Here is a 57671-nt window from a genome sequence, read left to right on the forward strand (position 1 = left end):
TTTGGAGCGGGAAACGAGACTCGAACTCGCGACCCCGACCTTGGCAAGGTCGTGCTCTACCAACTGAGCTATTCCCGCATAATCTTCGTCTTTCGAACCGCTACTGCGTTGGCTGCCTTCATTCGCCTGAGTCACTTACTTCAGTAAGCTCCTAAGGACTCATTCAGTTGCCGCCTTGTCGCAATTCGAAATCCTGCGATTGGTGGTCTGTGCTTATAAGCACTTTCAAATTTTGGAGCGGGAAACGAGACTCGAACTCGCGACCCCGACCTTGGCAAGGTCGTGCTCTACCAACTGAGCTATTCCCGCTTGGGTGTGTCTTTGCTTTACAAGCATTTCAAATTTTGGAGCGGGAAACGAGACTCGAACTCGCGACCCCGACCTTGGCAAGGTCGTGCTCTACCAACTGAGCTATTCCCGCAAATTTGTTGCTGTCGTAATTCGCATTTCTGCGTCGTTACGGGAGGCGCATTATACGAGAAATCCGTTTAGCTGCAACCCCCTTGAATACGTTTTTTTCGAAAATTCGTTCAAGTGATTACTTTGCAATCAAGCTGAACAATTTAGCGTCAAAAAGCCGGTGACGCAAGCCACCGGAGAACAAAATCAAAGCTTAATAAAATGTTCGCGATAGTAAGCAAGCTCAGCAACAGATTCACGAATGTCGTCCATCGCCTGATGTGTTCCCTGCTTGGTGAAGCCAGCCAGGATTTCCGGCTTCCAACGACGCGCCAGTTCTTTGAGCGTGCTGACGTCCAGATAGCGATAATGGAAATACGCCTCCAGCTCCGGCATGTATTTAAACAGGAAACGACGATCCTGGCCGATGCTGTTGCCACAGATAGGTGATTTCCCTTCCGGAACCCACTCTTTCAAAAAAGCCAGCGTGGCCAGTTCTGCTTCACGATCGCCCATGGTGCTCGCCTTCACACGTTCCACCAGCCCGCTACCGGTGTGCGTACGTACGTTCCAGTCATCCATTAATGCCAGTTGTTCGTCGGACTGGTGCACCGCAATTGTCGGTCCTTCTGCCAGAATATTCAGGTTGGCATCCGTCACCAGCGTGGCGATCTCAATAATGCGATCGCGCTCGGGATCCAGACCTGTCATCTCCAGATCGATCCAAATCAGGTTGTTTTCATTGGCACTCATGCTATTTTCCACCCTTCAGCGTCACATTCAGTGTGACTACATTGATCTAAAATTGTGTGTATCATAAATGTTTTGCCCATCATGGGCGACCAGGAGCCAGTCCGATTGAGTAAGAATAAACTCTCCAAAGGCCAACAGCGCCGTGTGAACGCCAATCACCAGCGTCGTCTTAAAACGTCCACGGAGAAGCCCGACTACGACGACAACCTGTTTGGCGAAACCGCTGAAGGCATCGTTATCAGCCGTTTTGGCATGCATGCCGACGTAGAGTCTGCTGACGGTGAAATTCACCGCTGCAACATCCGCCGTACAATTCGCTCGCTGGTTACTGGCGATCGCGTAGTCTGGCGCCCGGGTAAAGCGGCGGCTGAAGGCGTGAATGTCAAAGGTATCGTTGAAGCGGTACACGATCGTACCTCGGTACTGACACGCCCCGACTTTTACGACGGGGTAAAACCTATTGCCGCCAACATCGACCAGATCGTTATTGTCTCAGCCATCTTACCCGAGCTGTCACTCAATATTATCGACCGATATCTGGTAGCCTGCGAAACGCTACATGTTGAACCAATTATCGTACTGAATAAGATCGATCTGCTGGATGATGAAGGCATGGCCTTCGTTAACGAACAGATGGATATCTATCGCAACATTGGCTATCGGGTGTTGATGGTATCCAGCCGCACTAAAGACGGCCTGAAACCGCTTGAAGAAGCATTAACCGATCGCATCAGCATTTTTGCCGGTCAGTCGGGCGTAGGTAAATCCAGCCTGCTCAATAATCTTCTCGGCCTGCAAGAAGAGATCCTGACCAACGATGTCTCCGACAACTCCGGTCTTGGACAGCACACTACCACGGCCTCTCGCCTGTATCACTTCCCGCACGGCGGCGACGTTATCGACTCCCCTGGCGTACGTGAGTTCGGACTGTGGCATCTGGAGCCGGAACAAATCACGCATGGCTTTGTCGAATTTCATGACTACCTGGGCCATTGCAAATACCGCGACTGCAAGCATGATACCGATCCAGGCTGCGCTATCCGTGAGGCTGTAGAAAAAGGGGCCATAGCCGAAACCCGGTTTGAAAATTATCACCGCATCCTGGAAAGCATGGCGCAGGTAAAAACGCGTAAAAACTTTTCTGATACAGACAACTGACAACTAAGCTAAGCATCGCTAGAATCGTCCCCCTTTTTTCAGGATCCGGCCCACATGCCGGATCGGGAACAAATTATGGCCTGGAGGCTACCTTGTTAAACTCATTTAAGCTTTCGCTACAATACATTCTGCCGAAACTATGGCTCACTCGCCTGGCGGGTTGGGGTGCGAGCAAACGAGCGGGATGGCTGACCAAATTGGTTATCGATCTGTTCGTGAAATATTACAAGGTCGATATGAAAGAGGCGCAAAAGCCGGACACCGCCAGCTATCGCACCTTTAACGACTTCTTTGTTCGCCCGCTGCGCGACGATGCTCGCCCGATTAATACAGATCCAAACGTACTGGTCATGCCCGCTGACGGCGTGATCAACCAGTTAGGCAACATCGAAGAAGACAAACTGCTGCAGGCTAAAGGGCACAGCTATACCCTCGAAGCGCTGCTGGCTGGCAACTATCAGATGGCGGACAAATTCCGCAACGGTACGTTTGTAACCACTTACTTGTCTCCACGCGATTACCACCGTGTACACATGCCGTGTAACGGTATCCTGCGTGAAATGATGTATGTGCCGGGCGATCTCTTCTCTGTAAACATACTGACTGCGCAAAACGTACCGAACCTGTTTGCCCGCAACGAACGCGTAATCTGTTTGTTTGATACCGAATTTGGTCCGATGGTGCAGATTCTGGTCGGCGCGACTATCGTCGGCAGCATTGAAACCACATGGGCTGGCACCATTACCCCACCGCGTGAAGGCGTCATCAAGCGCTGGACCTGGCCGGAAGGCGAAAGCGAAGGGTCGGTGGCGCTGTTGAAAGGTCAGGAAATGGGCCGCTTTAAGCTCGGTTCCACCGTCATCAACCTGTTCGCACCTGGCAAAGTTAACCTGGTTGAGCAGTTGCAGGATCTTTCCGTGACCAAAATCGGCCAACCTATGGCCATCTCGACCGAGACTTTCGTGACGCCAGAGACAGAACCGGCCCCGCTGGCGAAAGAAGAGATCGAAGCAGAACACGACGCCAGCCCGCTGGTTGACGACAAAAAAGACGAAAGTTAAACATAGGAATCGCTGCTGTGCGCCTGATTATCACTTTTCTGATGGCCTGGTGCCTCAGCCTGGGGGCGTACGCTGCGACGGCCCCCGATGCCAAACAACTCACACAGGAACTGGAGCAGGCAAAAGCGGCAAAACCCGCTCAGCCAGAAACCGTCGAGGCGCTCCAGTCCGCGCTGAATGCCCTTGAGGAGCGGAAAGGCTCTCTCGAGCGCGCACAGCAATATCAGCAGGTTATTGATAACTTCCCCAAGCTGTCCGCAACGTTACGCGCACAGCTTAGTAACCTGCGCGATGAACCGCGCAATGCGCCAACCGGACTCACTACCGATGCATTAAACCAGGAGATCCTCCAGGTTAGCAGCCAACTGCTGGAAAAGAGTCGTCAGGCCCAGCAGGAGCAGGATCGCGCCCGGGAAATCGCCGACTCGTTAAGCCAGCTTCCTCAACAGCAAACCGATGCCCGCCGCCAGCTCAATGAGCTTGAGCGGCGCATTGGTACCTCCAATGGCAATTCCGCGCAGAATCAGGCGATGCAAGCTGAATCCGCCAAACTTAAAGCCCTGGTCGATGAACTGGAGCTGGCACAGCTTTCCGCCAATAACCGTCAGGAACTGGCGCGTATGCGCTCCGAACTGGCGGAAAAGCAGAGTCAGCAACTCGACACTTACCTGCAGGCTTTGCGCAATCAACTCAACAGTCAGCGCCAGCGTGAAGCAGAGCGAGCGCTGGAAAGTACCGAACTGCTGGCGGAAAACAGCGCGGGACTGCCGGAAGGTATTGTCGATCAGTTCAAGGTTAACCGCGAGCTGTCTCAGGCTTTGAACCAGCAGGCGCAACGTATGGACCTGGTCGCCTCGCAGCAGCGTCAGGCTGCCAGCCAAACGCTGCAGGTCCGCCAGGCCTTGAATACGCTGCGAGAGCAGTCTCAGTGGCTTGGGGTTTCAAATATGCTGGGAGAAGCGCTGCGCGCGCAGGTATCCCGTCTGCCGGAAATGCCCAAGCCCCAGCAGTTGGATACCGAAATGGCGCAGCTTCGCGTGCACCGTATGCGCTATGAGGATCTCCTCAACAAACAGCCGCAGCTGCGTCAGATTCATCAGGCCGATGGACAACCGCTGACCGCTGAACAGAGCAGTATTCTCAACGCCCAGCTACGCACCCAGCGCGAGCTGCTGAACTCATTGTTACAGGGCGGCGATACGCTGATCCTTGAGCTGACCAAGCTCAAAGTCTCCAACAGCCAACTGGAAGATGCGCTAAAAGAGGTCAACGAAGCAACGCACCGCTATCTGTTCTGGACGTCAGACGTCAGTCCCATTTCGCTCTCCTGGCCTGTCGACATCGTTCAGGATCTGCGGCGTTTGATCTCATTAGATACGTTTAATCAGTTGGGTAAAGCCAGCATCATGATGCTGACCAGCAAAGAAACACTATTGCCGCTGTTCGCGGCGTTGGTGCTGGTTGGCTTTAGCCTCTCTTCGCGCAAGCACTTCACCCGTTTCCTTGAACGCTCGTCCGCGCGAGTCGGGAAAGTCACCCAGGACCATTTCTGGCTGACAATACGCACGGTATTCTGGTCAATACTCGTCGCTTCTCCGTTGCCGGTGTTATGGGCAACGCTCGGTTACGGGTTGCAGGAAGCCTGGCCTTACCCGCTGGCTGTTGCTATCGGCGATGGCGTTACCGCCACGGTGCCTATGCTATGGGCGGTAATGATTTGCGCCACCTTTGCGCGTCCCAACGGTTTGTTCATTGCCCACTTTGGCTGGCCACGTAACCGCGTCGCGAAAGCCATGCACTACTACCTGATGAGCATCGGACTGATTGTCCCGCTGATCATGGCGGTGATTATGTTTGATAATCTCAATGACCGGGAATTCTCCGCCTCGCTGGGACGTCTGTGCTTTATTCTGATTTGCGGTGCGCTGGCGGTCGTGACCCTGAGCCTGAAACGTGCCGGGATACCGCTGTACCTCGATAAAGAGGGCAACAGCGATAACATGGTCAATAGTATGCTGTGGAATATGCTGATGGGCGCGCCGCTGATTGCAATTCTCGCCGCGGCAGTGGGTTATCTCGCCACATCGCAAGCCCTGCTGGCACGCCTGGAAACATCCGTGGCGATTTGGTTCTTATTACTGGTGGTGTATCACGTCATCCGCCGCTGGATGCTAATTCAGCGCCGCCGCCTTGCGTTTGACCGCGCCAAACATCGACGCGCCGAAATGCTGGCGCAACGTGCGCGGGGCGAAGAGGAACCACCTCATTCAACCAGCCTTGAAGGTACGATCGATGTAGATGAAAGCGAAGTGGATCTGGATGCAATCAGCGCGCAATCGCTGCGCCTGGTACGTTCTATCCTGATGCTTATCGCCCTGCTCTCGGTTATTGTGCTGTGGTCAGAAATTCATTCCGCTTTCGGCTTCCTGGAAAACATCTCGTTGTGGGATGTCACCTCCACGGTGCAGGGCGTGGAAAGCTTAGAACCGATAACGCTGGGCGCGGTGCTCATTGCTATTCTGGTGTTTATCATCACCACCCAGCTAGTGCGCAACCTACCCGCGTTGCTGGAGCTGGCGCTACTGCAACATCTGGATTTAACCCCCGGCACCGGTTACGCCATCACCACTATCACTAAGTATCTTCTGATGCTGATTGGCGGCCTGGTGGGCTTCTCGATGATCGGTATTGAGTGGTCCAAACTGCAATGGCTGGTGGCGGCTCTTGGTGTCGGTCTGGGCTTTGGTTTGCAGGAGATCTTCGCCAACTTTATTTCCGGCCTGATTATCCTGTTTGAAAAGCCAATCCGCATTGGCGACACGGTTACAATTCGCGATCTCACCGGTAGCGTGACGAAAATTAATACCCGTGCCACCACTATCAGCGACTGGGACCGCAAAGAGATCATCGTACCCAACAAAGCCTTTATCACCGAACAGTTTATCAACTGGTCGCTATCCGATTCGGTTACCCGTGTGGTGTTAACCATCCCGGCACCGTCGGAGGCTAACAGCGAGGAGGTTACGCAGATCCTGCTGACTGCCGCACATCGTTGCTCGCTGGTTATCGATAACCCGGCGCCAGAAGTCTTCCTGGTTGACCTGCAACAAGGAATTCAAATCTTCGAACTGCGTATTTATGCCGCTGAAATGGGGCATCGCATGCCGCTGCGCCATGAAATCCACCAGCTGATTCTGGCAGGCTTCCGCGAGCATGGTATTGATATGCCGTTCCCACCGTTCCAGATGCGTCTGGAGAGCCTCGGCGGTAAGCAAACAGGCAGAACATTAAGTTCTGCAGGAAGAGGCAGCCGCCCGGCGGGAAGTTTGTAAGCGGAAGGCTTCACTGTATCCGGCCTACTAAGATGCATCTTTGTAGGCCGGATTGGGCAGGTCGTTTATTCCACCGCCCACTCAGGTTCGTTGACCGCGCGGCGGCTGTAGTTCTCATAAATCGCCATCGCCAGCAGCGAGAAGAAGATCGGGCCGCCGGTCATCCACAAGGCACTGTTCCAGTCCCGGGCTTCAATTACTGGCTGGATGATGGTGAACACGTTGGCAAACGTCACCACCAGAACGACCACACCCGTTGCCAGCAGCGTCGCCGCTCGGGTTTTAAAGACAACAAACGGCCTTTCCAGACCCGGACGGGATTTAAAGAACGGAAACGCCAGCGCCAGGAACAGATACGGCAGCGTCATGGATACGTTCGCCATCAGCGTCAGTTTGTTATAGAACGCTGAAGCCGTATCGCCACCAAATGAAACCAACAGGATAAACAGGCTCACCAGCAGGCACTGTAACCACATTGCCGTCGTCGGCATCCCTACGGCATTCAGTTTGGTCATCGGCGCGGGCCACAACGCTTTCGGCGTGCCCTGAATAATCGCTTTCAGCGGTGAGTAGCTGAGGGTGAAAAAAGCGCCGGTATAGGCAAGGAACATGGAAAGCCCGGTAATACGTGCAAACCATACGCCCATCACCACCGCGGTCTCAGGGGAAAGATGCAGCGCATTACCCAACGTCATCCCGAGGCTCTTCATCAGGATATAAGTAATATTGCCGAGGTTGACCGAGCTATTGCTTATATCCTGCTGCCAGTTGGTGCTAACACCCCATAAAAAGATGGCCAGTGAATAACCAACAGAAATGACAATAGCGGCAAAAACAATGCCTTTAGCAAAGTTCTTTTCTGGTTTTTCTGTTTTATCAACCAGTCCCCCTACAGCTTCAATTCCGCCATAAGCAAAAATGGCAAACACAACAAATGACAACATTGCCAGCCCGGACTGATATCCGGGATTAGGTGAGGAGATGAAATTAATATCCTGTGCAAAGTGGCCACCAGTTAATAACAAGATAGCGACACTCACTAACAACAGAACTAAATTAAGACACATTACGGCAATTCCGCCTACTGCCGTAATACGGGCAATCTTATTAATACCCCGGGAGGCCACGCAGGTCACCAGAATCATCCAGCCAACGGCGAGCAGTCCGACGACCTGCGTAGGCTCAAGCCCTGCAATACGCCAGTGCTGCGTCATGTCTGCGCCAAACAAGAAGGTTGAAAAAGGTACCCAGACTTTCGCCGCAGTACTTACCATCCATATCACATAAGAAGAAAACCACATAAACGTGCCGATAAAGGCATAGCGCGGTCCAACGCTATTATTCATCCACGAATAGATTCCACCCTCTTCTTTCCGATAGGCAGAACCCATTTCCGCCATCATTAAAGCAAATGGAATAAAGAATAATAATGCAGAAAATATATACCACGGTATTGCACTATACCCCATTAAATAGAATGCGGAGGGGCTATTAGCAAAACCGAAAACTGACGTAAATATCATGAGAATGAGACCTGGCAGGCTCATCTTTTTTATTGTTTGGGTCATTAAACCATCCCTTACTCTGGCAAGCGTTTAGCAAACGCCGCTCACCGGTTGGCACTGCTCTCTTTGCAGAGTTCAGCGATAAAAAAATCAACACAGAATTGATACCTAAACGATATCAAATATCCAGGTGTAAATTGTGGCTATTAGAGGGGGAAATGAAAAAATATGCTACAAAGTGGCGATTAAACCGCCACTTTGTATTGCGGAAGAGTAAGTTATGCGCGATCGACGGTAAATGCGATAACCTCGGCCAGGCTCTCTGCGCCCAGCGCCAGCATTACCAGACGGTCAACACCCAGCGCCACGCCTGAGCAATCCGGCATGCCTACTTTCAGCGCTTCCAGCAGGTTGGTATCGATAGGCTGCTGCGGCAGACCACGTGCGGCACGTTTGCGGTTATCCTGTTCAAATCGTTGCTGCTGCTCGCGCGCGTCGGTCAATTCATGGAAACCATTTGCCAGCTCAATACCTTTGTAATAAACCTCGAAACGTTCAGCCACGCGGTGATCTTCGGTACTGATTTGCGCCAGTGATGCCTGGCTGGCCGGGAAATGATACACAAACGTCGGTTTGTCTTTACCAATATGCGGCTCAACGCCCATCGTAAACAGCAGCTGCAGTAAGGTGTCCCGGTCTTCTTCGGTATCGGCGATATTGCTGAGATCCAATTTCGCCGCCACTTCCCGCAACTGGGCTTTATCCGCAGACAGCGGGTCTATCTCCAGATGACGCTGGAAGGCTTGCTGGTAAGAGAGGCTTTCCGCAGGCGAACAGTCCAGCACCTGCTGAAGCAAATCGTCCACCTCATTCATCAGCCGATACATATCGTAGTGCGGACGATACCACTCAAGCATGGTGAATTCAGGGTTATGATGGCGCCCCATCTCTTCATTACGGAAGCTGCGGCACAGTTGATACACCGGGCCGCACCCTGCCACCAGCAGGCGCTTCATATGGTATTCAGGGCTGGTCATTAAATAGAGATTCATCCCCTGGGAGTGTCCAGGGCCAACGAAACGCGTTTCGAACGGGAACAGATGGATGTCCGTTACCGTTGCCTGACTCATACAAGGGGTCTCAACCTCAAGCACGCCACGATCGGCAAAAAAGCGGCGAATCTCCGCTATAATTGCTGCACGTTTTAACAGATTGGGGATGGACGCGCTCGGCTGCCAGGTTGCCGTTTCGCTCATGGTTGTTTCTCCGATTTAAGACAAGGGCACGAAGTCTACTCGTATCGCGCTAACGAGACAAATTTCAGGCAGCAGTAATCAGCACTGGCAATTGGATAAAAAAAGCGACATAGGGTGGTTTAGTAATTAAATTAATCAAATTCAATGATAATTCCCCCCTGTGACACGCTAAAAAAATCGAACACGTCAAATTTCCCGCACATCCCTAAGACTATACTATTGTACCTATAAAGGAGCAGTGGAAACGCGTTCATAACCTGTTTGAAGCCGATGAAGCATCTGATTTCAGGCGGGGATGAAATAACAACAATCTGGAGGAATGTCGTGCAAACCTTTCAAGCCGATCTTGCCATTATAGGCGCCGGTGGCGCGGGATTACGTGCTGCAATTGCTGCCGCACAAGCAAATCCCAACGCTAAAATCGCACTGATCTCAAAAGTGTACCCAATGCGCAGCCATACCGTTGCTGCCGAAGGCGGCTCTGCTGCTGTCGCGCAGGATCATGACAGCTTTGACTACCATTTTCACGATACGGTAGCAGGCGGAGACTGGCTATGTGAGCAGGATGTCGTGGATTACTTTGTCCACCACTGCCCAACTGAAATGACGCAACTGGAACAATGGGGCTGCCCATGGAGCCGTCGTGAAGACGGTAGCGTCAACGTACGTCGCTTCGGCGGCATGAAAATCGAGCGTACCTGGTTTGCCGCAGATAAAACCGGCTTCCACATGTTGCATACGCTGTTCCAAACATCTTTGCAGTTCCCGCAGATTCAGCGCTTTGACGAACACTTCGTTCTGGATATCCTGGTGGACGAGGGTCATGCCCGCGGCCTGGTTGCCATGAACATGATGGAAGGCACGCTGGTGCAGATCCGTGCTAACGCAGTCGTAATGGCAACGGGCGGCGCTGGTCGTGTTTACCGTTACAACACCAACGGCGGCATCGTAACCGGCGACGGTATGGGCATGGCGCTGAGCCACGGCGTTCCGCTGCGTGATATGGAATTCGTTCAGTATCACCCGACGGGTCTGCCAGGCTCCGGTATCCTGATGACTGAAGGCTGCCGCGGTGAAGGCGGTATTCTGGTCAACAAAAACGGCTACCGTTATCTGCAAGACTACGGCATGGGTCCGGAAACCCCGCTGGGCGAGCCGAAAAACAAATACATGGAACTCGGTCCGCGCGACAAAGTTTCTCAGGCTTTCTGGCACGAATGGCGCAAAGGCAACACCATTTCCACTCCGCGTGGCGATGTGGTTCACCTGGACCTGCGTCACCTCGGCGAGAAAAAACTGCTCGAACGTTTACCGTTCATCTGCGAACTGGCGAAAGCTTACGTGGGTGTCGATCCGGTTAAAGAACCGATCCCGGTACGTCCGACCGCACACTACACCATGGGCGGTATCGAAACCGATCAGCACTGTGAAACCCGCATTAAAGGTCTGTTCGCTGTCGGCGAATGTTCCTCTGTTGGTCTGCATGGCGCTAACCGTCTGGGCTCTAACTCCCTGGCGGAACTGGTGGTCTTCGGTCGTATGGCCGGTGAACAAGCTGCGGAACGCGCTGCAACGGCTGGCGCTGCAAACAGTGCCGCTCTTGACGCACAGGTTGCTGGCGTTGAAAAACGTCTGAAAGATCTGGTTAACCAGGAAGGTAACGAAAACTGGTCTAAGATCCGTGATGAAATGGGTATCTCCATGGAAGAAGGTTGCGGTATCTACCGTACGCCGGAACTGATGCAGAAAACCGTTGATAAGCTGGCTGAACTGCAGGAACGCTTCAAGCGCGTACGTATCACTGATACCTCCAGCGTCTTCAACACCGACCTGCTGTATACCATCGAACTGGGTCACGGTCTGAACGTTGCTGAATGTATGGCGCACTCCGCGCTGGCGCGTAAAGAATCCCGCGGCGCGCATCAGCGTCTGGATGAAGGCTGTACCGAGCGTGACGACGTGAACTTCCTCAAACACACCCTCGCCTTCCGCGATGCTGACGGCACGACTCGCCTGGAATACAGCGACGTGAAAATCACCACTCTGCCACCGGCTAAACGTGTTTACGGTGGCGAAGCGGAAGCAGCCGATAAGAAGGAGAAGGCGAATGGCTGAGATGAAAAACCTGAAAGTTGAGGTGGTGCGCTATAACCCGGAAACCGATACCGCGCCGCACAGTGCTTTCTACGAAGTTCCTTATGATGAAACCACGTCACTGCTGGATGCGCTGGGCTACATCAAGGATAACCTGGCACCGGACCTGAGCTACCGCTGGTCCTGCCGTATGGCAATCTGCGGCTCCTGCGGCATGATGGTCAACAATGTACCGAAACTGGCGTGCAAAACCTTCCTGCGTGATTACACAAACGGCATGAAGGTTGAAGCGCTGGGTAACTTCCCGATTGAGCGCGATCTGGTCGTCGACATGACGCACTTTATCGAAAGCCTGGAAGCGATCAAACCGTACATCATCGGTAACCCGCGTACACCGGATCAGGGTCCAAACACCCAGACTCCGGCGCAGATGGCGAAGTATCATCAGTTCTCCGGTTGCATCAACTGTGGTCTGTGCTACGCCGCGTGCCCGCAGTTCGGCCTGAACCCTGAGTTCATTGGACCGGCTGCGATTACGCTGGCGCATCGTTACAACGAAGATAGCCGCGACCACGGTAAGAAGGAGCGTATGGCTCAATTGAACAGCCCGAACGGCGTCTGGACCTGTACTTTCGTGGGCTACTGCTCCGAAGTCTGCCCGAAACACGTCGATCCGGCTGCGGCCATTCAGCAGGGTAAAGTTGAAAGTTCAAAAGACTTTCTTATCGCTACCCTGAAACCACGCTAAGGAGTGCACGATGACGACTAAACGTAAAGCCTATGTGCGGCCAATGACGTCCACCTGGTGGAAAAAGCTGCCATTTTATCGTTTTTACATGCTGCGTGAAGGCACGGCAGTCCCGGCAGTCTGGTTCAGCATTGAACTGATTATCGGCCTGTTTGCACTCAAGCATGGTGCAGAGTCCTGGATGGGCTTTGTCGCCTTTTTACAAAACCCGGTGGTGGTAATCCTTAACATTATCGCCCTGGCAGCAGCGCTGCTGCATACCAAAACCTGGTTTGAGCTGGCACCAAAAGCAGCCAACATCATCGTAAAAGACGAAAAAATGGGGCCAGAGCCGATCATCAAAGGTCTCTGGGCAGTCACTGTGGTTGCTACAGTAGTCATACTGTTTGTTGCCCTGTTCTGGTAAGGAGTCCGGAATGATTAATCCAAATCCAAAACGCTCTGACGAACCCGTATTCTGGGGCCTGTTTGGTGCAGGCGGTATGTGGAGCGCAATCATTGCGCCGGTAATGATCCTGCTGGTAGGCATTATGCTGCCGCTGGGCTTTGTTCCTGATGCTTTCAGCTATGAACGCGTACTGGCATTCGCTCAGAGCTTCATCGGACGTGCGTTTCTGTTCCTGATGATCGTTCTGCCGCTGTGGTGTGGTTTACACCGTATGCACCACGCGATGCATGACCTGAAAATCCACGTGCCGGCTGGCAAATGGGTATTCTACGGACTGGCAGCTATCCTGACCGTTGTAACGGCGATTGGTATTCTGACCATCTAAGTACATGCGTTAATTATCAGGCCCGCCATTGGCGGGCCTTTTTTATTTGTGCAGCACCCCGGTCAACCAACGGGAAAATTCACGCATCGCGGGCGTCTCCGGGCGAGATTGCAAACGCGTTATCCAGTAGCTTCCCAAATCAATCTGCGTTAAAAACGGCTGAACGATACGTTCACTGCTGAGTAAATGCGTGAACATTCTGACTGGCGCAATTGCCACACCGATCCCCGCCTGAGCGGCTTCCAGCATGGTGACGGACGAATCAAACACCATCACATTGTGCGTCGGTGACGGAGGCGCCTCTCCGGCCGCCTGCATCCAAAGCGCCCATTCATCCCGCCGATACGATCGCAATAACGGAAATTTCAGGATGTCCGCAGGCGTTTGAATCTGCGAAGCCAATGTTGGCGAACACAGTGGAGACATCAGCGCGCTACATAAATATTGCGCATCGGTATCGTGCCAGGCTCCCCCACCGTAGCGAATGGTATAATCCAGCCCTTCGGCGGCGGGATCCACGCGATTATTATGGGTAGAAATATGCAAATCAATATGTGGGTAACTGCGCTTAAAATCGCTCAGAAGCGGGAAAAGACAGCCGATAGCAAAGGTTCCCACTACGCCAATTTTAAGTTTTTCCTGGGTCTGTTTAGTGGCAAAACGATCCAACATCCCCGCCATACGATCGAAGGAGTCATTAAGTACAGGTAACAGACTTTCCCCTTCAGTCGTCAACATTAATCCACGAGAACCGCGCACAAATAGCTGACAATTCAGCTGCTGCTCCAGCGATTTTACATGCTGGCTGATGGCAGAATGCGTCACGTTGAGCTCAATCGCAGCGCGGGTAAAACTGAGATGTCTGGCCGCGGCTTCAAAAGCCCGCAGCGAGTTAAGAGGGATATAGCTACGCGTCATCATCCGGCCTGTTAGAAAAACTTATATCTGCTGCTAAATTTAACCGTTTGTCAACACGGTGCAAATCAAACACACTGATTGCGTCTGACGGGCCCGGACACCCTTTTGCTTTTAATTACGGAACTGATTTCATGATGAAAAAATCGATATGCTGCGCACTGCTGCTGACAGCCTCTTTCTCCACGTTTGCTGCCGCAAAAACAGAACAACAAATTGCCGATATCGTTAACCGCACCATCACACCACTGATGCAGGAGCAGGCTATTCCGGGTATGGCCGTGGCGATTATCTACGAGGGGAAACCTTATTACTTTACCTGGGGTAAAGCCGATATCGCCAATAACCACCTAGTCACGCAGCAAACGCTGTTTGAGCTAGGGTCGGTCAGTAAGACGTTTAACGGCGTGTTGGGCGGCGACGCTATCGCCCGCGGCGAAATTAAGCTCAGCGATCCGGTCACGAAATACTGGCCAGAACTGACAGGCAAACAGTGGCGGGGTATCAGCCTGCTGCACTTAGCCACCTATACAGCGGGTGGCCTGCCGCTGCAGATCCCCGATGACATTACGGATAAAGCCGCATTACTGCGCTTTTATCAAAACTGGCAACCACAATGGACTCCGGGCGCTAAGCGTCTTTACGCTAACTCCAGCATTGGTCTGTTTGGTGCGCTGGCGGTGAAACCTTCAGGTATGAGCTACGAAGAGGCAATGACCAGACGCGTCCTGCAACCATTAAAACTGGCGCATACCTGGATTACGGTTCCGCAAAGCGAACAAAAAAACTATGCCTGGGGCTATCGCGAAGGGAAGCCTGTGCACGTTTCTCCGGGACAACTTGACGCCGAAGCCTATGGCGTGAAATCCAGCGTTATCGATATGGCCCGCTGGGTTCAGGCCAACATGGACGCCAGCCACGTTCAGGAGAAAACGCTCCAGCAGGGCATTGAGCTTGCGCAGTCTCGCTACTGGCGTATTGGTGATATGTACCAGGGATTAGGCTGGGAGATGCTGAACTGGCCGCTGAAAGCTGATTCGATCATCAACGGCAGCGACAGCAAAGTGGCATTGGCAGCGCTTCCCGCCGTTGAGGTAAACCCGCCAGCACCTGCCGTGAAAGCCTCATGGGTGCATAAAACAGGATCCACAGGCGGATTTGGCAGCTACGTTGCCTTCGTTCCAGAAAAAAACCTTGGCATCGTAATGTTGGCAAACAAAAGCTACCCCAACCCGGCTCGCGTCGAGGCGGCCTGGCGCATTCTTGAAAAACTGCAATAACTGACAGAGGGGTCCGGTAAATCGGACCTCCTTTCTTGCTCTTTTTTTCCTGTTGTCATCTACACTTAACAAAAATACAGCAAGGAAAATCTCATGCGCATTTTGCCCGTCGTTGCTGCAGTTACGGCTGCATTCCTGGTTGTCGCTTGCAGCTCCCCAACACCGCCGAAAGGCGTTACCGTGGTGAATAACTTTGATGCCAAACGCTATCTGGGAACATGGTATGAAATTGCGCGCTTCGACCATCGTTTCGAGCGCGGGTTGGATAAAGTGACCGCAACGTACAGCTTGCGCGACGACGGCGGCATCAACGTTATTAACAAGGGCTATAACCCTGACAGGGAGATGTGGCAGAAAACGGAAGGGAAAGCCTATTTCACCGGCGACCCAAGCACGGCCGCGCTTAAAGTATCATTCTTCGGCCCCTTCTATGGTGGGTATAACGTAATTGCACTCGACCGGGAATATCGTCACGCGCTGGTTTGCGGTCCGGATCGCGACTACCTGTGGATCCTTTCACGGACCCCAACTATTTCAGATGAAATGAAACAGCAAATGTTAGCCATCGCGACCCGGGAGGGGTTTGAGGTGAATAAGCTGATTTGGGTGAAACAACCTGGCGCTTAGTGAGTGCTCAGCTTCAGACCAATAATGCCAGCAACGATCAGCCCAAGGCTCAGCAAACGTGCCGGACTGGCAGATTCACCCAGCAGCAAAATCCCTGTAATGGCCGCCCCTACGGCGCCAATGCCGGTCCAGACCGCATAAGCGGTTCCTACAGGTAATGTGCGCATTGCCCAGGAGAGCATGGCAATACTAACGATCATCGCCGCAATAGTGATAATGCTTGGCGTAAGACGCGTAAAACCGTGGGTATATTTCAGGCCAATCGCCCAGACGACTTCGAGCAAACCTGCAATTAATAAAACGATCCAGGACATATCAGGCTCCAGAACAATGGGGCCGTCCCCGGTGAAAGAAGCGTTTGCAGGTCGTCCTACAAAGCTGATGTGTGAAATGGCATTTTTGCCCGGAAGAAAATGAATTTCAACCTTTTTATTCACTGCCTGCTAAAAGCAAGAATTAAGCATAATTAGCGGCGTAGTTCCCGCATTTGGCACTCATCGGAGTTCTCTATGATGAAGGGCTTTCTGAAACCGGAAAGTCGATTGCCCCTCTTCTGAATGCGAAACGTTTATGCTTAAAATTTTAGTGATTGACCGGTGCCACTTTACCCGCACAGGGATAGAGGCCTTGCTTAATCATTCTGGCAGGTTTAGCTCTTCATTTCTGGTATCAGGAATCAATAATCTCCTGTTAGCAAAAGAGCATATTTTGCAATGGAAACCGCATCTGGTGATCGCGGATTTATACAGTTTTATTAGCGAGACGCACTCCAGTCCGCCAATTAACCCTTTTTTTATGAGTTGTGGCGTCATCCCACTGATTTTACTGCAATCAGCAGATAGACAGCATGCCCCCATCGCGCCCTCTCAATCCGTCGCCCATTCGGTCTTGACCAAGCACACCACGCTGAACACACTCTCCCACACAATTCAGGAAGCACTTCAGGTTCGCCCCGCATTAGAAATACCCAAAAACGCCACGCCTTTGCTTACGCCGCAGGAGGAGAAAGTATTATCAATGTGGATGGATGGTGTGAGTAACAATGCCATTGCCGCCGCACTCAGTATTCATGGCAAAACGGTCTACACCTATAAGCGGAATATCCGTATGAAACTGCACCTGGGGAACCGCTTCTCGCCGTTTCTGTCACTCCCAGGGAAGGGAGATTAACGGTACGACACGACGTCGTACCGTTCTTCATTATTGCTGAGCTTTTGTCGCTGCACCAGAAATGGCGCTACCGCCTTCAGAAATATCCTGTCCTACGCCTCGTGTGGTATTACACGCGGTTAAAACGGAAGAAAGTACCAACACAGAAAAGATCGCAGCAATTGTCTTCTTAACCATAACGTCTTCCTTTTCTAGCCAATATTGTTTGTGTATAGCTACTTAATAATAGACAAGATCTGGGAGTGTGATGGATAAACAATCGTTTTTAAGACTATATGAAAGGATTAGCTGGCAGCGTGAGAGATTGAATTGCCAAGATGTTTGATGTCTTCACCGAAACCGCGCGCGGTATTGCATCCCGTCAGGAGGGTGCTGGTGAAAAGGAGTAGCATTACAAGACCGAGAAGACGTTTCATCATTCCTGCCCTGGAAAAAGTATGGCGCAGCAACCTGCGCCATAAGATCAAATGGAAGACTTATTTTACGCGAGAAACGTATTCGCCGGAGCGGGTATCCACTTTGATCACTTCGCCGATCTGTACGAACAGCGGAACTTTAACGACTGCGCCGGTAGACAGGGTAGCCGGTTTGCCGCCAGTACCAGCGGTATCGCCTTTTAGACCTGGGTCGGTTTCAACAACTTCCAGCTCAACGAAGTTCGGCGGAGTTACGGAGATCGGCTGACCGTTCCACAGGGTCACGATACATTCAGCCTGGTCCAGCAGCCATTTAGCGTTATCGCCTACCGCTTTCTCGTCAGCAGCCAGCTGTTCGAAAGTGGTGTTATTCATAAAGTGCCAGAACTCACCGTCGCTATACAGGAAAGTCAGGTTCATGTCGGCTACGTCTGCGCCTTCAGCGGAGTCAGTAGACTTGAAGGTTTTCTCTACGCGAGTACCGGTCAGCAGGCGACGCAGCTTAACGCGCGCAAACGCCTGGCCTTTACCTGGTTTAACGAATTCGCTGGCTTCAACCGCATAAGGTTCGCCGTCCAACATGATTTTAAGACCAGCACGAAAATCGTTGCTATAGTACGTTGCCATAAGGCCCTCTGAAAATTGTTAACTGGTAGCTAAGCCACAAAATGGCGCATATTGTAACCCTAAATACCCCATCCAGAGAAGATTGGTTATCGCAACTTGCCGATGTTGTGACCGATCCCGATGAACTTCTGCATCTTTTGAATATAGACGCAGATGAAAAACTGTTGGCCGGACGCGATGCGAGACGGCTTTTCGCCCTGCGCGTGCCGCGCGCGTTTATTGCCCGCATGCAGAAAGGTAACCCGGACGATCCGCTTTTGCGTCAGGTACTTACCTCCCAGGAAGAGTTTGTTGCCGCGCCAGGCTACTCAACCGATCCGCTGGAAGAACAGCACAGTGTGGTTCCCGGTCTGCTGCATAAATATCGCAATCGGGCACTGTTGCTGGTCAAAGGCGGTTGTGCGGTGAATTGTCGCTATTGTTTCCGTCGACACTTCCCATATGCCGAAAACCAAGGCAATAAGCGCAACTGGCAGGTCGCTCTCGACTACATTACCGCGCATCCTGAGCTGGATGAAATCATCTTCTCTGGTGGCGATCCGTTAATGGCCAAAGACCACGAACTGGACTGGTTGCTCACGCAACTGGAAGCCATTCCGCACATTAAACGCCTGCGTATTCACAGCCGTTTGCCGATAGTGATTCCTGCGCGCATTACCGAAGGACTGGTCGAACGTTTTGCGCGCTCCTCTCTGCAGATTCTGCTGGTCAATCACATTAACCATGCCAATGAAGTTGATGAGACGTTTCGCCAGGCGATGAGTAGTCTGCGCGCCGCGGGCGTTACGCTACTCAACCAAAGCGTATTGCTGCGTGGCGTGAACGATAACGCACAAACCCTGGCTAACCTTAGCAACGCACTATTTGATGCCGGTGTGATGCCCTATTACCTGCACGTGCTGGATAAAGTACAGGGTGCCGCCCACTTTATGGTCAGCGATGATGAAGCGCGTCACATTATGCGTGAACTGCTGACACTGGTTTCCGGTTACATGGTCCCCAAACTGGCGCGTGAAATTGGTGGAGAGCCAAGTAAAACGCCGTTGGACCTGCAGTTACGCCAACAATAACCATTATTGAGTGTCCGATTCCGGACACTCGCTATCGATCACGATTATTTAATATCCCTGCAGGTGGAGCCGCACTTTTAATATGTGCTATTTTAACTCGCAGCGCGCAATTAGTTATTTGCAAAAAACATAAATAAAGTCAAATCTAGATTTTCAATAAATATATGGTTAGGGAGAACCTTTGATGGCTATAAGTATTAAAGGTATTAATACCGGTGTTATTCGTCAGAAGAATGAATTTGTTGCTTTGGCATTGAAGATTAAAGAACCAAGAAATAAAGAGTCGCTGTTTTTTCTCTCTCCGCTTGGGCTAAGAGATCTGCTTATCGCGCTCGAGAGCAGGCTCTATATGAAGCACCAACTTAGCGAAGACGCACGTTTGCAATATGAAAAAGAACGTGACAAAGCCAGCAAAAAGATGCACGAAAACATTCCGTTAATTCAGGAAGATGAGCTAAAGAATGCGGATATTAGCCGTCGCATAAATTCACTGACGTTAGTGGATGATAAAGGGGAGAACTTAGCATTTTCTCTGACGTTGCATGACGGGAAAACAGATGAATTACTGGTTAATGAATTACAGATTCAGGTGTTGGCGCATGCAATTATTCATGCAATAAATAATGCTGGCATGCGGGATTTAGCGCTACGAATTACATCGCTGCTGGATTTCCTGCCGCTGTACGATGTGGATTGCCAGCAAAACGACAATCTGGAATACGACTCTTATACACAACCCGAATGGAAACATAACCTGTTTAATCATTATCTGGCGATTATTTACCGCTATACGGATGATAAAGGAAAATCCCAATACTGTGGTTCGGTAGTAAAAACTCGCGCTGCTTCCGGCAGTAAAGAGGCCGAAGCCATTACCCGTCGTCTTCTTGATTTCAGCCCACGGCTGAAAAAACTTGCCGGCGTGCCGTGCCAGGTGTTTGTCAGAACGTTGACGGGTGATAAGACGCAAAAGCTCAATCAGGATCAGTGCCTGCGCGCGCTGCATCATTTACGCGTTCAGTCTGCGCATAAGACTCAGAATGCCTGATGGCGCTGCGCTTATCAGGCCTACGATTGCATGAGCCTGTCCAGGCCACTTTATTACACAAAATCATTCAATCTGCATCGCGGCGGCAAGCGAAGAAAATCCCCAGGAGCATAGATAACTATGTGACTGGGGTTTCACAGCGCAGCCAACAAAGAGGCAGGTTGAAGGATGAAGCGTAATCAGTTAGGGCACTTATAAACCTGTCCAATCATCTCACTGGCGGTAGGAACAAAGCTGGACAGCATTCCCTGCGATGGGCTGCTGACGCCATAAATCACATTACCGCCCATTGCCGCAGCCTGGTTACGCAGATCGTTTGCTGCGCCACGCATTGAGCCGCCCTCTTCGCCGTGCTGGCCAGAAAGCCAGTTGCTTTGCTTACCGGTTGCCGTGCCTATCAGTTGGCACTCTGCGCCAGGCTTGTCTTCGACAAAGCGTACGCTTTGCCCGGCTGAACTCAGTTCGTTGCTGGAGCTACAACCCGCCATCAGTAGCGCGGCACCAACGATCCCTGCTAAATATTTCACGTGCATGTCATTCCCCATGATCAATTAGTTGGACGTTATGTCCGTAGCTGAATCATATACTAAAAAGATGACCAAAAGAAAAACCCCCGGACATTTCTGCCCGAGGGTTTCTCAATTCTGGGAGATGAGCACCCAAATCATTCTGGTTGCAGGAAGGCGGCCAGTTTGTTAATCCCCAGGAGCTTACTCAAGTAAGTGACTGGGGTTAGCAAACGCAGCCAACGCATCTGCAGCCTGAAGGATGCAGGGTGTGGGCAATTACATCATGCCGCCCATACCACCCATGCCGCCCATACCACCAGCAGCACCTAAGTCAGGCGCATCGCCTTTCGGCAGGTCGGTAACCATGCACTCGGTGGTGATCATCAGACCCGCAACAGAAGCCGCGTACTGCAGAGCAGAACGAGTTACTTTGGTTGGATCCAGGATACCCATGTCGATCATGTTGCCGTATTCTTCAGTTGCAGCGTTGTAACCGTAGTTACCGTCACCGGCTTTCACGGTGTTAGCCACTACAGACGGCTCTTCGCCGCAGTTCAGTACGATTTGACGCAGTGGGGATTCCATTGCGCGCAGCGCAACTTTGATACCTACGTTCTGGTCTTCGTTCTGACCTTTCAGGCCGGCAATTTTAGACGCTACGCGAATCAGCGCAACACCACCACCAGCAACCACGCCTTCTTCTACCGCAGCACGGGTAGCGTGCAGGGCATCTTCAACGCGGGCTTTCTTCTCTTTCATTTCAACTTCAGTCGCAGCACCAACTTTGATAACCGCAACGCCGCCTGCCAGTTTCGCTACGCGCTCCTGCAGTTTTTCACGGTCATAGTCGGAAGTTGCTTCTTCGATCTGCTGGCGAATCTGAGTCACGCGACCCTGGATTGCAGCTTCGTCGCCCACGCCATCGATGATGGTGGTGGTATCTTTGTTGATAACAACGCGTTTCGCCTGACCCAGATCTTCCAGAGTTGCTTTTTCCAGCTCCATACCGATCTCTTCAGAGATAACGGTACCACCGGTCAGGGTAGCGATATCCTGCAGCATTGCTTTACGACGATCGCCGAAGCCAGGTGCTTTAACCGCAGCGACTTTCACGATACCGCGCATGGTGTTAACAACCAGAGTCGCCAGCGCTTCGCCTTCAACATCTTCAGCGATGATCAGCAGCGGTTTGCCTGCTTTCGCTACAGCTTCCAGAACCGGCAGCATTTCGCGGATGTTGGAGATTTTCTTGTCAGCCAGCAGGATGAACGGGCTTTCCAGTTCTACTGCGCCAGTTTCCGGCTTGTTGATGAAGTAAGGAGACAGGTAGCCACGGTCGAACTGCATACCTTCAACCACGTCCAGTTCGTCCTGCAGACCGGTACCGTCTTCAACGGTGATCACGCCTTCTTTACCGACTTTGTCCATCGCTTCAGCGATCAGTTTACCTACGGTTTCGTCGGAGTTAGCGGAGATGGTACCAACCTGAGCAATAGCTTTGGAGTCGGAGCACGGTACGGACAGTGCTTTCAGTTCTTCAACAGCAGCAGCGACAGCTTTGTCGATACCACGTTTCAGATCCATCGGGTTCATGCCCGCAGCAACGGCTTTCAGACCTTCAGTGATGATGGACTGAGCCAGTACGGTTGCGGTGGTGGTACCGTCACCTGCAGCGTCGTTCGCTTTAGAGGCAACTTCTTTCACCATCTGCGCACCCATGTTTTCGAACTTGTCTTCCAGTTCGATTTCACGTGCTACGGAAACACCATCTTTAGTGATGGTCGGTGCACCGAAAGATTTATCCAGAACTACGTTACGGCCTTTTGGACCGAGGGTAACTTTCACTGCATCTGCCAGTACGTTTACGCCGCGCAGCATTTTCACACGAGCGTCGTTACCGAATTTTACGTCTTTAGCTGCCATTTTCTCTTTCCCTTAAATTCGTATGTTCAGTGTCGTTCGCGGATTAGGCTTCAACAATTGCCAGGATGTCGCTTTCAGACATGATCAACACTTCTTCATTGTCGATCTTCTCAGATTTAACACCGTAGCCATCGTTGAAAATAACGATATCGCCGACTTTCACGTCCAGCGGCTGTACGGTACCGTTGTCCAGGATGCGACCCTTACCGACAGCGATGATTTCGCCACGAGTTGATTTACCTGCTGCAGAACCAGTCAGTACGATGCCGCCAGCAGATTTGGATTCAACTTCTTTACGTTTGACGATCACACGATCATGTAACGGACGAATACTCATTGATAGCTCTCCTTTGAGAAAGTCTTTATCAGTTATGGGTGACGCCGGCCCGTAAACGGTTTCCCGGCTAGTGACCAGAGAGATGGGGATGGGGTTTTGTGCCTTCAAGGGGGCAAGCGAAAAAAATTTTTTATCAGCAGAAAATCCCGTCAAAATGCCGACCTGCCTCACATTCCATAACGATTTCAGTCACGTCGTCATAAGCAAATCCGATTGTGATACCATCAAAAATCTGCGTTGTAGCCCGGTCAATGGGCATAATCGGATAACCACTTATGAGCGGACTGAAACAAGAGCTGGGACTGGCTCAGGGCGTTGGCCTGTTGTCGACATCATTGTTAGGTACAGGCGTTTTCGCCGTCCCCGCGCTGGCTGCGCTGGTGGCTGGCAATAACAGCCTGTGGGCCTGGCCGGTGCTGATTGTTTTGGTCTTTCCGGTGGCAATTGTCTTCGCCGTACTGGGTCGTCATTTCCCCAGCGCAGGCGGTGTGGCGCATTTTGTCGGCATGGCCTTTGGTTCACGACTGGAGCGCGTCACCGGATGGCTATTTTTGTCGGTCATTCCTGTCGGCTTGCCTGCGGCATTGCACATCGCCGCCGGATTCGGTCAGGCGATGTTTGGCTGGCATGACGAGCAGCTTCTGCTGGCTGAGCTGGGTACGCTGGCATTGGTTTGGTACATCGGCTCCCGCGGCGCAAGCTCAAGCGCTAATCTGCAAACGGTCATTGCCGGACTGATTGTTGCCCTCATTGTTGCTATCTGGTGGGCGGGCGATCTGAAACCAGGCGAAATCCCCTTCCCTGCAATTAGCGATATTGAACTCCCCGGTCTGTTCGCCGCACTGTCGGTGATGTTCTGGTGTTTTGTTGGCCTCGAAGCGTTTGCTCACCTGGCGTCTGAATTCAAAAATCCGGAACGAGACTTCCCACGCGCGCTGATGATTGGCCTGCTGCTGGCTGGATCTGTTTATTGGGCATGCACCGTCGTCGTTCTCCATTTTGGTGCCTACGGCGAGCAAATGGCCGCCGCAGCATCGCTGCCAGAAATCGTCGTGCAACTGTTTGGTGTACAGGCACTGTGGGTCGCCTGCATCATTGGTTATTTGGCCTGTTTTGCCAGCCTCAACATTTATATTCAAAGTTTCGCTCGACTGGTCTGGTCGCAAGCGCAGTATAAGCCTGAGAGTTATCTGGCTCGCCTGTCCCCCCGCCACCTTCCGCGCAATGCGCTAAACGCCGTCTTAGGCTGCTGCGTAGTCAGTACTCTGTGTATCTATATGCTGCAAATCAATCTCGATGCGTTAATCGTCTACGCCAACGGCATCTTTATTATGATTTATTTGCTGTGCATGTTGGCGGGTTGTCGATTACTGAAAGGGCATTACCGCGCACTGGCAATCATTGGTGGTCTGCTGTGCCTACTACTACTGGCAATGGTCGGCTGGAAGAGTTTGTACGCATTGATTATGCTGGCAGGGCTGTGGCTGTTTTTACCCCGCAGGCCGGATAAGGCAACGTTGACGCCATCATCCGGCCTATAAACACTTTTGCCGGATGGCGCTAACGCTTATCCGGCCTACATACTGAGGCTTAATCCCGACGATCGTCTTTATGTTCGATGCTGTCGCGCTTGTCATCCTTGCGCTGAAATTCACCATCAAAAGTCTCACCGCCACCGGTTCCGGCGCTAAAACCACCGCCAGGCATACGCGAAAAACGTAAATGTGGCAGCAGTTTCATCGTCAGATGTTTTTGCACCGGGGGTAATAAAAGAAGAAGACCGAGGAAATCGGTGAAAAAGCCAGGCAGCACCAACAGCAGGCCAGCGATAATCAGCGATACGCTTTTGATCATTTCTGCAGCCGGACTTTCACCAGCCGCCATTTTTTGTTGCATCAGTAAAAAGTTCTTAAATCCCTGATTACGAACCAGAGACATACCGATAACCGACGTAAAAATAACCAAAATCAGTGTCATCAGGACGCCCATCACATGGGCAACCTGAATAAAAATAGATATCTCTATGTAAACATAGAGAAAAATGGCAAGTAATGGTATCCAGCGCAAAGGGATCTCCTGTTAATAACAGCCGTTTTGTTCAACTTCTGTTCGAAAAATTATGTTAATCGCATCGATTTGATATTGTGGTGGTTAGCAAAATTTCAAGTGGCTTGTACACTAATATTTAGGGTTAATCACAAAGGGGTGATCCATTTCACAGAATAATAAATAAGGGGTAAATTCCACGCTTTAAGTGATCCAGATTACGGTAGAAATCCTTAACCAGCATATGATCTCGGGTATCAGACCGATGCAGGGGATAATCGTCGGTCGAGAAACAATCGAAATCACATATATCCTGTGTGTTTAGTCAAATCATTGGCAGCTTGAAAAAGAAGGTTCACATGTTAAACAACATTCGTATCGAAGAAGACTTGTTGGGTACCAGGGAAGTTCCAGCGGACGCCTACTACGGTGTCCACACTCTGAGAGCGATTGAAAACTTCTACATTAGCAACAGCAAAATCAGCGATATTCCTGAATTTGTTCGCGGTATGGTAATGGTTAAAAAGGCAGCGGCAATGGCCAACAAAGAGCTGCAAACCATTCCTAAGAGTGTGGCAAATGCCATCATCGCTGCGTGTGATGAAGTCCTGAATAACGGAAAATGCATGGATCAGTTCCCGGTAGACGTTTACCAGGGTGGTGCGGGTACCTCCGTCAACATGAACACCAACGAAGTTCTGGCCAATATCGGTCTGGAACTGATGGGTCACCAGAAAGGTGAATATCAGTACCTGAACCCGAACGACCACGTTAACAAATGTCAGTCTACCAACGATGCATACCCAACTGGCTTCCGTATCGCTGTATACGCATCCATCATCAAACTGATTGATGCACTGAACCAGCTGCGTGAAGGCTTTGAGAAAAAAGCCGATGAATTCCAGGACATCCTGAAAATGGGTCGTACCCAATTGCAGGATGCTGTACCGATGACTCTCGGTCAGGAATTCCGTGCTTTCAGCGTACTGCTGAAAGAAGAAGTGAAAAACATTGGGCGTACCGCTGAGCTGCTGCTGGAAGTTAACCTCGGCGCAACAGCAATCGGTACTGGTCTGAACACGCCGAAAGAGTACTCTCCGCTGGCAGTACAGAAACTGGCTGAAGTCACTGGCTTCGCCTGTGTTCCGGCAGAAGACCTGATTGAAGCAACTTCTGACTGTGGCGCATACGTTATGGTGCATGGCGCACTGAAGCGTCTGGCTGTGAAGATGTCCAAAATCTGTAACGACCTGCGTTTGCTCTCCTCTGGTCCGCGTGCGGGTCTGAACGAGATCAACCTGCCGGAACTGCAGGCTGGATCTTCTATCATGCCAGCTAAAGTGAACCCGGTTGTTCCGGAAGTCGTAAACCAGGTGTGCTTCAAAGTCATCGGTAACGACATCACTGTTACCATGGCATCTGAAGCTGGTCAGCTGCAGCTGAACGTAATGGAGCCGGTCATTGGTCAGGCAATGTTTGAATCCATTCACATTCTGAGCAACGCTTGCTACAACCTGCTGGAAAAATGCGTTAGTGGTATCACTGCTAACAAAGAAGTCTGTGAAGCGTTTGTATTCAACTCCATCGGCATCGTTACTTACCTCAACCCGTTCATCGGTCACCACAACGGCGACATCGTCGGTAAAATTTGTGCCGAAACTGGTAAGAGCGTACGTGAAGTTGTCCTGGAACGCGGTCTGTTGACCGAGTCTGAACTGGACGATATCTTCTCTGCACAGAACCTGATGCACCCTGCTTATAAAGCAAAACGTTATACTGATGAAAGCGAACAGTAATCGTGTAGGGTAGTACCGGAGAAGGCACGTCATGATGACGTGCCTTTTTTCTTACTCGAAGTTACTTAAAAACAACAATTTAATATCAACTTGTTAAACAACAAGGAAGGCTAATATGATAGTTTTAGAACTTATCATCGTTTTGCTGGCAATCTTTTTAGGTGCCAGACTTGGGGGTATCGGTATTGGATTTGCAGGTGGGCTGGGTGTTCTGGTTCTTGCCGCTATCGGCGTAAAACCCGGTAATATCCCGTTCGATGTTATTTCCATTATCATGGCGGTTATCGCTGCTATCTCTGCCATGCAGATTGCCGGTGGTCTGGACTACCTGGTTCACCAAACTGAAAAACTGCTGCGTAAGAACCCGAAATACATCACGATCCTTGCACCTATCGTGACCTATTTCCTGACTATCTTTGCCGGTACTGGCAACATCTCTCTGGCAACGCTGCCAGTTATCGCTGAAGTTGCGAAGGAACAAGGTATCAAGCCTTGCCGTCCGCTCTCTACCGCAGTGGTTTCTGCACAGATTGCGATTACGGCTTCTCCAATCTCCGCAGCCGTGGTTTACATGTCTTCCGTCATGGAAGGTCATGGCATCAGCTACATTCACCTGCTGTCCGTGGTCATTCCGTCCACCCTGCTGGCCGTTCTGGTGATGTCCTTCCTGATCACCGCACTGTTCAACTCCAAACTGTCTGACGACCCGATTTATCGTAAGCGTCTGGAAGAAGGCCTGGTTGAACTGCGCGGTGAAAGACAAGTTGAAATCAAAGCTGGCGCGAAAACCTCCGTTTGGTTGTTCCTGCTGGGCGTGGTTTGCGTAGTTGTATACGCCATCATCAACAGCCCAAGCCTTGGCCTGGTGGCTAAACCGCTGATGAACACCACCAACGCAATCCTGATCATCATGCTGAGCGTCGCGACGCTGACAACGATCGTCTGCCGCGTTGAAACTGACTCCATCCTGAACTCCAGCACCTTCAAAGCCGGTATGAGCGCCTGTATTTGTATCCTGGGTGTTGCATGGCTGGGTGATACCTTCGTATCTCACAACATTGACTGGATCAAAGATACTGCAGGTAGCGTAATCCAGGGTCATCCGTGGCTGCTGGCGGTCATCTTCTTCTTTGCTTCCGCGCTGCTGTACTCTCAGGCTGCAACCGCTAAAGCACTGATGCCGATGGCTCTGGCTCTGAACGTTTCCCCACTGACTGCTGTTGCGTCTTTCGCCGCGGTTTCTGGCCTGTTCATTCTGCCAACCTACCCAACTCTGGTTGCGGCGGTTCAGATGGATGACACCGGTACAACCCGCATCGGTAAATTCGTCTTTAACCATCCGTTCTTCATCCCTGGTACTCTGGGTGTGGTTCTGGCTGTCTGCTTCGGCTTCTTGCTGGGTAGCTTCATGCTGTAAGTTTTTCCTGCAGGGTGCCTGGGCGCCCTGCAATTCCTACTCCCCACCCCGCTTTAACTAACATCCTTCCCTCGTCCGTTGTATAGTGACCATTCTTTTGCTGGTTACTCTGTTCTTTCGAGGTGTTTATGCTTGATGTAAAGAGTCAGGATATTTCCATCCCCGATACCGTTGTGGTGCTCTGTACCGCCCCGGATGAAGCAACCGCCCAGGATCTCGCCGCCAAAGTGCTGGCGGAAAAGCTGGCTGCCTGCGTGACCCTGCTACCCGGTGCGACCTCCCTCTACTATTGGGAAGGCAAACTGGAACAGGAATATGAAGTGCAGATGATTTTAAAAACCACCGTCACACACCAGCAAGCCCTTCTCGATTGCCTGAAGTCACATCATCCGTATCAAACGCCTGAACTTCTGGTTTTACCCGTCACTCACGGAGACTTTGATTACCGCTCATGGCTCAACGCATCCTTACGCTGATCCTGCTGCTGTGCAGCACATCTACCTTTGCTGGATTATTTGACGCGCCTGGCCGCTCGCAGTTTGTACCTGCCGATCGGGCGTTTGTTTTTGATTTTCAGCAAAACCAACACGATCTGAACCTCACATGGCAGGTTAAAGATGGCTACTATCTGTATCGCAAACAGATAAGCATTACGCCATCTCAGGCCGATATTGCCGAGATAAAACTGCCGCCAGGCGTCTGGCATGAAGATGAGTTTTACGGCAAAAGTGAGATTTACCGTAAACAGCTGACTATCCCGATCACGGTCAATCAGGCTAAGTCTGGCGCAACATTAACGATCACATACCAGGGCTGCGCCGACGCCGGATTTTGCTATCCGCCAGAAACCAAAACTGTACCGTTAAGTGAAGTGTCTGCCGATATCCAGGCGACACCTGCGCCGGTGCCAGCCACTGTCGATCCGCAAGAGAAACCGCAGCCCGCGGCTCAACTTCCCTTTTCCGCACTGTGGGCATTGCTGATCGGAATAGGCATCGCGTTTACGCCCTGCGTATTACCGATGTATCCATTGATTTCCGGCATCGTGCTGGGCGGCAAGCAGCGCTTATCAACCGGGCGCGCACTGTTGCTGACGTTTATCTATGTCCAGGGGATGGCGCTCACCTATACCGCGCTGGGTTTGGTTGTTGCAGCCGCCGGTTTACAGTTCCAGGCTGCGCTTCAGCATCCCTACGTCCTGATTGGCCTTGCCGTCATCTTTACGCTGCTGGCTCTGTCGATGTTTGGCCTGTTCACACTGCAACTGCCTTCATCGCTGCAAACGCGCCTCACGCTAATGAGTAACCGCCAGCAAGGCGGAGCTCCCGGCAGCGTCTTTGCGATGGGGGCGATTGCTGGCCTCATCTGTTCTCCTTGCACAACGGCCCCGCTAAGCGCGATTTTGCTGTATATCGCTCAGAGCGGGAACATGTGGCTGGGAGGCGGCACGCTGTATCTGTACGCGCTGGGGATGGGATTACCTCTGATGCTGATTACCGTATTTGGCAATCGCCTGTTACCTAAAAGCGGCCCATGGATGGAACATGTCAAAACCGCTTTTGGCTTTGTCATTCTGGCGCTTCCCGTCTTCTTACTCGAACGTATCGTTGGCGACGAGTGGAGCGTTCGCTTATGGTCACTGTTAGGTGTCGCGTTCTTTGGCTGGGCGTTCATTACCAGCCTGCAGGCAAAGCACGCCTGGATGCGTATCGTGCAGATTGTCCTGTTAGCCGCAGCACTGGTATGCGTGCGTCCACTGCAAGACTGGGCGTTCGGCGCACCGCATACTCAAACCCAGGCACACCTTAACTTCACGCCGGTGGCATCGGTAGATGCGTTAAATCAAGCGCTGGAGCAAGCTAAAGGCAGGCCAGTCATGCTGGATCTGTATGCCGACTGGTGTGTAGCCTGTAAGGAATTTGAAAAGTACACGTTCAGTAATCCGCAGGTTCAGCAAGCGCTAGGCAACACTGTGCTGTTGCAAGCGGATGTGACAGCAAACAATGCCCAGGATGTCGCTCTGCTGAAACATCTACAGGTTTTAGGTTTGCCGACTATCTTGTTCTTTGATGCCGAGGGAAAAGAGCATCCGGAGGCCCGGGTAACGGGTTTTATGGATGCCGCTAGCTTCAGCGCACATTTGCGCGATCGCCAACCGTGAGCGACACTTGCAACAGGAAATACGGAGGAGAATACCGTGCAACGTGAAGATGTCCTGGGAGAAGCCCTGAAATTACTTGAGGTGCAAGGGATAGCCAATACCACGCTGGAAATGGTGGCCGAACGTATCGATTATCCTCTGGATGAACTGCAGCGCTTTTGGCCCGATAAAGAGGCCATTCTGTACGATGCGCTACGTTACCTCAGCCAGCGGGTGGATATCTGGCGGCGTCAGCTTTTGCTGGATGACACCCTGAGCGCTGAGCAGAAATTACTGGCGCGCTACACCGCACTGTCCGAATGCGTGAGCAATAATCGCTATCCCGGCTGTCTGTTCATCGCCGCCTGTACGTTTTACCCCGATCCCGGGCATCCGATCCATCAGTTAGCCGATCAGCAAAAAAAGGCAGCACATGACTTCACCCATGAACTGCTCACGACGCTGGAAGTTGACGACCCGGCAATGGTCGCCAAACAGATGGAACTGGTGCTGGAAGGCTGCCTGAGCCGCATGCTGGTTAATCGTAGTCATGCTGATGTCGAAACGGCACACCACCTGGCCGAAGATATCCTACGCTTTGCCCAGTGCCGAATGGGCGGTGCGCTGACCTAAGCGAGCATTATCTGTTTTAGCCGCATCTGTCGGGGAGATTTGTGCAAACTTCAGGCATAACCATGCAGATTGCCGCAATATTAAGCGGTTGAACAATGTTTCCAGAAATTTGATTGACTGACAGACGTGAATACGGTTTAATGCGCCCCGTTGCCCGGATAGCTCAGTCGGTAGAGCAGGGGATTGAAAATCCCCGTGTCCTTGGTTCGATTCCGAGTCCGGGCACCACTTTCACTTCAATGTACGTCTCCCAAACATCACAAAACTCAAGTATAATCACTGCTATACGCCACTTTCCAACATTACGAACTCCACTGACCTCAACTCGATTCTCTCTAAATCAAGTTGCATCCGGGGGCTTTTCAGGGGGCTCTTTGTGTTCAATGAAAATTGAGGCCCCCATATGGCACTGACAGCCCGGCAGGTCGAGACCGCCAAGCCTAAAGAGAAGGACTATAAACTCTCTGACGAACGTGGCCTTTTTCTCCTGGTAACCACCACCGGAAAACGCTACTGGCGTATGAAATACCGTATCGCCGGTAAAGAGAAAAAGTTATCTATCGGTGTTTATCCTGAAATCTCTCTGGCTGACGCGCGTGTAAAACGCGATGAAGCCAGAAAAGTGATTGCTGATGGCGGCGATCCGAGTGAGAAAAAGCAGCTCGAAAAACTCGCCAAAAAAATATCCGTCGTAAATACCTTCAGGGCACTCGCCATGGAGTGGCATAAGCATAAGTGTATCTCATGGTCGGAAAGCTACGCAGAAAGCGTTCAGGAGGCGCTGGAGAAGGATATTTTCCCGTATGTGGGCAAACGCCCTGTCGCTGAGATCCTGCCTCTGGAGATGCTGGAAGTTTTACGGCTGATTGAAAAACGCGGTTCGCTGGAAAAATTACGTAAGGTCCGGCAGTACTGCAATCAGATCTTCCGTTACGCCATAGCAACAGGGCGTGCGACGATTAATCCAGCTGCGGAACTGACCGGTACTCTGACCGCACCAAAGACCGAGCACTTCCCTCACCTACAGGCATCCGAGTTACCCGCGTTCCTTGCCAGTCTGGCTAATTACCATGGCAGTTGCATTACGCGTATGGCAACCAGTCTGCTGCTACTGACGGGGGTTCGTACGATTGAACTTCGCGCTGCAGAATGGCAAGAGTTTGATCTGGAGAATGCATTGTGGACAATCCCCGAAAGCCGGATGAAAAAGCGCCGCAAACATCTGGTGCCTTTGTCAGACCAGGTTCTGTCGATCCTGCTGGAACTCCGCACTTATACCGGTCAGTATCAACTCGTGTTTCCAGGGCGCTGCAACATCAACAAACCGATGAGTGAAGCCAGTATCAACATGGTTATCAAACGTATCGGCTACGATGGTAAAGCTACCGGACACGGCTTTCGCCACACTATGAGCACCATTTTGCATGAGCAGGGGTTTAATACAGTCTGGATCGAGATGCAGCTCGCTCACGTGGATAAAAACAGCATTCGCGGCACATATAACCATGCACAGTATCTGGATGGAAGACGAGAAATGATGCAGTGGTACGCTGATTATATTGACAATCTTCTCAGTTCATCGACAAAAAGTTAGTGGTTGTTCACCCGCACCTGAAGGTGCGGGGAACGTAATTCTTTTATTTTTTGTTTGTTCTATAACCTTCTGGCATATTTACCGCGCTGTATGGACTTAAACGTGAAGCGATCCAGTACTGCTTTCCCTGTCGGAGCAAGTTCAGGTAAGCAAGACGTTCGGTCAGATCACGCCGTATTGTTTTTTCGCAAATGCTAAATTCGTCAGCAAGGCTCCTGACGGTCAGTGACTCGCCATTGTTGAGGCGGGTTGACCTGATCCCCGTTGATTAATACACCGCGATGTTTGTAATGTCTTCATCAGCAACGTAAGCGATGAGATGGTCTACCCCCTCCTTCACGGCGACTCTCAATACCGTCATGATGGTGGTAATTCAATCAGCGTTGAAAGGGTGAGAAACCATGTCAAGGCTGAACATTATTGGAATTGATCTTGCGAAAACAAATTTTTATCTTTTCAGCCTTTCACCGGAAGGGAAGCCTGGTGGAAGGATTAAGCTCTCTCGTGAAAAGTTGATTGGCTGGTTTACGACACAGTCCAGGATGATTGTCGCCATGGAGGCATGTGGTGCTTCTCATCACTGGGCCAGAGAAATTCAAAAGACGGGGCATGATGTTGTGATGCTACCCGCTCAGCACGTCAGGGCTTATCAGCGTCGCCAGAAAAACGACTATAACGATGCTCAGGCCATTGCCGAAGCCTGCTGGCACGGAACAATTCGCCCAGTTCCGGTAAAAACGCTATCTCAGCAGGATGAACAAACCTTTTTAAAAATGCGACGACTTGTTTCTGAAGAAAGAACGCAGTTAATCAACCATATCAGAGGGTTAATGGCAGAGTATGGTATTGTTTTGCGTAAAGGCGCAACTGAGCTTCGACGTAAATTACCCGAGTTGCTTGAAGATGCAGAGAATGGATTTACGCCCCAGATGCGTGAACTGTTACAACGGCAATATCAGCGGCTGGCGGCTCTGGATGATGAACTCATATGGTATGACAACCGACAGCGAAAAAATGCCGCCGGGGATTCAGTATGCCAGCGCCTACTTTCTATTCCGGGTTTTGGTCCACTGGTTAGTCTGGCAGTGAAAAGCTGGATGGGTGATGGAAAACAGTTTAAAAGAGGTCGGGATGCTTCAGCGGCTCTTGGGTTGGTTCCACGACAATTCAGCACAGGGGGGCAACAGGTTCTTCTGGGGATCACCAAATGTGGAAACAGCTACGTCAGATCAATGCTGATACATGGTGCCCGAGCTGTTTTGTTCAGATCCGCAGGCAAAACGGATCAACTTAGCTCATGGGTTAACCTGGTCCGGGAGAAACGAGGATTTAACAGGGCAGTCGTCGCCCTGGCAAATAAGTTAATTCGTATTGTCTGGGTTATTATCACTCGTAATGAAGTTTACCGGGTTTCGGTAGCATGAAATAAGAAGTTGAAACAGGGTAATTTATACCGTTAACTCCAGCATTGCGTAGAAAGCAGAAACGATGAAAAACAGGTCAAACCTGCATATCGAAAACCTGGGATCGGGGCTTGGCCAGAATTAATCAAGGCCGTGTAAGCGTTAAGGACGATATGCGCGAATGTTTCATCAAGGCCAGAAGCAGTAGCTTCATCAACAGGCCGAATATACGAAAGCAAACCTGTTACTTTCATTGTCACTGCGTTCTTGCAATACGGGGGAAGACCATATAGGTCCCCCTATTAAGAAGCGTTTTTACAACAAAAACCTTCACATGACCGAACGCCGTTTTCCATTCAGGTTACAAAGTGCCTCATCAGCACGATAAACCTCGGCACGGAAGGCTATTCACTTCACATTTAGCATTCTCAAGTACTTACTTTTTCTATTCACGCAGGAAACACAGTGGTATTGTTTTAAGCTAATATCGATGATGTGATACGTACCACCAAACATTGGATGGTAACTTGTTGCTTTCATGAGCCATTTTCCGTACAGCTGAAAGCGCAATCGACGCAGGGACTTAAAATGACCGGAGTATCTAGCGATCAATACGCTGCTGGTGAACAGGGCTTAGGGTATATCTATCAGCCTCGTTTTGCGCTACTTAAGCTTCTTCAGTGGCCAGAAGATACATCTGTTTTGATCGAAAAAGATGATGACCTAGACTTCGTTAGTTTTGATGGTGTCAAAACACTGGCATCGCTCAAACACAAAGGGGATGGGGATACTCTAACCGACCTGTCTACCGATTTTTGGAAGTCAGTCCGCATCTGGCTTGACCGCTATAATCGTGATGGTAAAACCGAAGCAAATCTTCGTTTCTTTTTGTTTACGACCGGATCTATCTCAAACTCCTCGTTCCTGCAACACTTCTTAGTCGAACCGCCAACAAAAGACGATAATTCAGTATCAATAACTCAACTCACCAACACAGCTCTGGCTAGAAGCAAGTCAAAACTGATCACGGCAATAGCCGATGAGTTCAATAAACTGACTGATGAGCAAAAAGATGACTTCTTATCACGGATAATCATATTTGATGGCGGGCCTCGCATTGAAGACCTCCCAACAATTATCAAAAATCAACACATGCGTATCATTAGACGCGATAACCGAGACGCTATTTTTGAACGACTTGAAGGGTGGTGGAATAACACGATAGTCGATCTGCTAACAGGGAAACGTAAAGAGGCGATTTTTGGTTATGAGATTTCCGACAAACTTGCAGCATTTTCTGAAGAGTACAAATCGGACAATCTGCCGATTACGTTCAGAGGAAAAATTCCCGTTGGAGAAATCGATGCGATGAATGATCCCAGGCTCTTTGTTGTGCAACTCCGTGAAATAGGGGTTTCCTCTAATCGTATCCGAAACGCTATTCTCGACTACTACCGAGCATTTGAGCAGCGTTCTTCATGGGCGCGTGAAAACCTTTTGGTAACAGGAGAGATGGAAGATTATGAAGACCGCCTTGTTGATGAATGGAGTCGCTATAAAGACGTAGTTTTTGAAGAATTAGATGAAAATTCAGCTGACGAAGTACTTATTACTGCGGGAAAAGCATTGTATCAATGGGCCGATCTTGAAAGTGGTAATATTCACTCATTGCGAATCCGAGAACGAGTGACTGAGCCTTATGTAGTTCGAGGAGGATTTCACATCCTTGCGAACAGTAGACCACTACCCAAAATTTTCTGGCATCCCCACTTCCTAAATAGAATTGGGCAATTGTTGGGAGCCCAAGCATGAAGCAATGGGATCAGCGTCCATTCGAGATAAGGAATCTTTTCAATCCTGCATTTTGTGGTGTTGTACTATTCAGAGCAATGCAGAGCTACGAAGAGGAAAACTCACAGGGCATGCCATTTTCTCTCGCTCTTTTAGTTTTACCATTATGTCTGCAAAAAGATTCTCGCCAAGTGTTTGCTGAAAATCCTCGCCGCTACCTTTTGAAAACTATAGAAAACAATCCCAAATTACTCATTAATTTTGCTAACCGCGTCAATAATATGCTGCCATTTACGCTTGAAGCTTTTGGAGTGCTCATGGAACGAGGATGTTTTGTCGTAACGCAAGACGGCCGATTGAAAACAATACCTAATAAAGTTCGCAAATCGGTCATAGGGACTGAAGAATCAATCTCATGCCAGCGTGTCGCGCGCTATATAGGAAAAGAATTTGCCCGTATTGCAGATCGCGTTACGGTGTACACGACCTTTGGAATACGCCCATGAAAATTAAGTCGATTCATGTCTACAGCCATGATGGCCAACGTCGGGACCTGCAATTTAAGGTTAATGGTTTAAATGTCATTACTGGCCGTTCCTCAACCGGTAAATCAGCTCTTTCTGAGATCATTGAATACTGTATGGGTCGATCTACTTTTAACGTACCAGAAGGTATTATTCGCGATAAAGTGTCATGGTTCGCAGTCATTTATCAATTTTCACAGGAACAAGTACTAATCGCGAAACCAACACCAAATGCAGGAGCCACAAGCTGTGGCACCGTTATGCTGCGACGAGGAAATGAACTGACCGCACCAAATTTCAAAGACCTCTCGGTTAACACCGATGATGATTCTGTAGTCGCACTGTTGTCACGATTACTTGGCATCCGCGAGAACCGTACAGACGTGGCAATTGGGCACAGCAGAGAAAGCTTTGAAGCAAACATCAAGCATACTTTTTATTACCTTTTCCAAAAGCAGGGCCTTGTAGCAAATAAAGATCAACTTTTTTATCGACAAAATGAGGCATTTCAGCCACAAGCTATTCGCGACACATTACCGATTCTTTTAGGTATTTCATCAAATGATCGCTATGAACTTGAGGCCAAACTCCGAACAGCACAACGAGATCTGAAAATCAACGCCAAACGTCTTGAACAAGCTCGCGATACAATCGATACATCACTGCTAAAAGGTTCTGGGCTTTTATCTGAAGCCAGAGCCGTGGGTATCATCACACAAGACAAAGAGAGAATCGGAACTGACGAAGTAATTGATGTTTTGCGTTCTGCAATGCAATGGATTCCGTCCCCCCTACCTGAAGACGATGGACATAGAATATCCATTCTTGAAAATGAAATTGCTGGTTTACGACAAGACAGACGTCAGACCCAGTCCCGAATTGATTCTGCTCGGATGTATGCCAAGCAATCAGGTAATTTTGAAAACGAAGTTTTAGAGCAGCAAGACCGATTATCTTCTATCAAGGCTCTACCGAAAAATCCGGAAACTGGTGAATGGCAATGGCCATTCTGTGAAGCAAATTTAGCACTGGAATCTCCAATTGCTAAAGCACTCCTGAGCGAACTAACAACTCTCGACGCTGAAATGAGCATTGTGGCTGGCCAACGCCCTAAAATGGATGTTTATCTTACTGAACTAGAAGATGAGGTTCAGACCATTGTAAGTTCGATAAGAGCCAAAGAAGTGGAGCTTGCTGCGGCAATCGCGGCAAACGAAGTTATTGAGCAATTAGGCACACGCAATAATGCTGCGGCAAGAGTAATTGGTCGTATAAGTTTGTTCCTTGAAGACCTTGTACCTAACTCAGAACTGGCCACATATGAAGCAGAAAATCGTCGTCTAAAGCTCAAAGTCGAAGACCTACAAAGGAAATTTGGAGCTGATAGCAGCCATGAAAGACTCATATCTATTCTGAATAACATTTCGTCACAGATTACACGCTACATCCAGGCTTTTGATGCAGAATTTCAGGGGCTCCCTGCACGGTTTGATCTAAGCCAAATGACTATTATCTTTGATCGTACAGATCGTCCGGTACCAATGAGTCGAACTGGCGGTGGCGAAAATCATCTCGCTTATCACCTGTCTGCCTTGTTAGCCCTTCATCTCTTTGCTTCAAAGAACAATTGCCCCATTCCTCAGTTTCTTTTAATTGATCAGCCTACCCAAGTTTATTTCCCTTCTGAAAAAATTTACCAGGAAGCTGATGGTACTGTTCAGAAAACGGAAGCTGATGCTGACTTAGCAGCAGTACGTAGACTGTTTGCGTTACTGCTGAAGTTTACACAAGAAGAAGTCCCAGGCTTCCAGCTTATCGTGACAGAGCACGCAAATCTTCGCGACCAGTGGTTCCAGGATGCTTTAACCGAGCTTCCCTGGACCAAGCCCCCTGCCCTGGTACCAGAAGACTGGCCTTTACCGTCAGAATTACCAAATTAAGCACGAGTTTTGAAAATCCCCGCATCTTTGGTTCGATTGCGAGTCTTGCACCAAATTCATATCAACGGACCTCCATGGTGGTCCGTTTTTGCATTCTAAGCCCGCCGAAATCAACACTTCTACAATACCTTAACTCCGCCTGACCGTAAGCGCACCGTGAAGGACGTGGGGTAAAAATTAGTTTACAGAGAGGGTGACGTTCCAGGGCAGCAGTTCTTTCACGCGGTTGGCGGGCCAGGTGTTGATGACGCTGATCACATGGCGCAGCCAGGCTTCCGGCTCGATGCCGTTAAGTTTGCAGCTACCGATCAGGCTGTACATCACTGCCGCACTGTCACCACCACCATCAGAGCCGAAGAACATGTAGTTACGGCGCCCCAGCGCAACCACCCGGAGGGCGTTTTCATACTGAACCGCCCCGGTTTTCCTGGAGAGAGTTAAGTTCGGAAGTTCAGGCTGCCAGAACCTTGTTCCCGATGGAAGCGTAATACGCTTTTTCTGCCTCTATCGGAGGGATGTGACCAAGTCGTTCCAGCAACCGACGATTGTTGTACCAGTCCCCCCATGCCAGCGTAGCCAGTTCCACTTCTGAGCGCTTCTTCCAGGCCTGACGGTGGATGACCTCCGCTTTGTACAGACCGTTGATACTCTCCGCCATCGCGTTATCATACGAGTCACCGGTACTCCCCGTGGAAGCCAGCAGCTCTGCATCCTGCAACCGCTGCGTGTAGGCCAGCGAGACATACTGAGAGCCTTTGTCGCTGTGATGGATGGTGCCCGAAGGTCGCCGTGACCACAGTGCCTGTTCCAGCGCATCCAGGACGAACGACGTTTCCATCGATGATGAGACCCGCCAGCCCACGATGACGCCAGCGAACACGTCGATAATGAACGCCACATAGGCGAAGCCCTGCCAGGTGATGACGTAGGTAAAATCTGCACACCAAAGCTGGTTGGGACATTCCGCTACGAACTGGCGGTTTACCCTGTCCTGTGCTGCGGTATCTCTGCGACTGGTTGTGGTGCGGACTTTTTTGCCCTGGAGCACGCCTGCGAGCCCCATCAGTTTCATCAACCGTACCACTGTACATCTGGCCACGCCGATGCCCTCCCGCTGTAACTGACGCCAGACCTTGCGGGCTCCATAGACGCCATAGTTATCGTCGTACACCCGCTGTATCTGCACCTTCAGAAGCGCATCACGCTGCGAGCGCAGGCTGTGTTTTTCCGGCGATTGCTGACGTTGCTGATGCCAGTAATATGTCGACGGGGCAATATCCAGCTCGCGGCATACCGGCCCGACCCCGTGGGCACCACTCAGACGTTCGAGCAGTGGCATTATTTTTTCCAGTGGCGGTCGAGCTCCGCCTGAGCAAAATAGGCTGATGCCTGACGCAGAATATCATTGCTGCGACGCAACTCCCGGTTTTCCCTCTCCAGCTCTTTTAAACGTTGACGTTCGTTACTGGTCAGCTCGCCATCACCAGTCCTGACGGGGCTGATACCACCGCGTAAGTCATTTCTGTGCTGGCGTAGCCAGCCTTTCAGGGTATCGTAATGACAACCAATTTTTGACGATATGGCACGGATAGCATCCGGTTCAGAGTCATATTCATCAAGATGCTCAATGAGCATTCTGACAGCGCGCTCACGTAATTCCGGCGGGTAACGATTAGCTGATTTTGATTTCATCAGGGATCTCCTTTTACTGAGAGTTTAGTCTCCAGGATTCCCGGGGCGGTTCAATCGAAGAAGCAATACGGGGCCTCCCTGCAACTGAGCGGCTGGCAGCCAGGCAGTCCCGAAGTAAGCCGCTGCTGATATCCCTGCATGACTGGTTAGTGGAGAAAAGCGCCACTCTGTCGAAAAAATCCCGTCTGGGCGAAGCGTTCGCTTATGCCCTGAACCAGTGGGATGCGCTGTGCTACTACTGTGATGATGGCCTGGCAGAGCCTGATAACAACACAGCCGAACGAGCCCTTCGTGCCGTCTGTCTTGGGAAAAAGAATTTTATCTTCTTCGGCAGCGACCACGGCGGTGAGCGCGGAGCCCTGCTGTATGGTCTTATCGGAACATGCAGGCTCAATGGTATCGATCCGGAGGCCTACCTTCGCCATATCCTGAGCGTACTGCCGGAATGGCCCAGCAACAAAGTGGCGGAACTGCTGCCATGGAACGTGGTTCTTACCGATAAATAACCGTCAATACGGCGCTCGTTTAACGCTTACACATTCCGGCGGTGATCGCGTTGCGTATTCTGGCGGAACGTGAACGCTATTTCTGGTTTTGCGTGAACGCGTATTCCGGCGGAAAATACCCCGATTTTGCACCATGACCAGAATCACTGTTCATTTTGCCAGAATCGGTGTTCACCCGACCGGAATTGCCGTTCACGTTGCCAGAATCATTCTTAACGCATTGATTTTTGATGCTATATCTATCCCTTTTATTCCAGGGTGTGATATATGCCAAACAAGAGAATCGCAATGCATAAAATCCATGAAATTTTAAGGCTGCGTTTTGAAGTCGGCCTGTCCTTCCGCCAGATAAGCCAGTGCGCAGATGTCAGCACGGGTGCCATCCAGAAAATGCTCAAACGACTTGAAGCCGCTGGGATCTCCTGGCCACTTCCGGAAGGAATGTCAGAGCCCCTACTTGCCAGTCTGCTTTATCCTGAGTCTGACAGTCGTCCTGGCGCGCTGGAGGATCCCGACTGGGCTGAAATCCATATGGAGCTGCGTAAAAAGGCGTCACCCGCCACCTGCTGTGGGAGGAATACTGCCAGAGGATGCCGGTTCGGGCGTACAGCTACTCGCAGTTCTGCTGCCGCTACCAGACCTGGTGCCAGTCACAGAAACGCTCCATGCGCCAGCAGCATCTTGCCGGTGAAAAATGCTTTATCGACTATTGTGGACCCACAGTGTCGGTTATCTCACCTGAGACGGGTGAATGCCGGCAGGCCCAGATCTTCGTGGCGGTGCTGGGCGCATCAAACTACACCTTCGCGGAGGCTACCTATACGCAGTCGCTGTCAGACTGGCTTCTCAGCCACGTCAGGATGCTGGAGTTCTTCGGTGGAGTCCCCGAAATCCTGGTTCCGGATAACCTGAAAAGCGGGGTTAGCAAAGCCAGTCGTTACGATCCCGAACTGAATCCCTCCTATCAGCAGCTGGCTGAGCATTATCAGGTTGCGGTGATACCTGCCCGCCCCAGAAAACCCAGAGACAAGCCGAAGGCGGAAGTTGGCGTTCAGATCGTCGAACGCTGGATCCTGGCCCGGCTCCGTCACCAGGTCTTCTTCTCGCTTGCTGAGCTGAACCACTGTATCCGTACGCTGGTAACCGGGCTCAACGAACGTCCCTTCAAAAAACTGCCGGGCAATCGCCGTGAGGCCTTCGAAAGGCTGGACAAAACTGTGCTCAGGCCATTACCGGTGCAGCAGTGGCGCTACCGGCACATCAAAAAAGCGAAGGTGAATATCGATTATCACGTGGAATATGAACAGCATCACTACTCAGTCCCCCATCAGCACGTCGGTAAAACGGTGGAGCTTCATGCCTTCGACAACCTGCTTGAAGTCTGGTCTGACGGGCAGATGATCGCCAGTCACCCGCGGCGTCTTCATCCGGGCAACAGTACGGCAGCAGAACATATGCCGGAGCGCCATCGTCATCATCAGCAGTGGACGCCAGAGCGGCTGAAAAGCTGGGCGGCCGGTGTGGGCTCCGACACCTTCACGTGGGTCAGCGAGCGTCTGGCTGAAAAAGCGCATCCGGAACAGGCCTATCGCCTGTGTCTGGGGCTGCTGAGCCTGACGCGTGAATATCCTTCTGAGCGCGTCAATAACAGCTGTCGGCTGGCCAATGCAGAGGGGTTAACCCGGCTGAAGCAGATAAAGTCGATCCTGAAGAATAACCGCGACCTGGTTCCGGCGGACAAAGATCTGCACCCGTCCCGGGAGCTTCCTCAGGAACATGAAAACATCCGTGGCCCACGCCACTTCCACTGAAACAAGGGATCCGATAATGCCACATACGCTGATGAAACAGCTGACAGAAATGAAACTGACGGGAATGGCGGCCGCGCTGTCCTCACAGATGGAGCAACCCGGCACTTACGAAGAGCTCTCCTTCAGGGAAAGACTGGCGTTGCTGGTCACGCGCGAATCACTCGAAAGGGATCAGCGTAAACAGAAACGTCTGCTACAAAAAGCCCGCCTGAGGCTTGAAGCCTCGGTCCAGGACATCGACTACCAGCCAGCGAGAAACCTGGAACGTTCTCGGATCGCTCAGCTAAGCCAGAACGAATGGGTGGTCAGGGGGCAGAACCTGCTGATAACCGGCCCCTGCGGTTGCGGCAAAACCTATGTGGGCTGCGCCCTTGGCAACAACGCCTGCCAGCAGGGTTACAGCGTACAGTACTGGAGACTGAACCGGTTGCTGGTTGAACTGACGCACAGCCGCGCAGACGGTAGTTACCGAAAGCAGCTGGCTCAGCTGTCAAAAACGCAGCTGCTTATCCTGGATGACTGGGGCCTTGAGCCGTTGCTGCCAGCGCAGCGTAACGATCTGCTGGAACTGATGGATGACAGATACGGAAAGAACGCCACGGTGATGATAAGCCAGCTGCCAACGGATGAGTGGTATGGCTGCGTTGGCGATAACACGCTGGCAGACGCGATCCTTGATCGTCTGATGCATAACTCCCACCGGCTGGAAATGAAGGGTGAGTCGATGAGAAAACGACTGGCACAGGTTGACTGAAAGTGAACGGTCGGTGTAATAAAAAGAAGTTAGGGCGCGTTAGGGAATAACGCGTTCACGTTCCTCCGGAATAACCGTTCAACTTCGCCAGAATACGCACGCGTACTTAATCAGTAGCCGTAACATCATAAACCCTCACTAATCCTGTAAGTTAACTTGCCCTGCACCGACCTATCTCCCCAGCGCAATCCCGGTTTCGCGGTGTCTGTTACGGCCGTATTTTCTCATTTCTCGTCAGCCACAGTGAGGCTCTTTCAAGAGCTGGGTTGTATGAAAACGACAAAAACACAGCCGACAATAATTTACAAAATAACTTGTTGACCCTGTATTTACTACAGGGTTTTTAATACACATCAACAGGTGAGACGGCGATGACGCCGGTATCACCAGATGACCAGATGACCAGATAACCCAAGGAATATGACCATGAAAAACATCAAACTGCTTGCTGCTGCCGGTATGCTCTCCGTAGTTTCTTTCTCCGGCTTCGCCCAGTCCGTCAGCGTTACTGCTGACACCCTGAACAACGCGGAAGCGAAAATTGCCGCTATCGCCCAGGAATCCGGTGCTTCGTCCTACCGCATCACCAGTGCAGACCAGAAAAACGTTGCCCGCGTGACTGCAGTACTTGATAAGTAATCCGGGACGGTATTACCCTGAACCTGAGCAGTAAACGCGTGAGATGGTCGCAGAGGGAACTGCCGGACTGACTGCCACTATAGTGGGGGTCACCTCCGGTTCCGCCGGCGACCTCACATGCGGACACACCCTCCAGGACAACCCTATCCCTGTTGTCCGTTTTCCTTGATGACTGTTTTAGTCAGGTTACCCCCAGGTAGCCTTTTTTTTTGTCCTTATCCCACCAGAAAAAACAGCGTAAGGGTGTTGACCCTGTATGAACCACAGGGTTTTTAATACACATTAACAGGTGAAACGGCGATATCTGATGAAGAGGAATATACAGATGAAAAAATTTAGCGTGACTGCAGTACTGATTCTGACTGGCATGCTCTCATCCGGAGCTATGGCAACCTCGTTCCTGCCGGAAACTTGCTCGGATATGGACATCTCTGTCCGGACAGACTATGTCAACCATGAAGACGTGAGCCACGTCTTTGACTGTCAGCCAGTGATCTGATGTAAAAAAACGGTCGGATTAATTTTCCTTTTAAGTGCGTTAGTGCCTTTGAATTTTTTTCGGGTCCAGAACTTCACCGCGGTCAGACCCAGCGGGAGCCCTGATGTCGTCACTGCCAGGCTCGAATGCATCAGGATCCCACAATTGACACCTGCATCATTCCCCATCTTGATTAGGTGTGATTGCCTGCAAATCCTACTGCATCAGGGTTATCCCGGTGGTAGCCAAATGTTGTGGTGTCCTGAAGCAGTAGAATCTTCTCACCTTGCAGCGCATATATCCTTTGACTGGTAGCCTCGGAATGTCCCTGCAGCAGGTGCTGCTCATCAATCCTGTCACTGGAAAGGAACCGGTAAGCGGCTTTTGTTGCTGCATTATCCTGGCAGGCAAAAGGGAGGCTGTTGCCCATCCCCCGCCAGAGTTTTTGCATGAGACTTTTAAAACGACTGGCACGGCGGCGATCGCTAAAGACAGAAGAATTAATTTCCTCATCGAGCCATGAAAGCGAAGTCTGTTCCTGATTAATCATTCAACCATCCCTGAAAGTAATTTAGCTGATTATCATAATGATTACCTTAATATAATTGTGGGTAGTTGCAAGTCTCGCTGGACGCTTACAATTAACCCAATTCGCTTGATACATCAGATTGATTCCCTCCCTGAAAACAGTGCCGGTCTAAACGGAAGTCTCCTGTCTTACAACCAGCAGAAACACGGTGCATAGGGCCAATCCATGGTATAAGCAGTCAGTCTGAAAAAAAAAGTCTTGACCCTGTAGCCACTTCATGGTTTTTGATATGAACTGGATTCGTACTTAGTGCAGCGGTAAACAAATACCTCATTATTTTCTGCCATTTTCCCTTCGTGTTACCGCGTATATTGATATCAGGCAAGCTAAAGGAATTACCTGAATGAGAATAGTTACACTCGTAATATCTGCTGTAGCTTTGATGCCGGGAGTTACAGTCCCTAATGCGATAGCCGGTTTTATTGAAGACAGTAAGGCCAATCTCACACTCCGCAATTTCTATATTAATACAGATAATCGCAGTGGGGACGGGTTCAGTAAACAGGAAGAATGGGGACAGGGGTTCATCCTCAATTACGATTCAGGTTATACTGAAGGGCCAGTGGGATTCGGACTGAGCACTCTGGGGCTACTGGGCATCAGACTTGACGGAGGAGGTAAAGCAGGCTCACCGGCGTCAGGTCGGCAACCCGGTACAGTATTTCCGCTAGACAATGATGGCAGAGCGGTTCATCAGTTCGGTAGCCTGGGGGTTACCGGCAGGGCAAAAATATCTGATACGGAACTCCGTTATGGAACGCTTCAGCCCAAAAATCCCGTCGTTATATACAACGATGCCCGCCTTTTGCCCATGACATATCAGGGAGGACAAATATCATCAACAGATATCGACGATCTGAGTCTGACCGGCGGCGTTCTCACACATACAAAAGGACGTAACTCCACAGATATGCGCGGAATGTCCATTGCCGGAGCCAATGGAAGTGGTCCCACTTCACGGAGCAGTAATCGTTTTTATTTCGCCGGTGGTGACTATACTCTTATGAAAGACATGACTCTCTCATACTATTACGGTGAGCTGGATAATTTTTACAGACAAAACTATATCGGACTGGCACATAACCTGAAAATCGTTTCCGGGAACCTGAAATCAGATATTCGTATATTCATCAGCGATGCAGACGGAAAGAACGGAAGTGCTGCAGGACGGAGTGCCGGATATGTAAGTACTGGTTATTACGGAAATAATCGCACAAAGGGAGAAGTGGACAACAATGTTTATAGCGGTCAGTTGACATGGTCTTCTGGAGGTCACAGTGTGAGCAGTGGTTATCAGTGGCTGACGGGGAAAAGTGACTTTCCATATCTGAATCGTGGTGATGGAGAAGGAACAAGCACCTGGTTAATTACTGATGCACAATTGCTAAAATTCAGCAGGGCGGGGGAGCGAACCTGGCTGGCACGGTACGCCTATAATTTTGCTGATGCAGGGCTCAAAGGGCTGAATCTAAGTATCCTCTATCTGAACGCCGATAATATTGATACCGGGAATGGGCGAAAGGGGGAATGGGAACGGGATATTGCCCTGAGTTATACTATCCCCGAGGGAATACTTAACGGACTTGGCATCTCCGTAAAAAATGCCACAATGCGCAGCGCTCTGCCTGACACAAGTAGAAAAGGCTCTGCTGGACAGCGTGACCAGGATGAAACCCGGGTTACAGTCAGTTATACCCTTCCTCTTCTCTGATATAGTGTTTCCGGTCTGTTGTGCTGTTGAGCAGGACAGACCGGAATGACGTTCGCAGGCAGCAGAAGATTTATATCTGGCTGTCAGTCCGGTAGTTATTTCTGTCCCGGTTCTCCACTCAGGTCCGACTTAAAACATATCGTTTTTACTGCCATTTAAATAAAGAGTAGCCTTGCATGTCATTATTATCAGTTTTAAAGTATCCGGATCCCAAATTGAAGATCATTGCAATGCCCGTCGAACATATTTCACCGATAACCCGGCAATTTATTAAGGATATGATTACCACTATGTACGGTACATCCAGTGTAGGTTTAACAGCAACCCAGGTTGGTGTTCACCAAAGGATTGCTGTAATTGATGTCCCTGAATCGCTGGTGCAACCAATAGTATTAATTAATCCGGTAATTGCTGAGAGTAAGGAAGAAAAAAATATCACTGAGGAAAAATGTCTTTCTATACCAGGAACCAGTCGTTTTGTATACCGTGCAGAGAAAATAAATGTCACCGCTCTTGATGCTTTTGGGAATACAATAAATTTTAGTGCAAGTGGTACTCTCTCGATCTGTATACAGCATATGATAGACCATATGAACGGGATTCTATTAACTAAGAGCCTATCTCAATAGGACTTTATTCCAGACGATAAGACCACAGGCAAAATGCAACATAGCCTCGTAATTTTCGGCCTTCTTTTTCCATCGGGTCAGAACCCGGCGAAAGCGATTCATCCAGCTATGAGTCCTCTCAACGCCCCAGAGAGGGGCTTTGAAGTCCCTGTTTTTACTGGCGTCAGACTCCTCTTTACGGGACTGAATATGTGGCTCGTAACGGCGACTCTGCAGATACGTTTTCAGCCATCCAGCTTCGTAACCTTTGTCCAGACAGAGCCTGAGTTTCCCCCCGGATGCCCCGCCTGAAGGGCATCGAGCGTATCCGCAACCAATTTGATGTCGTGCGTGTTCGCTGCTGCGACGACCAGCGACAGAGGAAGCCCCCTGGCGTCCGTCAGCAGGCTGCGCTTTACACCTTGTTTCCCTTTGTCCTTAGGATTGCGACCTGTTTTTTGTTCCTGACAGCGGCGATTTGGTCATACAACCGTCCATCGACAACCAGGACCAGTCAATGCTGTCCAGATGCTCGCAGGCAAGCAAACCGTTCTGCCAGAAGCGCTCAAAAATGCCTGAATCGTGCCACTCCTTAAAGCGCCGGTGTGCAGAACTCGATGAACATATCCCGGTGGCGTTCAGACAACCAGTCCTGAGGAAGAAGAATATGGCATCCATGGCAGCGCGGTTATCAACGCGTTTCCTGTATGTATCGAGTGGATGGCTGGTTTTGTGCTCAGGGATACCCGGTCATTTTTTTAGGCTCGATGCAGAAAAACAATGAAGTTTCAATTTTATCATTGCAAGCCTTTCATTCACTAAAACTCCTCGGCCAATCCGAAACTGGTGACTGTAGTAATTTCTTACAGGCTAAGACTTGCAGTAACTTGAAGGTAAGGGGGAGGATGATAAAAATTCATGAAGATCGCACTGAAATAATTCATTAAATCGGTTATTGAGTTGGATTGGCGCAAAATAATTAAAAATGTCTTTAAAACATAGCGTTATCCATTGAATAACATCAGACCACTAAAATGGCCTGATGTAAAGGATGCTAATACCTATCTCAGGCATCAATAGTGATATCACCGGCAGGAATGCACTGGCATGTCAAACATGCACCCTCATCAGAGGGTTCCACACCATTCAGATGCTGCACGTTCCCGGCAATCACCTTAGTTGAACAGCTTTCACATTGTCCAACACGACAACCACTAGGCATTTTAATCCCAAGTTTTTCTCCAAAATTCAGCAGAGTACCTTTATCCGTGGTCCAGATCTCTTCTCTTCCTGATTTTGCAAAAATTACTTTATGACGTAATGAGGGATCATTATTTATTTTTGTCGGAGAACGAAATATCTCGTAGAAAATAGCAAATGCAGGTACACCTCTCTCCTGAAGCCCTCGGGATATCGCATCCATCATAGGCTGCGGACCACACATGTAATAACGAGCATTATTCTCAATAAGATATGCCTCGACATCTCCCGCACCAACATAACCAGCTCTATCATAATCCAATCCTGGAATATCACAGTCGAGGGGCTGGTTGTAGATATTAATTACTTTAAGCCTGTCAATAGACGCATTTAGCTCCGCAATTCTTTTCTTAAACGCATGTAGCCTACTATTTTGATTAGCATAGAAAAGCCAGATTTCCGGACCTTCCGCTTGGGGGTTAATAGACTCCAGATAGGAAATGAATGGAGTAATTCCAATACCGCCAGCAAATATTACGACAGGCTGGACGGCATTGAGCGGGACAATGAAATTCCCCCCAGGAGGCGTAAGTTCAACATCCTTGCCTATCTGCAAATGCGTGTTTATGTAGGATGACATTATTCCTTCTACATATTCACCTTTCTCATCAGTCGCTTTCTGATGACGGACAGAAATGGAATAGGTTTTACGGTCATGAACAAACGCAGGGCCTGTCAGCGAATACGCCCGGGTAACGATCTCTTCAGAATCGCTCATCGGACAACAGCTAACAGTGATATGCTGGCCCGGTTCATAATCAGGTAAGTAGCCTTCACTATTCGATTGGAAGGTAACTGTCGTAACATTATCTGCTTCTTTTTTCAGTTCAATGACTTTGAATGTTTTACGACCTTCCCAGGGGCGTCTTATCAGCTCAAAATCATTCAAGCGGCGAATGCGGCAGCGGAATGAACGCAAAGGTAAAGCACCGCTGACTGGATCATAGCTATCACCGCTGATTAAGCTATTGTAATTGCTACTGTACTCACCTTTAACCGGGTATGAAGGTTTGCCAAAATCAGGACAAGCCTGCCACCACCCAAACTCAGCAATTACAGTTTCATGAGAGAGTTTGGCTTCCACTTTTGCTCTAAATCGAGCAAGACCTGCTCTCGTTTCAATTTCTACCCAATCCCCCGTCTTGATACCTTCTTCGTCAGCCAGAGCTGCCGAAATGTCTACCGTTGGATAAGGTGCTTTTTTTCGTAGGCTAGTCAGGCTTCGATGTTGGCTATGACAGAAGAATCCGCTTTTAACGGATGTCAGCATTAGTGGATAATCAGGATCGTTGCGCTGGTATTCTTGCGGCTGTACATACTCAGGTAAAGGATTGTAACCATAGCGATGAAGGATCTCAGAGTAAAACTCTGCACGTTTTGTTTCTGTATTGAAACCTGCCAGATATCCACTATTTGGGTCTCTGAAAGCATATTTTCTGACTTTATGCTCAAGCGGGATATCGTAACCTTCTGGCTTATTTCTGAGCATCTCAACAGTCAAACCTAATGGTTCTAGTTGATAATTCCAGGCTGCCTCAATATTGCCGTCGAAGAACGCTTCATTCATTCCTAACCGGCATGCAAGATCGAAAACAATCTCAAGGTCGGAACGGCTTTCACCGCGCGGAGAGACCATTTTTTTTCTCAACTGAATGTGGTCCTGAGCAGCAGCACTACTTTCAAACCCGGTTCTTAGGCCTTCGCGCTCCCAGGCAGTGTTTACTGGCAGAAGGATATCAGCATACTTTGATGTAGGCGTTTCAAACAAATCTACATGGGCATAAAACTCAAGTGCCTCAAGCGCCTGTTGTCCGAGAGAAGTATCACTTTGTGAAAGTAATATGTTGGCACCAAAGCCAATTAACCCGCGAATTTTATAGGGTGTACCTTCTAATACTGAATGCCAGATATCCTGAGAATGAACCCAACCTTGTGAAGGCGGCCCGATAGGCCTTTCTTCAAGACCTAATGCTTTATCCCATTGTGATTTTGGCATCAGTGTCGGTGAATTAACCACATTCACCGGGTGGCTGGCATAGATTCGATTACATCCTTCCTGATCGAAACAACCGGTTAAAGCATACAGTGTCGCAATCGCACGTTCTGTTTGGGTGGCATTAGTGTGTTGTGCCACTCCAGACCAACTGTGGTAGGCGATTTTCTTGGCCCCGGCAATCAAACTCGCAGCGGCTTCAATTGATGCAACAGATACCCCGGTGATACGGCTTACGTTTTCTGGGTCATAATTAGCCAACATATCTTTAAAAGATGAAAACGCCGTTTGGCAGGAAATTTTTGCACCATCAGCTATTGCAACTTCAACATTACCCTCAAGTGCAGCTGTAGGCGTCAGCGTTTCTTCAGTTCGAGTCTCGGAATCGATAAATGTGACTTGCTGGTTGTGTTCGTCCCAAACTGTATAGCGATTACTGATGGCAAGTGGGTTAATATCTTTTTCCCGAAGAAAATAACCATTATCATTTCGAACCAACAAAGGACCATTAGTCCAGTTTCGAACAAACTCATGATTAAACAGGTTTCTTTCTACCAGGAGATGGCTTAACCCCAAAGCTAATGCACCGTCAGTTCCAGGATTGACATCAAGCCAGGCATTTGCTTCTTTCGCTAAAGGTGTCGGGCGAGGATCCACGACGATCAGTTTTGCACCGTTATTTCGACCAGTACCAATCGCACTAGCCTGGGCAAGCCAAGTATTCGCGGGGTTATGCCCCCAAAGAAGGATAAGATCGGCATGGGAATAGTCAGCAACAGGGATGCCGCAGCCAAAGGTCCATCGATGTGCAACGTCTTTATGCCAGTTACATATTTCAGTTCCATAGCTGGTGTTTGGGCTGCCATAGATACGAACAAATCGCTCTAACCATTCAATTGCATCGCTGAGGGGGGTACCGCTTGGGCTCGTAAAACCGAAAGCGACAGATTCAGCTCCGTTCTCTCGTTTAAATTTTTCCAGTTGTCCGGCTATCGTTGACATAGCCTCTTCCCAACTTATACGTTTCCAGCCCGGGTTCTCGGCACCTTTAGGATGGGTTCTCTTCATCGGGTACAGAATTCTATTTGCGCTGTCCACCAGCTCAGGTGCCGCTTTGCCCTTCATACACATGGCCTTACCATTAGGATGTTCAGGGTTGGCCCGTACCTTGATCAGGTGGTCATTTGCTACTTCATTCAACGTCCCGCAACGCGAACGGCAAAGTGTGCAATATCCGGGAATAATATCTGACATTGTAAACCTCACTACTAAAAACAGTTAATATATTTTAAAAACCACATTGCTTTCTTTTCACCCAAGAATTACTAACCCAATTAATGTTAATATCATCTTGTTTTGTGGGCGTAATTTCAGTTGAAATTACTGTCATATATGGGTAGCGGCTAAGTAATTTCAGGGCCAGAATCTGATTCCTGCAAACCGTTAACATCTGCAAGATACAGTGCACGCAAAATAGGGCATTCAGGCTTATCATCCCCTGCACAGCAATCAGAAAGCGTTGTAAGTATTGATGCCATACGCTGAAATTCTTGAATTTTTACAGTCAACTCGCGGATGTGTGACTCGACTAATTTTTTCACATCAGCGCTTTGGCGCGAATGGTTACCCCAAAGACAGAGAAGTTCTCCTGTTTGCGCCAGAGAGAAACCTAACTCCCGACATCGACGTATAAAATGCAATTTGTACACATCAATATCGCTGTACATCCGATACCCGGCTGCAGTTCTTGCAACTTCCGGTATTAATCCCGCCTCTTCGTAATAGCGGATCATTTTGGCGGAAACTCCGGATAACCGGGCAGCATCACCAATGTTCATCCTTACCTCCCAAAATGTATTCTGTTAATATCAGATCCAGTTTCAAATGACGTCGTTTCTGACACTCTTACCTTGCATACGTAGTGATACGGTTACCGTTTGGCTCATCAAGACTTAGTCGATATCCAGCCTAGACCTTCCCGTGGTGGTAAGGTCAAGAAAAAAATCATCAAGATAAGCTGTGTAAAAAACCAGATGTGACGAACATACTCATATCCCTTATGACCACATACTTAATGACTCAAAACACTCTTCTTTGGGTTTAGAAAGGATGGTTTCTCTAGTGGCATCATTTTTATATTCACCAACACTCACTAATTCCCATGATTCGACATCATTCAACAGTGCAAGCATCAACTTATTATTTAATGCATGCCCTGACTTATAAGCATGGTAGGCGCCAATAATATTATGGCCTGATACAAAGAGGTCTCCAATCGCATCCAGTGTTTTATGTCGCACAAGTTCGTTATTAAATCGCAGACCTTCCGGATTCAGAACGCTATATTCATCAAGCCCTATCGCATTGTTCAAACTTGCCCCTAACCCAAGACCTTTTTGTTGTAGAAGTTCTACATCACGAACAAATCCGAAAGTTCTGGCATCAGCAATCTCGCTAATATAGTTTTCTTTCGACACTTCAATATTTAATCTATTAGTCTCAGCAGAAATCAAGGGATGCTTAAAATCAATCATAAAATCGATCGAGAACTTTGAGTCTGGATGCAAAAGAGCCCATTTGTCGCCATCTTTTACGGAAACCGTTTTTTTTATCAGAAGATATTTTTTTAGCGCACACTGCTCTATCAAACCAGCGTGCATTATTGAGTCTATGAATCCTCTGGCACTCCCATCGAGAATGGGAAGTTCTGGAGCATCGAGCTCCACCAAGAGGTTATCAAGCCCCATGCTAGACACCGCAGAAAGGAAATGCTCGATTGTTGAAACTCGAACTCCCTGAGGGTTGATAATGCTTGTTGCCAGCATAGTGTCATGAATCTGATCGGCACGGAGCTGAATATCAACAACAGGAGTTACATCTGTTCTACGGAACCGTATGCCACTATCGGCACCAGCAGGCATGATTTTCATGTTAACGGTTTTACCGCTATGCAAGCCAATACCGTTTAATTCAACAATATTCTTGATAGTTTTTTGCTTGATCATGGAGACCTCTGTTTGCTCTAGCGACTAGGCAGAACGTCCGCAACAAGGTTCCATTGATGATTCCCCCTATTGCTCTGTTCATCGTCCTCGCTACTCTCGACTTGGTTCCATTAAAAACCATGAAGTTGATATAGGGTCAAGATTTTATACGATATACACATCAAGCATCTTGCATGAGTCGCACTGACTGACCCGGGTTAGTTACCATCATATTCTTTATGGTTGAGACCATACGGAAATCAGTGAATTAAAAATATTTATTCATCCAAAACACAAATGGTTTTAAGAAAGCCTAATGCCCTTCTTGTAAAATTATTCAAGATAGTCAAGTATGTTTTTTATATTGTCAATTAAGGCGACATGCAGGTCAGGGTCATCACATTCATCTGAATGGCAATAGGAAATATGTTGAAGTATAATTCTTTTTTTGAATTCACTAACTGTACACTCCAACTCATACACCGACCGTACGATATCAATACAAGGTTCATCATCGATTAAAAAATCCTGCATTTTATTATACTTATCAGTCAGATCTTCTATCATAGAAATTAATACGGGGTCATTAACTAACATTGGCATATCTCTCCTCATAATCTGAAAGTAAAGATGGACACAGCGCTGATAAATTCCAATTCCCTTGCTTGCGGTACCGACCGGGAGGAAGATGAAACTTGTTTTTAAAAGCTCTCGTGAAAGTTTGTTGCGAATTAAAACCATACTGAAGTGCAATGTCTAGGACTGTTCTGGAAGTCAATTTCAGATCAATCGCAGCACATGATAATCGACGAGCACGAACATATTCACCCAGCGCAACACCGGTCGTCTGTTTAAACAAACGTTGAAAATGCCATCGTGAATACCCAGACTTCTCAGCAATAAATTCTACTGGCAAGGTTGTATTCAATGAACTTTCAACCCACTGCAAAATATCTTTGACAACACTTTCAGAATATTTCCTGGTGTCCATTCTCTCCCCCCAAACCATATTCTATGAATATATTCAAACCAGAATACGGTCTCTGAGTCTGTCATCCATGAAGAACTCAGGGACCCAACTCTTTATTTTCGTAATAACCTCAGGCCATTTGCCACAACCAGAAGACTGGCACCAACATCAGCAAATACAGCCATCCACATAGTTCCCATTCCCATGAGCGTGAGTACAAGGAATACGGCTTTAATACCTAGAGCGAGGCTGATATTTTGCACGAGTAAGCTGTACGTTTGTCGGGATAATTTTACAAAGGCTGGGATTTTACGCAGGTCATCATCCATTAAGGCTACATCTGCAGTTTCAATCGCCGTATCAGTACCCATTGCGCCCATAGCAAAACCGATATCAGCTGCAGCCAGAGCCGGTGCATCATTGATACCATCACCAACCATCCCAGTGATTCCAATCCGTGAATGCTCTTCAACTGCACGATGTTTATCTTCTGGCAATTGATTCCCTCGAGCCTCATCGATTCCAACCTGAGATGCGATTGCTTTAGCTGTATGTGGGTTATCACCAGTCAGCATAATAGTTTTAACGCCAAGTTCATGAAGTTGTTCAATCGCTTCACGGCTGCTGTTTTTAACAGTATCAGCAACAGCGAACAACCCAAGCACTTGCTTACCATCATTGAGTAAAATAACTGTTTTACCCTGGCTTTCCAGCCTTTGTACTGTTGCTTTAATCTCTGATGGACAATTAAAGTGTTCTTCAGTCAAACGCAGGTTACCAAGGTAAAAATCCTTACCTGTAATCGCGCCATGCACACCTCGCCCAACAATCGCTTCAAAGCTGTCAACATCCTGCTTTTTCAAATCAGCAGAAGCATTCACAATTGCCAGTGAAACAGGGTGATCAGAGTAACTAGCGAGACTAGCTGCAGTAGTACGAACTTCACGCTCGCTCCACCCATTGAATACCATTACGTCGGTTTGTACTGGTTTCCCATAGGTAATAGTTCCTGTTTTATCCAGCGCAAGGGCTTTTAGCTTACGTCCCTGCTCAAGATAAACACCGCCTTTAATGAGAATCCCTTTGCGAGCAGCTGCAGTAAGTCCACTAACAATCGTTACTGGCGTAGAAATAACCAGGGCACATGGACACGCAATGACAAGCATAACTAAAGCTTTATAGATCCACTCCTGCCATGTTCCTGCCCCAAACAATGGTGGCAATACAGCAACCGCAACAGCAATACCCATAACGACGGGGGTATAAATCTGGGAAAAGCGGTCAACAAAACGTTGTGTAGCTGCTTTGGCGCCTTGCGCCTGCTCAACGGCATGAATGATGCGAGCAAGGGTTGTATTATTTGCAGCTGCAGTGACTTTATATTCAAAAGAGCCTGACTGATTTATTGTTCCAGCAAATACAGCATCGCCCGCAATTTTATCGACAGGCATACTTTCACCTGTAATTGGAGCTTGGTTAATGGTGGTTTGGCCTTTGACGATTTCTCCGTCGAGACCAATTCGTTCACCTGGTTTTACCCTGACAATACTGCCCGGTTGTACGCTACTGGCGTCAACTTCCTGCCATGTTCCATCAGCTTGTTGGACCATTGCAGTTTCAGGAGTCAGGTTCATCAGGGAACCTATTGCATTTCTGGCTCTATCAAGTGATTTGGCTTCTATCAGCTCGGCAATGGTGAATAACACCATAACCATCGCCGCTTCTGGCCACTGCCCAAGGACCAAAGCCCCAGTAACGGCAATACTCATTAGTGCATTGATATTCAAGTTGCCATTGCGAATCGAAATCCAACCTTTTTTGTAGGTTGTCAGACCACAAGAAAGCACTGCTATCAAAGCCAACCCAGCTTCTAGCCAGTCAGGCATATCAGCCCAGTGCATCACTTCGGCTGCAAGAGCAGCTACGCCAGCAAGAGCTAATGGCCACCAGGGCTTTTTTTTCTCCTGGGTATTTTTCTTGCCGCTAGTATTATCAGAGACTTCTGGCGCGAATCCCAACGAGCGAATTGCAGCCATGATAGCTTCAAGCGAATCCGGTGTATGGGTTACAGTCAAAACACGCTGCATCAGGTTGAAATCAAGCTCTTTAACAGCGCTCATTCCACCCAGTTTCTTTTTGATAAGATTTTCTTCAACAGGACAATCCATCTGCATAATGCGAATTTCTGTCCGTAATCCACCAGCCACAACCTGCGAGCCCCCTAGGCTACTCAATTGTTCTGGAGCAGCGGAGCAACAATCCCCCTCATGGCCGTGATCGTGGCCTTCATGAGAATGCTCTTGCGCGGCATGAGCATGGTTACATCCCTTATGATTATGCTCATCATGCGAATGCCCTTCGCCGCCATGGCTATGGGCATCATGATTATGGCCTTCATGGTTATGGCCTTCATGGTTATGACCTTCATGGGAATGATCATCACTGCATTTCTTGTGATTATGAGCCTGCTGATCATGTGCATGATCATTTGCTTTATGTGATTCACCAGTATTCTTAACCCGGAGTCCTGTCCCTAAATTGAACGTTTCACAGCAACTAGCCGCTTCGTCTCCTGCAGGGTTTTTGCTATTTTTTACACCACCACTCATTTTCATTGCCTCATCTGTTAACTATACTGACGATTAAAGACCCTAATCTAACTAGAGGGTCAAGCGCATAAGGGGGGAGGCATGAAAATTGGTGAATTGGCCCGTAAGGCGGATTGTCCGGTGGAAACTATTCGGTACTATGAGAAAGAAGGATTACTTCAGGCTCCATTAAGAGATATTGAAAATAACTATCGCCGTTACAACAATACTCATCTGGAAAAGTTATTATTTATCCGACGCTGCCGCTCTCTTGATATGACCCATGAGGAAATACGTGCATTGCTACTGGCAATGAATAATCACGGTAAAGACTGTGGCCCCATTGATGCAATAATCAGTGCCCATCTCACTCATGTTCAGCATCGTATTAAAGAATTAATAGCCCTGGAAATACAACTCAAAGAACTTAATAACTATTGCAGCTCAGACCGGAGCGTGGACGAATGCGGGATAGTACAGAAATTGACTGCTGATGAAGAGAATGGTGATCTTCCTTTAACCGTACCAACTGACCACTTGGGGGGTGTGCATTAGTGGTGTGCGCTTATAAGTTGATTAGACTGATGGCGTAACACAAGCCCATACAGCTTTGTGCTACGCCATCATGCCCTTAAAATAAGGGGTCAGGCTTTTTCCATTTCGTTACCACGAGAACGACGTTGCACTGCCCCTTCTCTCTTACCGGGATGGCTTTTAGCATCAGCGGTCATTAATGTCTGGAGTATTGGGCATTCAACTCGCTCATCCCCAGCACAGCTTTTGATCAGAGCTCTGAGTGTATC

Annotated in this window: 51 protein-coding genes, 4 tRNA genes, 4 pseudogenes and 1 other annotated feature (1 of these 60 cut by a window edge); of the genes and pseudogenes, 32 read left to right on the top strand and 27 right to left on the bottom strand. The window is 49.5% G+C overall.

The genetic code is table 11. From position 1 onward, the window contains the following. Positions 1 to 2: 2 nt before the first annotated feature. The 4 genes from OGX67_RS13840 to orn form a co-directional block, all read right to left on the bottom strand. Positions 3 to 78: transfer RNA gene (locus tag OGX67_RS13840), tRNA-Gly, on the bottom strand. A 155-nt stretch (positions 79 to 233) separates the two neighbouring features. Beyond that, positions 234 to 309, bottom strand: a tRNA-Gly gene (locus tag OGX67_RS13845). Positions 310 to 345: 36 nt separating this feature from the next. Next, positions 346 to 421 (bottom strand) — tRNA-Gly (locus OGX67_RS13850). Positions 422 to 606: 185 nt separating this feature from the next. Next, positions 607 to 1152 carry an oligoribonuclease gene (orn, locus tag OGX67_RS13855; protein ID WP_003839477.1) on the bottom strand — a complete coding sequence of 182 codons (546 nt, stop codon included), beginning with the start codon at positions 1150 to 1152 and terminating at the stop codon, positions 607 to 609. Between the two features lie 105 nt (positions 1153 to 1257). On the opposite strand from orn, the gene rsgA reads away from it, so the two are divergent. The 3 genes from rsgA (at position 1258) to mscM (ending at position 6703) form a co-directional block, all read left to right on the top strand. Beyond that, positions 1258 to 2310 (top strand): small ribosomal subunit biogenesis GTPase RsgA, encoded by a 1053-nt coding sequence (gene rsgA, locus OGX67_RS13860; protein ID WP_170974257.1) that lies wholly within the window; start codon positions 1258 to 1260, stop codon positions 2308 to 2310. A gap of 92 nt (positions 2311 to 2402) precedes the next feature. Next, complete coding sequence (asd, locus tag OGX67_RS13865) at positions 2403 to 3371, top strand: archaetidylserine decarboxylase (protein ID WP_003844975.1); 969 nt, start codon at positions 2403 to 2405, stop codon at positions 3369 to 3371. A 17-nt stretch (positions 3372 to 3388) separates the two neighbouring features. Continuing rightward, a complete protein-coding gene (mscM, locus tag OGX67_RS13870; protein WP_071696484.1) occupies positions 3389 to 6703 on the top strand; it encodes a miniconductance mechanosensitive channel MscM in 3315 nt (1104 codons plus the stop codon). A 65-nt stretch (positions 6704 to 6768) separates the two neighbouring features. On the opposite strand, the gene yjeM is transcribed toward mscM, so the two are convergent. Continuing rightward, a complete protein-coding gene (gene yjeM / locus OGX67_RS13875) occupies positions 6769 to 8271 on the bottom strand; it encodes a glutamate/gamma-aminobutyrate family transporter YjeM (RefSeq protein ID WP_257651300.1) in 1503 nt (500 codons plus the stop codon). A gap of 215 nt (positions 8272 to 8486) precedes the next feature. Then, positions 8487 to 9464 carry an elongation factor P--(R)-beta-lysine ligase gene (gene epmA, locus OGX67_RS13880; RefSeq protein WP_003025546.1) on the bottom strand — a complete coding sequence of 326 codons (978 nt, stop codon included), beginning with the start codon at positions 9462 to 9464 and terminating at the stop codon, positions 8487 to 8489. Between the two features lie 324 nt (positions 9465 to 9788). On the opposite strand from epmA, the gene frdA reads away from it, so the two are divergent. Genes frdA through frdD form a run of 4 tightly spaced genes read left to right on the top strand, consistent with a single transcriptional unit; the run spans position 9789 to position 13079 of the window. Then, positions 9789 to 11579 (top strand): fumarate reductase (quinol) flavoprotein subunit, encoded by a 1791-nt coding sequence (gene frdA, locus OGX67_RS13885; protein ID WP_003025543.1) that lies wholly within the window; start codon positions 9789 to 9791, stop codon positions 11577 to 11579. Then, the gene (gene frdB, locus OGX67_RS13890; RefSeq protein ID WP_003025540.1) at positions 11572 to 12306 is read left to right on the top strand and encodes a fumarate reductase iron-sulfur protein; all 735 of its coding nucleotides are present in this window, start codon (positions 11572 to 11574) and stop codon (positions 12304 to 12306) included. The genes frdA and frdB overlap by 8 nt, the downstream gene beginning before the upstream one ends. A gap of 10 nt (positions 12307 to 12316) precedes the next feature. Next, positions 12317 to 12712 carry a fumarate reductase subunit FrdC gene (gene frdC, locus OGX67_RS13895; RefSeq protein WP_003025537.1) on the top strand — a complete coding sequence of 132 codons (396 nt, stop codon included), beginning with the start codon at positions 12317 to 12319 and terminating at the stop codon, positions 12710 to 12712. Between the two features lie 10 nt (positions 12713 to 12722). Then, positions 12723 to 13079 carry a fumarate reductase subunit FrdD gene (gene frdD, locus OGX67_RS13900; protein WP_003025535.1) on the top strand — a complete coding sequence of 119 codons (357 nt, stop codon included), beginning with the start codon at positions 12723 to 12725 and terminating at the stop codon, positions 13077 to 13079. A 42-nt stretch (positions 13080 to 13121) separates the two neighbouring features. On the opposite strand, the gene ampR is transcribed toward frdD, so the two are convergent. After that, positions 13122 to 13997, bottom strand: a complete 876-nt coding sequence (gene ampR / locus OGX67_RS13905; RefSeq protein ID WP_003025533.1) for a LysR family transcriptional regulator AmpR — start codon at positions 13995 to 13997, stop codon at positions 13122 to 13124. 131 nt (positions 13998 to 14128) lie between these two features. Here ampR and OGX67_RS13910 point away from each other — a divergent pair, with 131 nt between their 5' ends. Next, on the top strand, positions 14129 to 15274 hold the full coding sequence (locus tag OGX67_RS13910; protein ID WP_063859809.1) for a class C beta-lactamase CMY-135: 1146 nt from the start codon (positions 14129 to 14131) through the stop codon (positions 15272 to 15274). A gap of 93 nt (positions 15275 to 15367) precedes the next feature. Next, a complete protein-coding gene (locus OGX67_RS13915; protein WP_003025522.1) occupies positions 15368 to 15901 on the top strand; it encodes a lipocalin family protein in 534 nt (177 codons plus the stop codon). Here OGX67_RS13915 and sugE read toward each other — a convergent pair. Further along, a complete protein-coding gene (sugE, locus tag OGX67_RS13920; RefSeq protein WP_000118520.1) occupies positions 15898 to 16215 on the bottom strand; it encodes a quaternary ammonium compound efflux SMR transporter SugE in 318 nt (105 codons plus the stop codon). The two genes, OGX67_RS13915 and sugE, sit on opposite strands and share 4 nt — an antisense overlap. A 256-nt stretch (positions 16216 to 16471) precedes the next feature. Between sugE and OGX67_RS13925 the strand changes: the two genes are divergently transcribed. Further along, positions 16472 to 17071, top strand: a complete 600-nt coding sequence (locus OGX67_RS13925) for a helix-turn-helix transcriptional regulator (protein ID WP_003025485.1) — start codon at positions 16472 to 16474, stop codon at positions 17069 to 17071. A gap of 30 nt (positions 17072 to 17101) precedes the next feature. Here OGX67_RS13925 and ecnB read toward each other — a convergent pair whose 3' ends face one another. From ecnB to efp, 3 genes are all read right to left on the bottom strand, one after another. After that, on the bottom strand, positions 17102 to 17248 hold the full coding sequence (ecnB, locus tag OGX67_RS13930) for a lipoprotein toxin entericidin B (protein ID WP_003025482.1): 147 nt from the start codon (positions 17246 to 17248) through the stop codon (positions 17102 to 17104). Positions 17249 to 17355: 107 nt separating this feature from the next. After that, a complete protein-coding gene (gene ecnA / locus OGX67_RS13935) occupies positions 17356 to 17490 on the bottom strand; it encodes a lipoprotein antitoxin entericidin A (RefSeq protein WP_003830568.1) in 135 nt (44 codons plus the stop codon). A gap of 57 nt (positions 17491 to 17547) precedes the next feature. Further along, positions 17548 to 18114, bottom strand: coding sequence for an elongation factor P (gene efp, locus OGX67_RS13940; protein ID WP_003025478.1), 567 nt, complete (start codon positions 18112 to 18114; stop codon positions 17548 to 17550). 41 nt (positions 18115 to 18155) lie between these two features. On the opposite strand from efp, the gene epmB reads away from it, so the two are divergent. Both epmB and yjeJ read left to right on the top strand, forming a co-directional pair. Beyond that, entirely contained in the window at positions 18156 to 19184 is a 1029-nt protein-coding gene (epmB, locus tag OGX67_RS13945; protein ID WP_171859066.1) for an EF-P beta-lysylation protein EpmB, read from the top strand. 184 nt (positions 19185 to 19368) lie between these two features. Further along, positions 19369 to 20232 (top strand): YjeJ family protein, encoded by an 864-nt coding sequence (gene yjeJ / locus OGX67_RS13950; protein ID WP_257651302.1) that lies wholly within the window; start codon positions 19369 to 19371, stop codon positions 20230 to 20232. Positions 20233 to 20411: 179 nt separating this feature from the next. Here yjeJ and OGX67_RS13955 read toward each other — a convergent pair whose 3' ends face one another. The 3 genes from OGX67_RS13955 to OGX67_RS13965 all read right to left on the bottom strand — a co-directional run bounded on the left by OGX67_RS13955 (position 20412) and on the right by OGX67_RS13965 (position 23001). After that, on the bottom strand, positions 20412 to 20765 hold the full coding sequence (locus OGX67_RS13955; RefSeq protein ID WP_003025468.1) for a DUF4156 domain-containing protein: 354 nt from the start codon (positions 20763 to 20765) through the stop codon (positions 20412 to 20414). A gap of 252 nt (positions 20766 to 21017) precedes the next feature. Then, on the bottom strand, positions 21018 to 22664 hold the full coding sequence (gene groL / locus OGX67_RS13960) for a chaperonin GroEL (protein WP_003025464.1): 1647 nt from the start codon (positions 22662 to 22664) through the stop codon (positions 21018 to 21020). A 43-nt stretch (positions 22665 to 22707) separates the two neighbouring features. Further along, positions 22708 to 23001: a co-chaperone GroES gene (locus tag OGX67_RS13965; RefSeq protein ID WP_000027827.1), complete on the bottom strand. Its 294-nt coding sequence runs from the start codon at positions 22999 to 23001 to the stop codon at positions 22708 to 22710. A gap of 275 nt (positions 23002 to 23276) precedes the next feature. Here OGX67_RS13965 and yjeH point away from each other — a divergent pair, with 275 nt between their 5' ends. Further along, positions 23277 to 24542 carry an L-methionine/branched-chain amino acid transporter gene (gene yjeH / locus OGX67_RS13970; RefSeq protein WP_003025460.1) on the top strand — a complete coding sequence of 422 codons (1266 nt, stop codon included), beginning with the start codon at positions 23277 to 23279 and terminating at the stop codon, positions 24540 to 24542. Positions 24543 to 24591: 49 nt separating this feature from the next. Here yjeH and OGX67_RS13975 read toward each other — a convergent pair whose 3' ends face one another. Then, entirely contained in the window at positions 24592 to 25068 is a 477-nt protein-coding gene (locus OGX67_RS13975) for an FxsA family protein (protein WP_003025457.1), read from the bottom strand. 338 nt (positions 25069 to 25406) lie between these two features. Here OGX67_RS13975 and aspA point away from each other — a divergent pair, with 338 nt between their 5' ends. From aspA to OGX67_RS14010, 7 genes are all read left to right on the top strand, one after another. Next, positions 25407 to 26843, top strand: coding sequence for an aspartate ammonia-lyase (gene aspA, locus OGX67_RS13980; RefSeq protein ID WP_003025452.1), 1437 nt, complete (start codon positions 25407 to 25409; stop codon positions 26841 to 26843). Positions 26844 to 26958: 115 nt separating this feature from the next. After that, on the top strand, positions 26959 to 28260 hold the full coding sequence (gene dcuA, locus OGX67_RS13985) for an anaerobic C4-dicarboxylate transporter DcuA (RefSeq protein ID WP_003025449.1): 1302 nt from the start codon (positions 26959 to 26961) through the stop codon (positions 28258 to 28260). A gap of 128 nt (positions 28261 to 28388) precedes the next feature. Further along, positions 28389 to 28736: a divalent cation tolerance protein CutA gene (gene cutA / locus OGX67_RS13990; RefSeq protein WP_003025447.1), complete on the top strand. Its 348-nt coding sequence runs from the start codon at positions 28389 to 28391 to the stop codon at positions 28734 to 28736. Beyond that, on the top strand, positions 28712 to 30421 hold the full coding sequence (locus tag OGX67_RS13995; protein ID WP_257651303.1) for a protein-disulfide reductase DsbD: 1710 nt from the start codon (positions 28712 to 28714) through the stop codon (positions 30419 to 30421). The genes cutA and OGX67_RS13995 overlap by 25 nt, the downstream gene beginning before the upstream one ends. Positions 30422 to 30457: 36 nt before the next feature. Continuing rightward, a complete protein-coding gene (locus OGX67_RS14000; RefSeq protein ID WP_003025441.1) occupies positions 30458 to 31033 on the top strand; it encodes a transcriptional regulator in 576 nt (191 codons plus the stop codon). Between the two features lie 152 nt (positions 31034 to 31185). Further along, positions 31186 to 31261, top strand: a tRNA-Phe gene (locus OGX67_RS14005). A gap of 175 nt (positions 31262 to 31436) precedes the next feature. Then, on the top strand, positions 31437 to 32627 hold the full coding sequence (locus OGX67_RS14010; protein WP_016154414.1) for a tyrosine-type recombinase/integrase: 1191 nt from the start codon (positions 31437 to 31439) through the stop codon (positions 32625 to 32627). Positions 32628 to 32670: 43 nt separating this feature from the next. Here the strand turns inward: OGX67_RS14010 and OGX67_RS14015 are convergent, their stop codons facing one another. Beyond that, positions 32671 to 32886 carry a DeoR family transcriptional regulator gene (locus tag OGX67_RS14015; protein WP_223822565.1) on the bottom strand — a complete coding sequence of 72 codons (216 nt, stop codon included), beginning with the start codon at positions 32884 to 32886 and terminating at the stop codon, positions 32671 to 32673. 142 nt (positions 32887 to 33028) lie between these two features. Here OGX67_RS14015 and OGX67_RS14020 point away from each other — a divergent pair, with 142 nt between their 5' ends. The 4 genes from OGX67_RS14020 (at position 33029) to OGX67_RS14035 (ending at position 38285) form a co-directional block, all read left to right on the top strand. Further along, entirely contained in the window at positions 33029 to 34051 is a 1023-nt protein-coding gene (locus OGX67_RS14020; protein ID WP_016154415.1) for an IS110 family RNA-guided transposase, read from the top strand. A 567-nt stretch (positions 34052 to 34618) separates the two neighbouring features. After that, positions 34619 to 35842 (top strand): ABC-three component system protein, encoded by a 1224-nt coding sequence (locus OGX67_RS14025; protein WP_016154416.1) that lies wholly within the window; start codon positions 34619 to 34621, stop codon positions 35840 to 35842. Next, the gene (locus tag OGX67_RS14030) at positions 35839 to 36327 is read left to right on the top strand and encodes a three component ABC system middle component (RefSeq protein ID WP_016154417.1); all 489 of its coding nucleotides are present in this window, start codon (positions 35839 to 35841) and stop codon (positions 36325 to 36327) included. Before OGX67_RS14025 ends, OGX67_RS14030 begins: the two co-directional genes overlap by 4 nt. Next, positions 36324 to 38285 carry a DUF3732 domain-containing protein gene (locus tag OGX67_RS14035; RefSeq protein WP_016154418.1) on the top strand — a complete coding sequence of 654 codons (1962 nt, stop codon included), beginning with the start codon at positions 36324 to 36326 and terminating at the stop codon, positions 38283 to 38285. Before OGX67_RS14030 ends, OGX67_RS14035 begins: the two co-directional genes overlap by 4 nt. Before the next feature lie 177 nt (positions 38286 to 38462). On the opposite strand, the pseudogene OGX67_RS14040 reads toward OGX67_RS14035, so the two are convergent. Together OGX67_RS14040 and OGX67_RS14045 are read right to left on the bottom strand one after the other, a co-directional pair. Further along, positions 38463 to 38690 (bottom strand): annotated as a pseudogene (locus tag OGX67_RS14040) (transposase domain-containing protein); the annotation flags it as partial. 46 nt (positions 38691 to 38736) lie between these two features. Continuing rightward, a protein-coding gene (locus tag OGX67_RS14045) for an IS3 family transposase (RefSeq protein ID WP_162838707.1) occupies positions 38737 to 39977 on the bottom strand; the annotation gives its coding sequence in 2 pieces (ribosomal slippage) (positions 38737 to 39662 and positions 39662 to 39977; 1242 coding nt in all). Beyond that, positions 39553 to 39669: a sequence feature (AL1L pseudoknot), on the bottom strand. It overlaps the preceding gene by 117 nt. 50 nt (positions 39978 to 40027) lie before the next feature. On the opposite strand from OGX67_RS14045, the pseudogene OGX67_RS14050 reads away from it, so the two are divergent. From OGX67_RS14050 to OGX67_RS14070, 5 genes and pseudogenes are all read left to right on the top strand, one after another. Then, positions 40028 to 40483, top strand: a pseudogene (locus OGX67_RS14050) (IS66 family transposase); the annotation flags it as partial. A gap of 267 nt (positions 40484 to 40750) precedes the next feature. Next, positions 40751 to 42294: pseudogene (gene istA, locus OGX67_RS14055) on the top strand (IS21 family transposase). A 13-nt stretch (positions 42295 to 42307) separates the two neighbouring features. Next, on the top strand, positions 42308 to 43048 hold the full coding sequence (gene istB, locus OGX67_RS14060) for an IS21-like element helper ATPase IstB (RefSeq protein WP_269150626.1): 741 nt from the start codon (positions 42308 to 42310) through the stop codon (positions 43046 to 43048). A gap of 426 nt (positions 43049 to 43474) precedes the next feature. After that, positions 43475 to 43687 (top strand): YdgH/BhsA/McbA family protein, encoded by a 213-nt coding sequence (locus OGX67_RS14065; RefSeq protein WP_016154425.1) that lies wholly within the window; start codon positions 43475 to 43477, stop codon positions 43685 to 43687. A 325-nt stretch (positions 43688 to 44012) separates the two neighbouring features. Continuing rightward, complete coding sequence (locus OGX67_RS14070; RefSeq protein WP_016154426.1) at positions 44013 to 44186, top strand: hypothetical protein; 174 nt, start codon at positions 44013 to 44015, stop codon at positions 44184 to 44186. Positions 44187 to 44358: 172 nt separating this feature from the next. Here the strand turns inward: OGX67_RS14070 and OGX67_RS14075 are convergent, their stop codons facing one another. After that, positions 44359 to 44715, bottom strand: a complete 357-nt coding sequence (locus OGX67_RS14075; protein WP_016154428.1) for an IS4/Tn5 family transposase DNA-binding protein — start codon at positions 44713 to 44715, stop codon at positions 44359 to 44361. Between the two features lie 382 nt (positions 44716 to 45097). Here OGX67_RS14075 and OGX67_RS14080 point away from each other — a divergent pair, with 382 nt between their 5' ends. Beyond that, positions 45098 to 46465: an OprD family outer membrane porin gene (locus OGX67_RS14080; RefSeq protein WP_016154429.1), complete on the top strand. Its 1368-nt coding sequence runs from the start codon at positions 45098 to 45100 to the stop codon at positions 46463 to 46465. Positions 46466 to 46641: 176 nt separating this feature from the next. Next, positions 46642 to 47094 carry a peptide deformylase gene (def, locus tag OGX67_RS14085; protein ID WP_016154430.1) on the top strand — a complete coding sequence of 151 codons (453 nt, stop codon included), beginning with the start codon at positions 46642 to 46644 and terminating at the stop codon, positions 47092 to 47094. On the opposite strand, the pseudogene OGX67_RS14090 reads toward def, so the two are convergent. The 7 genes and pseudogenes from OGX67_RS14090 to OGX67_RS14120 form a co-directional block, all read right to left on the bottom strand. Then, positions 47083 to 47817, bottom strand: a pseudogene (locus OGX67_RS14090) (IS5 family transposase). The gene def and the pseudogene OGX67_RS14090 overlap by 12 nt on opposite strands. 322 nt (positions 47818 to 48139) lie before the next feature. Further along, positions 48140 to 51580, bottom strand: a complete 3441-nt coding sequence (locus OGX67_RS14095) for a molybdopterin-dependent oxidoreductase (protein ID WP_023302365.1) — start codon at positions 51578 to 51580, stop codon at positions 48140 to 48142. A 149-nt stretch (positions 51581 to 51729) separates the two neighbouring features. Further along, the gene (cueR, locus tag OGX67_RS14100) at positions 51730 to 52164 is read right to left on the bottom strand and encodes a Cu(I)-responsive transcriptional regulator (RefSeq protein ID WP_023336667.1); all 435 of its coding nucleotides are present in this window, start codon (positions 52162 to 52164) and stop codon (positions 51730 to 51732) included. Positions 52165 to 52383: 219 nt separating this feature from the next. After that, a complete protein-coding gene (lpxC, locus tag OGX67_RS14105) occupies positions 52384 to 53331 on the bottom strand; it encodes a UDP-3-O-acyl-N-acetylglucosamine deacetylase (protein ID WP_023302364.1) in 948 nt (315 codons plus the stop codon). A gap of 312 nt (positions 53332 to 53643) precedes the next feature. Then, a complete protein-coding gene (locus OGX67_RS14110) occupies positions 53644 to 53913 on the bottom strand; it encodes a hypothetical protein (RefSeq protein ID WP_223175622.1) in 270 nt (89 codons plus the stop codon). Then, positions 53897 to 54301, bottom strand: a complete 405-nt coding sequence (locus OGX67_RS14115) for a helix-turn-helix domain-containing protein (RefSeq protein WP_071532327.1) — start codon at positions 54299 to 54301, stop codon at positions 53897 to 53899. The genes OGX67_RS14110 and OGX67_RS14115 overlap by 17 nt, the downstream gene beginning before the upstream one ends. A 92-nt stretch (positions 54302 to 54393) precedes the next feature. Then, the gene (locus tag OGX67_RS14120; RefSeq protein ID WP_016154432.1) at positions 54394 to 56889 is read right to left on the bottom strand and encodes a heavy metal translocating P-type ATPase; all 2496 of its coding nucleotides are present in this window, start codon (positions 56887 to 56889) and stop codon (positions 54394 to 54396) included. 81 nt (positions 56890 to 56970) lie between these two features. On the opposite strand from OGX67_RS14120, the gene OGX67_RS14125 reads away from it, so the two are divergent. Beyond that, complete coding sequence (locus OGX67_RS14125; protein ID WP_009654812.1) at positions 56971 to 57423, top strand: Cd(II)/Pb(II)-responsive transcriptional regulator; 453 nt, start codon at positions 56971 to 56973, stop codon at positions 57421 to 57423. An 89-nt stretch (positions 57424 to 57512) separates the two neighbouring features. Here the strand turns inward: OGX67_RS14125 and cueR (OGX67_RS14130) are convergent, their stop codons facing one another. Further along, positions 57513 to 57671: the 3' portion of a Cu(I)-responsive transcriptional regulator gene (cueR, locus tag OGX67_RS14130; protein ID WP_016154433.1), read on the bottom strand. Its footprint extends 306 nt past the window's final position; the window shows 159 of its 465 coding nt (coding positions 307-465); the start codon falls outside the window, past its right edge — the gene reads right to left on this strand; the stop codon is at positions 57513 to 57515.

The sequence above is a fragment of the Citrobacter sp. Cf118 genome (genome assembly GCF_030334095.1).
Classification (GTDB): domain Bacteria; phylum Pseudomonadota; class Gammaproteobacteria; order Enterobacterales; family Enterobacteriaceae; genus Citrobacter; species Citrobacter freundii.

Coding starts and splice junctions, on each gene's coding strand:
- OGX67_RS13965 (WP_000027827.1), bottom strand. CDS start 23,001: ATGAGTATTCGTCCGTTACATGATCGTGTGATCGTCAAACGTAAAGAA.
- sugE (WP_000118520.1), bottom strand. CDS start 16,215: ATGTCCTGGATCGTTTTATTAATTGCAGGTTTGCTCGAAGTCGTCTGG.
- frdD (WP_003025535.1), top strand. CDS start 12,723: ATGATTAATCCAAATCCAAAACGCTCTGACGAACCCGTATTCTGGGGC.
- OGX67_RS14120 (WP_016154432.1), bottom strand. CDS start 56,889: ATGAGTGGTGGTGTAAAAAATAGCAAAAACCCTGCAGGAGACGAAGCG.
- orn (WP_003839477.1), bottom strand. CDS start 1,152: ATGAGTGCCAATGAAAACAACCTGATTTGGATCGATCTGGAGATGACA.
- OGX67_RS13910 (WP_063859809.1), top strand. CDS start 14,129: ATGATGAAAAAATCGATATGCTGCGCACTGCTGCTGACAGCCTCTTTC.
- OGX67_RS14095 (WP_023302365.1), bottom strand. CDS start 51,580: ATGTCAGATATTATTCCCGGATATTGCACACTTTGCCGTTCGCGTTGC.
- cutA (WP_003025447.1), top strand. CDS start 28,389: ATGCTTGATGTAAAGAGTCAGGATATTTCCATCCCCGATACCGTTGTG.
- def (WP_016154430.1), top strand. CDS start 46,642: ATGTCATTATTATCAGTTTTAAAGTATCCGGATCCCAAATTGAAGATC.
- ecnB (WP_003025482.1), bottom strand. CDS start 17,248: ATGGTTAAGAAGACAATTGCTGCGATCTTTTCTGTGTTGGTACTTTCT.
- OGX67_RS14010 (WP_016154414.1), top strand. CDS start 31,437: ATGGCACTGACAGCCCGGCAGGTCGAGACCGCCAAGCCTAAAGAGAAG.
- ampR (WP_003025533.1), bottom strand. CDS start 13,997: ATGACGCGTAGCTATATCCCTCTTAACTCGCTGCGGGCTTTTGAAGCC.
- dcuA (WP_003025449.1), top strand. CDS start 26,959: ATGATAGTTTTAGAACTTATCATCGTTTTGCTGGCAATCTTTTTAGGT.
- yjeM (WP_257651300.1), bottom strand. CDS start 8,271: ATGACCCAAACAATAAAAAAGATGAGCCTGCCAGGTCTCATTCTCATG.
- epmB (WP_171859066.1), top strand. CDS start 18,156: ATGGCGCATATTGTAACCCTAAATACCCCATCCAGAGAAGATTGGTTA.
- yjeJ (WP_257651302.1), top strand. CDS start 19,369: ATGGCTATAAGTATTAAAGGTATTAATACCGGTGTTATTCGTCAGAAG.
- OGX67_RS14110 (WP_223175622.1), bottom strand. CDS start 53,913: ATGCCAATGTTAGTTAATGACCCCGTATTAATTTCTATGATAGAAGAT.
- OGX67_RS13925 (WP_003025485.1), top strand. CDS start 16,472: ATGCTTAAAATTTTAGTGATTGACCGGTGCCACTTTACCCGCACAGGG.
- OGX67_RS14115 (WP_071532327.1), bottom strand. CDS start 54,301: ATGGACACCAGGAAATATTCTGAAAGTGTTGTCAAAGATATTTTGCAG.
- OGX67_RS14030 (WP_016154417.1), top strand. CDS start 35,839: ATGAAGCAATGGGATCAGCGTCCATTCGAGATAAGGAATCTTTTCAAT.
- OGX67_RS14080 (WP_016154429.1), top strand. CDS start 45,098: ATGAGAATAGTTACACTCGTAATATCTGCTGTAGCTTTGATGCCGGGA.
- OGX67_RS13955 (WP_003025468.1), bottom strand. CDS start 20,765: ATGCACGTGAAATATTTAGCAGGGATCGTTGGTGCCGCGCTACTGATG.
- OGX67_RS14020 (WP_016154415.1), top strand. CDS start 33,029: ATGTCAAGGCTGAACATTATTGGAATTGATCTTGCGAAAACAAATTTT.
- aspA (WP_003025452.1), top strand. CDS start 25,407: ATGTTAAACAACATTCGTATCGAAGAAGACTTGTTGGGTACCAGGGAA.
- lpxC (WP_023302364.1), bottom strand. CDS start 53,331: ATGATCAAGCAAAAAACTATCAAGAATATTGTTGAATTAAACGGTATT.
- OGX67_RS13915 (WP_003025522.1), top strand. CDS start 15,368: ATGCGCATTTTGCCCGTCGTTGCTGCAGTTACGGCTGCATTCCTGGTT.
- ecnA (WP_003830568.1), bottom strand. CDS start 17,490: ATGATGAAACGTCTTCTCGGTCTTGTAATGCTACTCCTTTTCACCAGC.
- frdC (WP_003025537.1), top strand. CDS start 12,317: ATGACGACTAAACGTAAAGCCTATGTGCGGCCAATGACGTCCACCTGG.
- OGX67_RS14035 (WP_016154418.1), top strand. CDS start 36,324: ATGAAAATTAAGTCGATTCATGTCTACAGCCATGATGGCCAACGTCGG.
- OGX67_RS13995 (WP_257651303.1), top strand. CDS start 28,712: ATGGCTCAACGCATCCTTACGCTGATCCTGCTGCTGTGCAGCACATCT.
- groL (WP_003025464.1), bottom strand. CDS start 22,664: ATGGCAGCTAAAGACGTAAAATTCGGTAACGACGCTCGTGTGAAAATG.
- OGX67_RS14075 (WP_016154428.1), bottom strand. CDS start 44,715: ATGATTAATCAGGAACAGACTTCGCTTTCATGGCTCGATGAGGAAATT.
- OGX67_RS14025 (WP_016154416.1), top strand. CDS start 34,619: ATGACCGGAGTATCTAGCGATCAATACGCTGCTGGTGAACAGGGCTTA.
- efp (WP_003025478.1), bottom strand. CDS start 18,114: ATGGCAACGTACTATAGCAACGATTTTCGTGCTGGTCTTAAAATCATG.
- cueR (WP_023336667.1), bottom strand. CDS start 52,164: ATGAACATTGGTGATGCTGCCCGGTTATCCGGAGTTTCCGCCAAAATG.
- OGX67_RS14070 (WP_016154426.1), top strand. CDS start 44,013: ATGAAAAAATTTAGCGTGACTGCAGTACTGATTCTGACTGGCATGCTC.
- OGX67_RS14065 (WP_016154425.1), top strand. CDS start 43,475: ATGAAAAACATCAAACTGCTTGCTGCTGCCGGTATGCTCTCCGTAGTT.
- frdB (WP_003025540.1), top strand. CDS start 11,572: ATGGCTGAGATGAAAAACCTGAAAGTTGAGGTGGTGCGCTATAACCCG.
- yjeH (WP_003025460.1), top strand. CDS start 23,277: ATGAGCGGACTGAAACAAGAGCTGGGACTGGCTCAGGGCGTTGGCCTG.
- epmA (WP_003025546.1), bottom strand. CDS start 9,464: ATGAGCGAAACGGCAACCTGGCAGCCGAGCGCGTCCATCCCCAATCTG.
- OGX67_RS14125 (WP_009654812.1), top strand. CDS start 56,971: ATGAAAATTGGTGAATTGGCCCGTAAGGCGGATTGTCCGGTGGAAACT.